The organism is Fibrobacter sp. UWS1, assembly GCF_002300445.1.
Lineage (GTDB): Bacteria > Fibrobacterota > Fibrobacteria > Fibrobacterales > Fibrobacteraceae > Hallerella > Hallerella intestinalis.
Genome location: NZ_NSGW01000001.1, coordinates 2130666 through 2188336, shown reverse-complemented (window position 1 = coordinate 2188336; position 57671 = coordinate 2130666). Strand labels below are relative to the sequence as shown.

At 47.0% G+C, this 57671-nt stretch carries 52 protein-coding genes, 1 tRNA gene and 2 pseudogenes (1 of these 55 only partly in view); 11 read left to right on the top strand and 44 right to left on the bottom strand.

Annotated elements, in window-relative coordinates:
* The first annotated feature begins 142 nt into the window (after window positions 1-142).
* A pseudogene (locus BGX14_RS09645) lies at window positions 143-979 on the top strand (EcoRI family type II restriction endonuclease).
* An 11-nt stretch (window positions 980-990) separates the two neighbouring features.
* Window positions 991-1947, top strand: coding sequence for an adenine-specific methyltransferase EcoRI family protein (locus tag BGX14_RS09640; protein ID WP_095879816.1), 957 nt, complete (start codon window positions 991-993; stop codon window positions 1945-1947).
* Between the two features lie 91 nt (window positions 1948-2038).
* On the opposite strand, the gene BGX14_RS15305 is transcribed toward BGX14_RS09640, so the two are convergent.
* Both BGX14_RS15305 and BGX14_RS09630 read right to left on the bottom strand, forming a co-directional pair.
* Complete coding sequence (locus BGX14_RS15305; RefSeq protein ID WP_143394211.1) at window positions 2039-2236, bottom strand: hypothetical protein; 198 nt, start codon at window positions 2234-2236, stop codon at window positions 2039-2041.
* A 158-nt stretch (window positions 2237-2394) separates the two neighbouring features.
* Window positions 2395-5016, bottom strand: coding sequence for a DEAD/DEAH box helicase (locus BGX14_RS09630; RefSeq protein ID WP_095879717.1), 2622 nt, complete (start codon window positions 5014-5016; stop codon window positions 2395-2397).
* Window positions 5017-5121: 105 nt separating this feature from the next.
* Here BGX14_RS09630 and BGX14_RS09625 point away from each other — a divergent pair, with 105 nt between their 5' ends.
* Both BGX14_RS09625 and BGX14_RS09620 read left to right on the top strand, forming a co-directional pair.
* On the top strand, window positions 5122-5394 hold the full coding sequence (locus tag BGX14_RS09625) for a type II toxin-antitoxin system RelB/DinJ family antitoxin (RefSeq protein ID WP_095879716.1): 273 nt from the start codon (window positions 5122-5124) through the stop codon (window positions 5392-5394).
* Window positions 5394-5672, top strand: coding sequence for a type II toxin-antitoxin system YafQ family toxin (locus BGX14_RS09620; protein WP_369833020.1), 279 nt, complete (start codon window positions 5394-5396; stop codon window positions 5670-5672). Before BGX14_RS09625 ends, BGX14_RS09620 begins: the two co-directional genes overlap by 1 nt.
* Before the next feature lie 5 nt (window positions 5673-5677).
* Here BGX14_RS09620 and BGX14_RS09615 read toward each other — a convergent pair whose 3' ends face one another.
* The 3 genes from BGX14_RS09615 to BGX14_RS16520 all read right to left on the bottom strand — a co-directional run bounded on the left by BGX14_RS09615 (window position 5678) and on the right by BGX14_RS16520 (window position 8211).
* Window positions 5678-7291 carry a site-specific DNA-methyltransferase gene (locus BGX14_RS09615; RefSeq protein ID WP_095879714.1) on the bottom strand — a complete coding sequence of 538 codons (1614 nt, stop codon included), beginning with the start codon at window positions 7289-7291 and terminating at the stop codon, window positions 5678-5680.
* A 609-nt stretch (window positions 7292-7900) separates the two neighbouring features.
* On the bottom strand, window positions 7901-8089 hold the full coding sequence (locus BGX14_RS16525) for a hypothetical protein (RefSeq protein ID WP_073304131.1): 189 nt from the start codon (window positions 8087-8089) through the stop codon (window positions 7901-7903).
* A gap of 14 nt (window positions 8090-8103) precedes the next feature.
* Window positions 8104-8211, bottom strand: a complete 108-nt coding sequence (locus tag BGX14_RS16520) for a transposase (protein ID WP_143159375.1) — start codon at window positions 8209-8211, stop codon at window positions 8104-8106.
* A 29-nt stretch (window positions 8212-8240) separates the two neighbouring features.
* On the opposite strand from BGX14_RS16520, the gene BGX14_RS16515 reads away from it, so the two are divergent.
* Together BGX14_RS16515 and BGX14_RS09595 are read left to right on the top strand one after the other, a co-directional pair.
* Complete coding sequence (locus BGX14_RS16515; protein ID WP_158223287.1) at window positions 8241-8414, top strand: hypothetical protein; 174 nt, start codon at window positions 8241-8243, stop codon at window positions 8412-8414.
* Window positions 8415-8503: 89 nt separating this feature from the next.
* Window positions 8504-8883, top strand: a pseudogene (locus tag BGX14_RS09595) (DUF4417 domain-containing protein).
* Window positions 8884-8979: 96 nt separating this feature from the next.
* Here the strand turns inward: BGX14_RS09595 and BGX14_RS09590 are convergent.
* From BGX14_RS09590 to BGX14_RS09560, 7 genes are all read right to left on the bottom strand, one after another.
* On the bottom strand, window positions 8980-10902 hold the full coding sequence (locus BGX14_RS09590; RefSeq protein WP_073304135.1) for a tetratricopeptide repeat protein: 1923 nt from the start codon (window positions 10900-10902) through the stop codon (window positions 8980-8982).
* A gap of 17 nt (window positions 10903-10919) precedes the next feature.
* The gene (locus BGX14_RS09585) at window positions 10920-12632 is read right to left on the bottom strand and encodes a tetratricopeptide repeat protein (protein WP_095879713.1); all 1713 of its coding nucleotides are present in this window, start codon (window positions 12630-12632) and stop codon (window positions 10920-10922) included.
* Complete coding sequence (locus BGX14_RS09580) at window positions 12632-13474, bottom strand: RNA polymerase sigma factor RpoD/SigA (protein WP_073304139.1); 843 nt, start codon at window positions 13472-13474, stop codon at window positions 12632-12634. The genes BGX14_RS09585 and BGX14_RS09580 overlap by 1 nt, the downstream gene beginning before the upstream one ends.
* Before the next feature lie 47 nt (window positions 13475-13521).
* The gene (locus BGX14_RS09575) at window positions 13522-13818 is read right to left on the bottom strand and encodes a DUF971 domain-containing protein (RefSeq protein WP_073304141.1); all 297 of its coding nucleotides are present in this window, start codon (window positions 13816-13818) and stop codon (window positions 13522-13524) included.
* Window positions 13818-14936, bottom strand: coding sequence for an Mrp/NBP35 family ATP-binding protein (locus tag BGX14_RS09570; protein ID WP_073304143.1), 1119 nt, complete (start codon window positions 14934-14936; stop codon window positions 13818-13820). The genes BGX14_RS09575 and BGX14_RS09570 overlap by 1 nt, the downstream gene beginning before the upstream one ends.
* 484 nt (window positions 14937-15420) lie before the next feature.
* Complete coding sequence (locus BGX14_RS09565; protein ID WP_073304145.1) at window positions 15421-16179, bottom strand: tetratricopeptide repeat protein; 759 nt, start codon at window positions 16177-16179, stop codon at window positions 15421-15423.
* Window positions 16176-17951: a BatD family protein gene (locus BGX14_RS09560; protein WP_095879712.1), complete on the bottom strand. Its 1776-nt coding sequence runs from the start codon at window positions 17949-17951 to the stop codon at window positions 16176-16178. The genes BGX14_RS09565 and BGX14_RS09560 overlap by 4 nt, the downstream gene beginning before the upstream one ends.
* Window positions 17952-17987: 36 nt before the next feature.
* Here BGX14_RS09560 and BGX14_RS09555 point away from each other — a divergent pair, with 36 nt between their 5' ends.
* Window positions 17988-19358, top strand: a complete 1371-nt coding sequence (locus BGX14_RS09555; protein WP_073304149.1) for an ATP-binding cassette domain-containing protein — start codon at window positions 17988-17990, stop codon at window positions 19356-19358.
* Window positions 19359-19429: 71 nt separating this feature from the next.
* On the opposite strand, the gene BGX14_RS09550 is transcribed toward BGX14_RS09555, so the two are convergent.
* Window positions 19430-20599: an efflux RND transporter periplasmic adaptor subunit gene (locus BGX14_RS09550; protein WP_255404512.1), complete on the bottom strand. Its 1170-nt coding sequence runs from the start codon at window positions 20597-20599 to the stop codon at window positions 19430-19432.
* A 150-nt stretch (window positions 20600-20749) separates the two neighbouring features.
* On the opposite strand from BGX14_RS09550, the gene BGX14_RS09540 reads away from it, so the two are divergent.
* A complete protein-coding gene (locus BGX14_RS09540; RefSeq protein WP_095878741.1) occupies window positions 20750-21709 on the top strand; it encodes an IS30 family transposase in 960 nt (319 codons plus the stop codon).
* Window positions 21710-21813: 104 nt separating this feature from the next.
* On the opposite strand, the gene BGX14_RS09535 is transcribed toward BGX14_RS09540, so the two are convergent.
* The 6 genes from BGX14_RS09535 to BGX14_RS09510 all read right to left on the bottom strand — a co-directional run bounded on the left by BGX14_RS09535 (window position 21814) and on the right by BGX14_RS09510 (window position 27940).
* A complete protein-coding gene (locus BGX14_RS09535; protein ID WP_158223286.1) occupies window positions 21814-23076 on the bottom strand; it encodes a TolC family protein in 1263 nt (420 codons plus the stop codon).
* A gap of 70 nt (window positions 23077-23146) precedes the next feature.
* Entirely contained in the window at window positions 23147-23992 is an 846-nt protein-coding gene (locus BGX14_RS09530; protein WP_078777280.1) for a lecithin retinol acyltransferase family protein, read from the bottom strand.
* Window positions 23993-24144: 152 nt separating this feature from the next.
* Window positions 24145-24219 (bottom strand) — tRNA-Val (locus tag BGX14_RS09525).
* Window positions 24220-24286: 67 nt separating this feature from the next.
* Window positions 24287-24751 (bottom strand): PTS sugar transporter subunit IIA, encoded by a 465-nt coding sequence (locus tag BGX14_RS09520; RefSeq protein WP_073304157.1) that lies wholly within the window; start codon window positions 24749-24751, stop codon window positions 24287-24289.
* 128 nt (window positions 24752-24879) lie between these two features.
* The gene (locus tag BGX14_RS09515) at window positions 24880-25638 is read right to left on the bottom strand and encodes a type I 3-dehydroquinate dehydratase (protein ID WP_073304159.1); all 759 of its coding nucleotides are present in this window, start codon (window positions 25636-25638) and stop codon (window positions 24880-24882) included.
* A gap of 28 nt (window positions 25639-25666) precedes the next feature.
* A complete protein-coding gene (locus tag BGX14_RS09510) occupies window positions 25667-27940 on the bottom strand; it encodes an HD domain-containing phosphohydrolase (RefSeq protein ID WP_233126474.1) in 2274 nt (757 codons plus the stop codon).
* Window positions 27941-28036: 96 nt separating this feature from the next.
* Here BGX14_RS09510 and BGX14_RS15850 point away from each other — a divergent pair, with 96 nt between their 5' ends.
* Window positions 28037-28195 carry a hypothetical protein gene (locus BGX14_RS15850; protein ID WP_198951194.1) on the top strand — a complete coding sequence of 53 codons (159 nt, stop codon included), beginning with the start codon at window positions 28037-28039 and terminating at the stop codon, window positions 28193-28195.
* Between the two features lie 347 nt (window positions 28196-28542).
* Here the strand turns inward: BGX14_RS15850 and BGX14_RS09505 are convergent, their stop codons facing one another.
* Together BGX14_RS09505 and argB are read right to left on the bottom strand one after the other, a co-directional pair.
* Window positions 28543-29751, bottom strand: coding sequence for an aspartate aminotransferase family protein (locus BGX14_RS09505; protein ID WP_073304161.1), 1209 nt, complete (start codon window positions 29749-29751; stop codon window positions 28543-28545).
* The gene (gene argB, locus BGX14_RS09500; RefSeq protein ID WP_095879708.1) at window positions 29732-30508 is read right to left on the bottom strand and encodes an acetylglutamate kinase; all 777 of its coding nucleotides are present in this window, start codon (window positions 30506-30508) and stop codon (window positions 29732-29734) included. The genes BGX14_RS09505 and argB overlap by 20 nt, the downstream gene beginning before the upstream one ends.
* Window positions 30509-30658: 150 nt before the next feature.
* Here argB and BGX14_RS09495 point away from each other — a divergent pair, with 150 nt between their 5' ends.
* The gene (locus tag BGX14_RS09495) at window positions 30659-30856 is read left to right on the top strand and encodes a 4Fe-4S domain-containing protein (protein WP_073304202.1); all 198 of its coding nucleotides are present in this window, start codon (window positions 30659-30661) and stop codon (window positions 30854-30856) included.
* A 73-nt stretch (window positions 30857-30929) separates the two neighbouring features.
* Here the strand turns inward: BGX14_RS09495 and BGX14_RS09490 are convergent, their stop codons facing one another.
* The 16 genes from BGX14_RS09490 to BGX14_RS09415 form a co-directional block, all read right to left on the bottom strand.
* Complete coding sequence (locus BGX14_RS09490; protein ID WP_095879707.1) at window positions 30930-32522, bottom strand: LamG-like jellyroll fold domain-containing protein; 1593 nt, start codon at window positions 32520-32522, stop codon at window positions 30930-30932.
* Window positions 32519-33364, bottom strand: coding sequence for a TIGR02147 family protein (locus BGX14_RS09485; RefSeq protein ID WP_078777288.1), 846 nt, complete (start codon window positions 33362-33364; stop codon window positions 32519-32521). Before BGX14_RS09485 ends, BGX14_RS09490 begins: the two co-directional genes overlap by 4 nt.
* Window positions 33365-33535: 171 nt before the next feature.
* Window positions 33536-34126 (bottom strand): nitroreductase family protein, encoded by a 591-nt coding sequence (locus tag BGX14_RS09480; protein WP_095879706.1) that lies wholly within the window; start codon window positions 34124-34126, stop codon window positions 33536-33538.
* Between the two features lie 125 nt (window positions 34127-34251).
* Window positions 34252-34608 carry a cupin domain-containing protein gene (locus tag BGX14_RS09475; protein ID WP_073304167.1) on the bottom strand — a complete coding sequence of 119 codons (357 nt, stop codon included), beginning with the start codon at window positions 34606-34608 and terminating at the stop codon, window positions 34252-34254.
* A gap of 90 nt (window positions 34609-34698) precedes the next feature.
* Window positions 34699-36051 carry an IS5 family transposase gene (locus BGX14_RS09470; RefSeq protein WP_198951183.1) on the bottom strand — a complete coding sequence of 451 codons (1353 nt, stop codon included), beginning with the start codon at window positions 36049-36051 and terminating at the stop codon, window positions 34699-34701.
* A 236-nt stretch (window positions 36052-36287) separates the two neighbouring features.
* The gene (locus tag BGX14_RS09465; RefSeq protein ID WP_073304168.1) at window positions 36288-36725 is read right to left on the bottom strand and encodes an Rrf2 family transcriptional regulator; all 438 of its coding nucleotides are present in this window, start codon (window positions 36723-36725) and stop codon (window positions 36288-36290) included.
* Between the two features lie 69 nt (window positions 36726-36794).
* The gene (locus tag BGX14_RS09460) at window positions 36795-37979 is read right to left on the bottom strand and encodes a (uracil-5)-methyltransferase (RefSeq protein WP_095879705.1); all 1185 of its coding nucleotides are present in this window, start codon (window positions 37977-37979) and stop codon (window positions 36795-36797) included.
* Window positions 37976-38443, bottom strand: a complete 468-nt coding sequence (locus tag BGX14_RS09455) for a copper resistance protein NlpE N-terminal domain-containing protein (RefSeq protein ID WP_078777269.1) — start codon at window positions 38441-38443, stop codon at window positions 37976-37978. Before BGX14_RS09455 ends, BGX14_RS09460 begins: the two co-directional genes overlap by 4 nt.
* A complete protein-coding gene (locus tag BGX14_RS09450) occupies window positions 38444-39238 on the bottom strand; it encodes an SUMF1/EgtB/PvdO family nonheme iron enzyme (protein ID WP_073304172.1) in 795 nt (264 codons plus the stop codon). It abuts the gene before it with no gap.
* The gene (locus BGX14_RS09445; RefSeq protein WP_095879704.1) at window positions 39235-42651 is read right to left on the bottom strand and encodes a T9SS type A sorting domain-containing protein; all 3417 of its coding nucleotides are present in this window, start codon (window positions 42649-42651) and stop codon (window positions 39235-39237) included. Before BGX14_RS09445 ends, BGX14_RS09450 begins: the two co-directional genes overlap by 4 nt.
* 73 nt (window positions 42652-42724) lie before the next feature.
* A complete protein-coding gene (locus BGX14_RS09440; RefSeq protein ID WP_095879703.1) occupies window positions 42725-43444 on the bottom strand; it encodes a hypothetical protein in 720 nt (239 codons plus the stop codon).
* Window positions 43445-43472: 28 nt separating this feature from the next.
* On the bottom strand, window positions 43473-45410 hold the full coding sequence (locus BGX14_RS09435; protein ID WP_095879702.1) for a hypothetical protein: 1938 nt from the start codon (window positions 45408-45410) through the stop codon (window positions 43473-43475).
* A gap of 9 nt (window positions 45411-45419) precedes the next feature.
* A complete protein-coding gene (locus BGX14_RS09430; RefSeq protein ID WP_158223285.1) occupies window positions 45420-46187 on the bottom strand; it encodes a PASTA domain-containing protein in 768 nt (255 codons plus the stop codon).
* A gap of 1 nt (window position 46188) precedes the next feature.
* A complete protein-coding gene (locus BGX14_RS09425) occupies window positions 46189-46902 on the bottom strand; it encodes a Crp/Fnr family transcriptional regulator (RefSeq protein ID WP_095879700.1) in 714 nt (237 codons plus the stop codon).
* A gap of 12 nt (window positions 46903-46914) precedes the next feature.
* Window positions 46915-48201 carry an adenylosuccinate synthase gene (locus BGX14_RS09420; protein WP_073304185.1) on the bottom strand — a complete coding sequence of 429 codons (1287 nt, stop codon included), beginning with the start codon at window positions 48199-48201 and terminating at the stop codon, window positions 46915-46917.
* A gap of 131 nt (window positions 48202-48332) precedes the next feature.
* Window positions 48333-49061, bottom strand: a complete 729-nt coding sequence (locus BGX14_RS09415; RefSeq protein WP_095879699.1) for a YggS family pyridoxal phosphate-dependent enzyme — start codon at window positions 49059-49061, stop codon at window positions 48333-48335.
* A gap of 428 nt (window positions 49062-49489) precedes the next feature.
* On the opposite strand from BGX14_RS09415, the gene BGX14_RS09410 reads away from it, so the two are divergent.
* On the top strand, window positions 49490-51172 hold the full coding sequence (locus BGX14_RS09410; RefSeq protein ID WP_095879698.1) for a hypothetical protein: 1683 nt from the start codon (window positions 49490-49492) through the stop codon (window positions 51170-51172).
* A gap of 522 nt (window positions 51173-51694) precedes the next feature.
* Here BGX14_RS09410 and BGX14_RS09405 read toward each other — a convergent pair.
* The 7 genes from BGX14_RS09405 to lon form a co-directional block, all read right to left on the bottom strand.
* Window positions 51695-51967, bottom strand: coding sequence for a hypothetical protein (locus BGX14_RS09405; protein ID WP_095879697.1), 273 nt, complete (start codon window positions 51965-51967; stop codon window positions 51695-51697).
* 50 nt (window positions 51968-52017) lie between these two features.
* Window positions 52018-52824, bottom strand: coding sequence for a toxin-antitoxin system YwqK family antitoxin (locus BGX14_RS09400; RefSeq protein ID WP_095879696.1), 807 nt, complete (start codon window positions 52822-52824; stop codon window positions 52018-52020).
* 117 nt (window positions 52825-52941) lie between these two features.
* Entirely contained in the window at window positions 52942-53145 is a 204-nt protein-coding gene (locus BGX14_RS15300) for a hypothetical protein (protein WP_143394210.1), read from the bottom strand.
* Window positions 53146-53260: 115 nt separating this feature from the next.
* Window positions 53261-54316 carry an IS1595 family transposase gene (locus BGX14_RS09395; RefSeq protein ID WP_095879203.1) on the bottom strand — a complete coding sequence of 352 codons (1056 nt, stop codon included), beginning with the start codon at window positions 54314-54316 and terminating at the stop codon, window positions 53261-53263.
* A gap of 43 nt (window positions 54317-54359) precedes the next feature.
* Window positions 54360-54554, bottom strand: coding sequence for a hypothetical protein (locus tag BGX14_RS15295; protein ID WP_143159459.1), 195 nt, complete (start codon window positions 54552-54554; stop codon window positions 54360-54362).
* 1 nt (window position 54555) lies between these two features.
* Window positions 54556-55542, bottom strand: coding sequence for a hypothetical protein (locus BGX14_RS09390; protein ID WP_095879695.1), 987 nt, complete (start codon window positions 55540-55542; stop codon window positions 54556-54558).
* A gap of 603 nt (window positions 55543-56145) precedes the next feature.
* Window positions 56146-57671, bottom strand: the 3' portion of a protein-coding gene (gene lon, locus BGX14_RS09385) for an endopeptidase La (RefSeq protein WP_233126473.1). 868 nt of this gene lie beyond the right edge of the window; the window shows 1526 of its 2394 coding nt (coding positions 869-2394); its start codon lies beyond the right edge, outside the window — the gene reads right to left on this strand; it ends in the stop codon at window positions 56146-56148.

Genomic DNA, 57671 nt, shown 5'->3' with positions numbered 1-57671 from the left:
ATGGCGATTGTCCCGGCATCATACACCTCCTTAATTTGCCCTTGAATACGCACTTTTATGCGCCTTCAATGATAGCAAACGTTCGTTTTTGTCATTTTGACATCAAAAATAAAATGTATATTTATGAAAAACAAGCAAATCTATGGCAAAAAAGAATCCATCAAGGCGCTTGACAAACCAGCATAAGGAATCTAAGGGTGCGAAAGGCATTTTTGGGGACTAGGCAAAGTATCACGATATGGACGTGTCGGATCTTTCCGTTCTTGCCAAAGAGCTCTTAGAAAAAGATTACCCTCAACTGGTATTTAGATATAGGAAGAGTGTTTCAAAGAAAGAAATAAATGAATCTTTGAGTCAAATTGACCCGGAATTAGGACAGACTCTTTTTGTTGAAGATTCTAGTATTAAACCTGATGGCGGAATAATTGAAGTTAAAGATGACAACGGCAATTGGCGTATTGTTTTAGTTTCTGAAGCCAAACGCCAAGGGAAGGACATCGAAAATATCAAGCAAGGAAAGTTGGTTGGTACCAAGAACGATCAAGACATTATGAATGCCGGGAACGCAATCGAGCGTGCCCACAAAAATATTTCGGAAATTGCAAACTTCATGCTAAAGGAATCCTATTTCCCTTATGTTCTTTTCTTGGAAGGTTCCAATTTTTTGACAAAAGATGTTGTAGTAGAAAGACCCGATGGCAGAAAGGTTTCTCTTGCATGTAATTCAGGTGCTATCAATAGAATCGACCGATTAACAGCAGCAAACTACGGAATGCCGATAAACAAGAATCTATGTAAAAACAAGATTGTCCAAATTGACGATGCCAGTGTAATGCTTCATGCGGCCTCTCTTTTTACCCAAGGCGACGGAAGGCGGTGGAGCATAAAGGATATGATTAAGGTAATGATGGATGTTGCTAAAACATCCTTGCAAATGCTCGGACGAGATTTGTTTAAACAACTGACAAAATCGCAATGAGGAAAATCCGTATGGTTCGCAAGGTAGATCATTCCCTTTTGGATAACGCCAAGGCCAACAAAAAGGATGAATTTTACACACAACTTTCGGATATCGAAAGAGAGTTGCAACATTACCAGAATCATTTCAAGAACAAAACTGTTTTTTGTAATTGTGATGACGCAAGAATCAGCAATTTCTACAAATATTTTGTAGAACATTTTGAACAACTTAGCTTAAAAAAGTTGATTTGCGCATGTCACAAAAAGAATGATTTAGGCTTATTTTCTAAGACGGAGTCTGCATTTTACTATGAATATTCCGGGAAAGAAAAAAAGCTCCCGACATTAAAGGACGTATCCTTTTTCAAAGGTGATGGAGATTTCCGCAGTAAAGAAAGCATTGAATTACTGAAAAAAGCAGATATCGTTGTCACGAATCCACCTTTTTCATTGTTCAGAGAATACATTTCACAGCTGGATAAATACAAAAAGAAATTTCTGATAATAAGCAACATTAACGCCATTACATACAAAGAAGTTTTCGCCCTCATCAAGGAAAATAAAATTTGGATGGGCGTAAATATGGGAAGAGGCATTTCGGGATTTATAGTACCCAAGCATTACGAACTTTATGGTTTGGAAACCAAGATAAATGAGTCTGGAGAAAGAATTGTCTCTCCGAATAATTGTATGTGGCTCACGAATCTTGACAACGCACAAAGGCATGAATTCATTCCTCTAACCAAGGAATACCACGGAAACGAAACCGCTTATCCCCGTTTTGATAATTGCAACGCAATCAATGTAAATAAGACCCAAGATATCCCCATGGATTATAAAGGAATTATGGGCGTTCCTATTACGTTCTTACACAAATTCAATCCTGACCAATTCAAAATCATCAAATTCCGCAAAGGTGATGACGAGCGAGATTTGGCGATAAACGGCAAACCAACCTACTTTAGAATTTTGATTCAGGGTTGCTGAACGGTTGCCATTGTTGCAAAAGCCTTAAGCCATACTGCAAGCCCGGCGCTACGGCGTCTAAACCGCAGCAAGGGCGCATAAAGCCCGTAATTCAATACCCCAAAGCCGCTAAAACATAGGTTTCGCTTTCGCCCTGTCGGTAAAAGTCTAGCAAAACGTCCGTTTCATCGTCGGAGAGTTCCGTTCCATGCAAAGCGAGCTGGGAAATGATTCTATTTCGGAATGCGTCAAAGCCGCAAAAATTCCATCTCTGATTTCTATACATAGTGTTGTTTTGTGCAGTGTTCATATTAGCAATATAAATACCTGTTTTGTCAGAAGATGTCAAAAAACAGGTCAAGGTCTTATTTTTTTCTCTTCCCTTCAGAATTTTCCCCGGGAAGCAACGCAGAAGAGGCAAAAAATTGGGAATTAGAATCTTTAGTGCGAGGCGTTTTTAAAACATCTCTACCAATTTCGCATTTGATTCAAGAACTCTTCCTTGGTATAAGCCCCTTCGGTGCGGCGAGCCCTATACACTAAACAGTAACGATAATCGTTTCCGGCCTTATTTTGCCAAAGGTTCCCCAATTTGATTTTACTAGCGGCATCCAAATGGTCGCCCTTGGTTTCGAGCAAGACTATTTTTCCCTTTTTCGTTTTGATGATAAAATCGGGATAATGGTTTATAAAGCCGTTGATACAAAATTCGGAACGTTCCTTGTTACGCGTCCAAAATTCCACATTATCCAAATTGGCAATATCGTTAATGACTTCCGCTTCGAAATCGTTGAAATCTTCTTCGGGTTCGTACAAACTTTTAGCGATGCTCTTGCCCTTTGTCGAATACGCCTTTTGAGGAACAAACGTATATGCGGGTTTCAAAATGATTTTATCCGAATTGAGCTCACGACAGAACTCGTTTTCTACATAAGCACAGGCATGTCGCTGAATGGCATCCTTGATTTTGTTGCTATAAGGAATAGAATAATTCAGCATTTGATTGAAGTCCGCATCATCAAAAGATTCCAAGACCCGTTCGATGTACAACCTGATTTCTTGATCCGGAATGGGATACATCCTCCCTACGAGTCCTACAAGCATTTCGGCACAACGCTTCCGTTTACTTTCAACATCCCCAATGCTCTGAATCCATTTGATAAGGCTAGATTGAGCAGCCTTACCCACTTTGCAAAAGGAAGGCGTGTTGTCTTGGGAGTTTTCGTCTAAATCGACCTTGTATATTTCCGCATCCGCATTATCGAAACACACAGACGTATCGCATGTCCGAAGTGGAAATTTTTCCAGAAGCATATCTTTTTCAAAAGGCAATTCGCAAAGGCCGAACAAATCATTTTCAACGCCTTCTAAATCCATATAGAATTGCGGTAAGCGTATTTTGTTTGCGCTTTCGGCAAAGCAATCCTTGATGCGGGCAATTTTCACTTGTTTCTCCAAATCGGCAGGTGTAGGGGAAATTCCAGAGGCCTTGCTTTCCTGAATTTGTTTTTCCATCGTTGCGTTTTCTTGACGGGCCATTCGTTCAATGTCTTGCACAGCAATACTTGGCGTTTCCGAATTGACAGCATTCGTCTCACCCGAATTGGCGGTACTTGGATTCCAAGTAAATCCAGTTTGAGCGCTTCCATCATTTGCCGCAGAAGCTGGCATACTCGGCGAAATAGGCGATAACAAATCAACAGATGATTGAGTAGGCACATTATTATCTACAACTTGATTTTCAGAAATTCGATAATCCTTGCCGCTGAAACCTGCGCGGTTCAAACCTTCCACCACATTTTGGACGGTATCCAAAAACTTGTTGGACGCCGTAAGCACATAACTCATATTCAGCATGAGATTCGGATTTTTGCGCGTATAAGGGAGGCGCAGAACTCGCCCGAGAATCTGTTCCACATCGACAGCGGAATTTTTGTCGGCAAGGGAGGCTAAGATATAGGCGTAAGGACAATCCCAGCCTTCCTTCAAAGCATTCACCGTAATGATGTAGCGGACATCGCAATCGGGAGACATCAAATCCGTTCCCGAAAGCTCATTCCTGTCGGCAGTTTTAATCTTTATCTCATGTTCCTTGATTCCCTTTTCCAGTAGCATCGCTTTGATTTTGTCAAATGTGGCATTGTCCTCTTTTGTCTTGGGTTCAGCCTGAAAAAGGACTATAGGGCGAATCGGCGCGCCGCCTTGGTTTTGAGCATCCATAGCGGCGTGTTCCAGCCTCGCCCGCAGTTCCAAAGCAGAATTCACCACTTCGTCTTTGCTCTGGTGGTTATACACAATCACCGGCAACTTGACCATGCTTTCCTTTTTAAGTTCAAAAGCGCTGGTAAAACTGATAATGTTGCTGTTCTTTCGCGGTGTTGCGGTCAAATCCAAGATAAAGCTCGGATTTAGCTGTTTAAGCATATCGACGCTCAAATCGCTTTCCGCGTTATGGCTTTCATCGACAACAATCACGGGATTCAGGTGTTGGAAAACCTTCATCAAGGAAATTTCTTCGTCACCCGATTCCGCAAAAGAAAGCAAGTTGCCATTTTCCTTGTATGCGTTGCGGTTATCCTTGTTCCGGCTCCGCAAGCTATCGAAACTCAAAATGCAAAGGGACAAATTCTCTTTTACGGACGATGCGTTGAAACCCGCGCCCTGCAAAAGGGATATCTTGTCATAGACTTCCACGCGATTCCCGAAATCAGCGTTCAGCTGTTCTCGATAAGGATGCTCCGGATTCGAAAAATTTCGAATGGTCTGTTCCAATATGGAATTGGAAGGAACAAGCCATACCACTGTTTTGGCGTGGTCTTGCGGAAATATCGAGAAAATCGGTCGGAGCGCATTGGCGGCAATGAACGTCTTTCCACCCGCGGTCGGCACCTTCAGGCACACATGAGGAACGCCTGCAACATTGTTCTTGTAGGGTTCCACGATTTCGCCGGGGAACGGAGTGAGCGGAGTTTTCGGATGCAAGCGCCAAAATTCATTGAAACTCTCCGAAATGTTCTTTGTCTTTTGGAGAATTTCCAGATAGCGGGTCAAATCTTCGATGATGTCTTTCTGGTATTGCTTGAGAATCATAATATTGTCGCTGAGGAATAAAAAATGTAACCAAACAGTGTTAAACCACAACTTTCTACAATCAAACGCTTGCGTTTGTAAAGCAAATAATTTACATTTGGTAATATGAGTACCGTAGCAAAAAATTTCCGAATCGATTCCGAGTTGAACAAACAGGCAACAGCATTGCTCAATGGTCTAGGCCTTTCCATGTCGCAGGCCGTTTCACTTTTCTTGCGGCAGTTGGTATTGCATCGCGGTCTGCCCTTCAAGGTGGAATACCCCAGATACTCAAACGAGTTGACGGAGGCCATCGAAGAGGCCAAAGCTTTGGAAGCAAGCCCAAAGACTAAGCGATATACGAACATGGATGAGATGTGGGCGGATTTGGATAAATGATTTACGAAGTTATCTGGACGAACCGTTTCAAGAAATCCTATAAACGTTGCAAGAAGAGAGGCCTTCCAATACAAGAGCTTAAGGATGTTGTCGAAAAACTTCGTAACGATATTCCGCTCGACGAGAAATTTCGCGACCATGAATTGTCCGGGAGTTTTTCTGGAACTCGAGAGCTGCACATTCGTCCCGATTGGCTGCTGTGCTACCGTAAAAACAACGGAATACTCACCTTGACCTTGGTGGACACCGGTTCCCATTCCGACTTGTTCGGGCTTTAGAATCATTAGAACCTCCGGATATCACGCGGGATTTTCTTGAAGGTGATGTCGTGGTCAAAAAGGAATTTCTGCGGCATGATGCAGTTGTCCGCATAGATTACATAGCGGTCGGCCTTCTCCGAAATTGACGCAAGAAAAGTCGCATCAAGCGTCGTCGTTTCGTCCTTGTTGTAAAGGAAATAATAGGCGACACCTTCGAAGTTCCCTAGATGCGCCGGATGCCCATTGTTGCTTTGCGGCAATGCGTGGTTCGTTTCCGTGTAATAAAGGTATTCGCGGATAGTCTGTTCGGAAACATCCTCGTTGATAAAGCCGTCCTTCAAAAGTTCTGGGCCCAGTTCATAATAAGCGAATGAACCGCCGGTGCCTTCAACAGCGTTCTTGCCTTCGCCGTAACCACCAATTACGCGGCGGACGCGTTCAGCAGTAATGGTTTCGGCGTAATCTTCCATTTCGACGAGGATAAACTTGCGACTCCCGCCATCCTGTTTGTTCAAGTTCAGTACGGCGTGGGCCGTGGTGCCAGAGCCTGCGAAAGAATCGAGGATGATGGAGGATTTGTCAAAATGCGTTGTTGCATCAACAAATCTTTTAACTAATTCATGAGGTTTAGAAAAATCAAAAACTCTTTCTTGCTTAAATATGTTTCTCAGCAATTCATACGCATCTTCATTGGTTGCTCTACATTCTCTTCCATCAATGAATGATGGCAGTGCTTTTGTTGAAGAATTATTTTTTCTAATTACACGTATTTGAAAGTTAAGCGTATTTATTAGAATTTCTGTTCCATTCTCTAATTCATCGTCAAACATTTTTTGCGTCCAAGTAAAAGGAGCTTCGATTTGAAATTCGTTTGTTATAAGATTATTTCTAACGATAACATCATCTAATAAATTTGAAGAGGAAGAACCTTTTCCATATACGCCTGCTTTATATATTCCATCTTTCAATTTAGTTTTGACAATGTTCGCTGGAATAGTCAATGTTTTTCTTGTATTCGTTCTTTTTACAATTGGCTGAGATTCTGAATTATCAGGATTTCCTCCAAAAAGTGCTATATCTTGAGCTTTGGTATAACACAGTACATATTCGGTAAGTGATACTAATTTTTTAGAAAGAAAAGACCCTTTTCTTTTTTTGAACCAAATAATTTGTCCCACAAAATTCCCCGCCCCGAAAATCTCGTCGCAAATCAGTTTCAGGTTCGCCTGCTCGTTGTCGTCGATGCTGATGAAAATCGCCCCGTCGTTGGCCAGCAGTTTTTGCAACAACTTGAGCCGCGGATACATCATGCAAAGCCACTTGTCGTGCCGGGTCAAATCCTCGCTTTCTTTGCCCACCACTTCGCCAAGCCACTTTCGCACCTTGGGGGAATTCACGTTGTCGTTATAGACCCAGTTCTCGTTGCCGGTGTTATACGGCGGATCGATGTAGATGCACTTGATGCGGCCTTCGTATTCGGGGAGGAGCGACTTGAGCGCTTCCAGGTTGTCGCCGTGGATAATTTTGTTGCCCGGCTCGCCGTCGCCAAAATCGTATTTCTTTTCCAGAACCCGGTAGGGAACATCCAGATGGTGGTTCAAAACGGCGTCTTTGCCAATCCAGGAGAGCGAGGGCATGGGGGCCTCATGTGCAAAAAGGTTAAACTTTCCGTTTTAACCCTTACCCTCAACAAGAAGAATCCTTCGCTTAGCCCACAAAAAAAGGCGTGGAATCATCCGACTTGCGCACAGGAGGCTCTGGTAAACCGACATACGACAAGCACGAACATCCCACGCCCCAATAGGGACGTGAGCGTTCGCCTTATTCCTCGTATGCCATTGAAAAATTTACCAGATTTTCCTGTACGAGAATAAGAGCAAAAACTCTAAAACCGATTGCCCAAAGTTTTGCAACAAAGGGCTATGTCCATACTAATTTAGCATAAAAAAGGCCTGTTTTGATGGACTCACGCGGTCAATTATCATCAAAAATGAAAAACGCACAACTTACACGCCAACCAAAGAGATCTGACTATTGCTTTTGCACGAAAATTGAATTCTATACCGGATAGCGATATTAGCAAGATTTTAAGCATTTTGAACAAGGGGAAAAAGTAATGGCAAACACATCTGTCCTAAATAAAATTTGAAACAAACAAAACTGCCAATTTCGATATGAATACGGCAATTTTTTGAAAATCCCAAAATCATAGGCATTGACGCCGCTAGGGCGAACGGCTTCTGAAGCTAGATGTCAAGCGGGATTGAGCGGAACAGGTTCGGCCTAAGGGCCGTAACGAAACAGGAAAAGCCGAGCGGAATGAGTTTCGATTCCCTGCGGTTGCTGTCCGAAACATCCTTGAGTTCCCTCAGAAGGAGCATCGATATTATGGAAACGTAGACCTGTATCTCCACGGCGTTCCGGGTGGTTCCCATAAAAGACTCGATCTCTAGTTCTGTTTCAACGACTTGAAGAAGTTCTCCACTTCCCAGCGAGCCTTGTACAGCTGCACGATCGTAGATGCGGCCCGCGTGAAAGAGTTTGTAAGGAAGCGCATGTCCGTTTCTTTTCCGCGCACGAGGACTTTTGCCCAGATTCGAACGCGACGGAATGCCTTCTATGCCGAGGTTCGGGAGTGATCCCCCGATTGTCTCCAAGGTCTTGACGGTGGGTTTCAACGAGTACAACCTTGCAAAACAGGCGAAAATCATCGTCGCAAGCATTAGGCATATCGGTGTTTTTGTTGGGGGTATGGGCTAATAAAAATCTTAGCAAAAATCGCCGACACTTTTTAATTTTTACATTGTTTAATTTTTACATTGTTTCTAACTGTTTAGGACAATTGTGAAATCATTGAACCCTCAGGACTTGTTCCCTTTTCCAAGCGGCAGAAAGCCAGGGATCGATTCGTACACTTCTATGAACACGAGGCTCATTATCAGGATTTTACCAACCATCCTGAAAAATATATCAGATTCCCAATGTGCGATGGGGCGACGAAAGGACTTTTACAACCGTAGAATTGCCGGAAGCGGTCGCATTTGTCGGCATTCCGCACCATTCAATCATTTCAATCGGGACATACGGATGTTGCCAGACTCAAGACGAGAAACGATTGATGCATTTGGGCGTTGTTTATGGTGCCATGCCCAAAAATGTTTTTTGCGATTTGCCCAATGAACCGAGATTTTTGCGGTTTGACAATTGGGACAAGGAGCGTCACGCATGATTTAATTTGACCAAGGCTATAAAAAGACCCGCAATTTCAAGTTTGCTTGCAGGCAGGAGCGAAATATGGAGAAAGAAACGCAAAATCAAAAGACCGTCATTCAAAGTCGTACATGCTGTTGTACGAATTTTCCAGCTCTTCGTCTTCGGAAACTTTAATGTCTGGACCTTTTTTCTTGTTGTCGGCTTCGGCAATTCCTTCGTAATACTGCTTCGAAAGCTTTTCCACATATTCCGTGTTCTGCTCCACTCTTCTCCGCAGGCGAGCGAGCGATTCCTCGGTGATGGTCAAGCGGTTTTGCAACCGTTGTTCCGCATCTTTTCCCCAAGGCGTATTGCGATAATCCTTCCGTAGAATTTTAAATGCAGCAGCCGCGCTGTCTTTTGTTTCAGGGGACATTTCCCAAATAATCGCTTTCATATACAGCGACTGAATGCCCGCTTGCGTTTCCGGGTACGCCTGATATACGGAATCAAATGCGCTCAAGGCGTGCGCATACGCCGAATCGACCTCTTCCATTTGTTCAAGCGGGACTTCTTGCGCTGCCACCCAGGAACTTTCCGCAAACAAGAACATCTCGTGAGCCATGTCTTCGGGAGTTTTCACGGTGACTTTGAATCCCAAGTTGATTTGTGCCTGTTTTGCGTAATCCGTATGCGGATATTTGGCGATGATTTCTTTGTAAAGCTCTTCCGCTTTTTCATCGTCTTCTTTGAATTCGTCGTAAATAAAAGCCCTGGCGTAAGTCGCCCGCATCACGATGGAAGAATCCTGCGCTTCGGCGATAATGCGATCCAGTCGGACAAGCGAGCTGTCCAATTCCGAAAGTTTGAAAAGGAACAATTCCGCGATTTGAAATTCCGTATCGAAGAATGCTTTTTTGGCGGCGTCCGTAGTGTCCGCAAGGGAATCCTTTTCACGAAGAGCCAAAAGTTTTTTTAATGCGTCCCGGCGTTCTCTGGCATTTTTTCCCCAGCTGCACACCGGTTTGGAAAGAAAGCTGGAATCGTAATAAGCGAGAGCCGGTTCGTATTCCCGTTTTTCGGTCTGGTAAAAATCGCCCAAGTTGAAAAATCCGCGAGACGCATATTCCGTTTTTTCATATTCGCTGGTCACATGATGCAAAACCGCTTCGCCCTCGGTCCAATTTCCCGCCAAAAGCAGCAATTCCCCTCGCCGCACAGTCATATCGGGCAGATATTGTTCGTAATCTTTATTCGCAATCATGGCCTTGTATTCATCGGCCGCCGGAGCGAAAGATTTTGTCAAAGCCAAACATTCCGCCGCATGCAAAGCCGCCGAATACTGGTCGCGTAAAGGAAGCTCCACGATTTCCTTCGCCTGATAATGCTTGCGCGCATTCGGATAATTTTCCATTTTAAAATACAACGACGCCAATCGAAGATGGGCGCGCCCGCGCATATACGGAGTCCCATTCGAGTCCGCGAGCATTTTTTCGAGAGCGGCAATCGCCTGTTCCGTAAAGTCGCCTTTTTCTTCCAAAAGCGAAAGCAGATTCAAACCTTCCTGATAAAAAGGATGGGAATCCCCCGCATCCAAAACGGACTGCAACGCAAAGCGGCTTATATCGTATTCGCCGTTTTTGTAAAGGCAAAACGCCCGTTCATATTCCACTTTGGGCATGGAATCATGATCCGAAAAATAGCGTTCAAATTCATCGTATTTGGCAACGGCTTTGCTCCATTCTCCCTTGTGTCGAAAGCTTTCCCCGATGAGAAAAACCGCACGAGCCGTTTGGCGATCATTGTCGGGAAAACGTTCCAAAACACGGGAACCCTTTTCTATCACCTTGTCGTATTTTCTGGCGGCTTCGCCGGTCGCCACCAAATCGGAATCGCCGGGAAGAGAATCCGCGCGAGCTTCTTCCAACTTGGTCGCATCTTCATAATTGCGGTCCGCATTAAAAATATGATTCAAGTATGCGCAGCAGGTGCAGCCTTCAAAAAGCGAAGCTACCGCAATTACCCAAGAAACCAATATAAAATGCCGAATGCGCATGGTATAAAAACTACAAATCAATACAGGGATAGATATTTTAAATAATCGCAAAGCCGGGTTCCTTCGGGAATTTTCGCTTTATCCAAACGAATCATTCGGACTTCTTCGGGTTTTCCGACAATGCGAGCGAGCAATTCAAAATTATCCCGGGTTTCCCAAATCGCCCCGGACATCACCGTTCCGTCACAATCCGTTTCTCCCGTTTCCGATCCGACGCCAGAAAGACGGGTGTTGTGCTGAAAAAGCGACGTGTAAATTTCCGGAGTTTTGGATTCCTTGGAATTTAAAAGGACGTTGGAATCCGTTACAACAACATGAACACCATAAAATTTTCCCTTTTCGTCAAAAAGCGCCGTATAGCGGTGAAAATAGGGGGCTTCAAAAAATTTTTCCTGCCACGCACTTTTCCCGATTTTTTTGAAATTCGCCGCCGAATATTTTTTGAAAAATTCTTTTTCCGTCGCCCCGTAACGCACCAGATAATGGCCCAAGCTGGACTCAAACGAGTGTTCCGATATCGGAAGGGTTCGCATACTGTCAATAGCCCGAGAGAGATCATCGACCAGCAAGCTCTTTTTGGTTTCGCGAACGGACGGCGCCGCAGAAGCTTCCTGAATTCGAATGGCGATTTCTGGGTAAGCGGCATCCCGATTCTGGATTTCCAAAAATTGCAATTTGGCCCGTTCAAAATCCCGACCTTTCAAATACGCTTTGCCAAGAGCTTCCCGAAGAGGCAAATTCTCCGGATACTGCTGAACTAGCGGTTCCAAGATATCGTAAGCAACTTGGGCGCGTTCCTGCGGAGAGAGCGAAACTCCCGACGTACCCGGCGTCGATTTCTGCCCCAACGAAAGCAGGGCTTCTGTAGCAAAAGCATATCCCGGACGAATGGCCAAAGCCCGACGATAAGTCGCTTCAGCGGAATCAAAATGCCCGTCGTATTCTTGCAACATCCCCTGCAAGCAAAGCAAGTCCACATCCACAGGGAATTGAGAAAGGGCATATTCCACAATCAATTCGCAACTGTCCAAACGCCCTTCGTCGTGATAAACTTGCGCCAATCGAAAATAGGCCCGGGAATCGTCCCCTTTCCAAAGGCTGATCGCCGTTCGAGCCTCCTGCGCACTTTCCGCATACCGACCGGACTTAAAAAGCAAATCCGCATATAAAAGGCGAGCTTCGGCAAAGGCGGGCGCTTTTTGAGTCGCCACACGCGCAAGTTCCAAAGCGGTACTTGAACTGTTCGCCTTGTCCGCCAAACGCGCATCCATGTAAAAGGAAACCGATGATTCCGGATAGCGACGCCGCAAAATCTTTTCCATGACATCCAACTGGGAACGCCATATCGGTTGCAGCGAATCCACGTTTAACGACAGAAGAGAATTAACCACTCCCCATTCGGCAACAAAAGCTCCCGGATATTGCAGGGCAATCGCTTCATAAACTTCTGCGGCATCTTCATACCTTCCGCTTTTTTGCAAATCGGCGGCTCGACGCAGTTCCTGTTGCGTCGTCAAAGGCATCATTTCCATGCCGGCAAGGGAATCCGGAGTGTCACCCCAAAGAAGGCGAGTTCCCCCCGGGAGTCCAAAAGGAACCGTCACCACTTCTACGCACCGAGGACCGACTTTCAAATAGATGGTATGGGCCAAAAGTGCCAGGAATGCACCGCCGAGAAGAGTCAAAAAAAATACAGCCGCCCGTCGCGCTTTTGCTTTGGAAACGAACATCAGCCTTCCAGAAAGTCGCTCAAGCGGTCACGTTTTTCTTTATTCTTTTGCAATTTGCGGAGGGTTTTATTCTTTATCTGCCGAACCCGCTCGCGACTTAATTTCAAATCTTCGCCGATATCTTTGAGAGTCGTATCTTCCACGGCATCCAGCCCGTAGAACATCCGTAAAATTTCTTCTTCTCGATGGCTCAAGGACTTTAGAGTTTCTTCAATAAGAGCTTTGCGCTCCTTTTTTTCCATTTCGGATTCTTGATTGCCTTCGGTTCCAAGAATGTCCAAGAGCGAGCTGACAGAATCCCCCGAAGCGTTGTCGTCGTTAATGGGCGCGTCGATGGAAATGTCGATGATTTTTTCCATGACTTCGACAATGTCCTGTTCAGAGCCCGCGAATTCGGGCATCGCCATGGTGCGTTCGTAGTCGCCGCCGTTCTGCACCAAAGCCCGCTTGAAGCGGTTCACCATCGTCAGTTTATTTGGCGGAATGCGAACTGGACCGACCTGTTCGAACAGAGCCTTCTGAATGGACTGTCGAATCCACCAAACGGCGTAGCTGATAAATTTGACATCCTTGGAGCTATCAAAGCGTTTTGCCGCTTTAAAAAGTCCCAGGTTGCCTTCGTTAATCAAATCCAGCAGAGAAAGCCCGCGCCCTTGGTACTTGCGGGCGACGCTGACAACAAAACGGAGGTTCCCGCGGATCAAATGCTGCAAAGCGCGTTCGCGAATTTCGTCGGACTCTCCATTCTTGATAATGGCGATAAGCGTCGCTTCTTCCTCCGGTTTCAATGTGGGAAACCGGTTCAAATCACGAAAATACAACGATTCGTTAAAATCACTCATATCGGAACGACCTACGCCAAATAGTTTTACGCATCAAATATGGTTTTTTACGGCGTTTTCGTCAAACGCTTTAAAAAATCATAAGGGTAAATTCCCGTTCGATGCCCGTCATTCCACAAGATTCCAAGCGCATAACGCCCGATGGAACGAACGCTTTCAACGCCGATATCTTCTGGAACGGTTTTCGGGTCCAGCAACTTTTCTCCGGTATTTTCATCGACGCAAAGGGCACACGGGCACGCTAAACGCAAATCCCGCAAACGAAATACCGCTTTGGACTCGTCATCAAATTCAATGCCGAGTTCCCCATTTGGGGTGCGAAAAATTTTTAAAGGCTGTATCATCACGACTCCAAGGGGATTTCGTCCCAACGCAAGTTGAAATTATGCAGGACCTTTCCAGTCGAATGTTCCAACTGTGCAATCGCCTGAATGGTTTTCCCCGCAATCTCTGTAAAGGCTTGCCCGCTTGCGCTATTCGGGTAGCGCAAAACCACTGGAGTTCCCAAATCGCCACAATCGGCAACGGAAGGTTCAAGCGGAACTTTACCCAGCATCGGAACTCCGAGGGCCTTGGAAATGCGTTCGCCGCCACCAGACCGGAAAATGTCGTGCTGTTTTCCGCAGCCATCGCATATAAAGTAACTCATATTTTCAATAATGCCCGCCGACGGGACTCCCACGCTGTCAAACAGGGCAAGCCCTTTCCGGCAATCCGCTAGAGCCACTTCCTGCGGCGTCGTCACGACAACGGCACAAGTAAGCGGACACTGCTGAGTCAAAGTCAATTGAATATCGCCTGTTCCGGGCGGAAAGTCTATCAGCAGATAGTCCAGTTCTCCCCAGCGAACTCGATGCAAAAAATTCTGAATCATCTGGCTAGCCATGGGTCCCCGCCAAATCGTCGCCTTGTCCGATTCCGCAAACATCGCCATGGAAATCAATGAAATGCCGCCTTTGGTTTCTACAGGAGCAATGGTTCGGTCGTCAAAAATTTCCGGAAGCGCATCCACGCCAAACATAATGCTCATCGAAGGCCCATAAATATCCGCATCCAGAATTCCCACTTTGGCACCCGCCAAGCTGAGAGCCATCGCCAAATTTGCGGTGACAGTGGATTTTCCAACGCCGCCTTTACCGCTAGCCACGCCAACAATGCGCTTCACATCCTTGAGAAGAGCGTTGTCGCTGGGTGCCGCCGTCGCCGAATCCACAACACGCCCATTCGCAGTAAGGGTTACTTCCGCAGAGCGCGCTCCAATATCCCGCAAAATCTGTTCGCATTGGGTTTTAAAACGATCCCGAATCGGGCAAGCCGGAGTAGTCAGTTGCAAATCCAGCGAGACATCGCCTGCGTCAGAAATTTTCACATTGCGGACAAAGCCGAGTTCCACGATATTCTTTTTCAAGTCCGGATCGCGAACAACGGATAAAGCTTGTAAAATTTGTTCTTCGTTAAGCACGGAATACCTACTTTAGGCCACCTCTAAAAATCCAGCCTTTCAAAGTGGCCAATGCCTCCAGCATTGCCCACTCTTCGTTCCTGCCGCCCATCGATTAGTTCGACAAAGCTGTTTTAAGAGATAGTCTTTACATTAAAAATAGAAAATCGATGGCCAAAAAAAGACGCCTTTTGAAAAGAGTCGATAAAACGCCGATTAAAAAAGGATACGAAAAATCAACTACGGAATCGAAGATTCCAAGTTTCAAGAAACCCGTAAGAGGCAACCATTTCTCCAATGCTCCTAACTACCCTCTAACCATAGTTCGGCAAGCTCACCAACCGTACTTCGACAATCGCTCCCTGAGCCTGTCGAAGGGCACTCGCCGCTAATCACTGACCACTATTCACTGATCACTAACTTGCGTGAAACGATTACGAACAAATCAGGGATAACGCATCCTCGATTTCATTCCATTTTTTACCGAAGACTTCTAAAAGTCTCCCTATTTTACAATTCCGATTTCACTGATTTTAGCGAAACCATTGACTTTTTCTCCCAAGCGCACATGAACCCAGCCATCTTTCACTTGAAGAACTTCAACTTCCGTCCCTTCGGAAAGCATGTTCAAAGTCTGGTCTTTATCGTTTGGGCCGCTAGTAATATCCGCCGATTCAGCAACGACAACCCCGAGAAAATAAGTATTCTCCCGATAGATTTTATAACCGGCACTGCACCCTAAAATGCCAAGTAAAATGGCGACAGGCAACACCGCAAACGCCAGCACCATCTTCGTTTTGGGATTGGCGACCAAAATTCGTCCCACGCAAAGCGCGAGAATGAACCAGACCAATCCGAGAATGAACATCAACTGCTGCCGTAACGTGAAAAAGTGATGCGTTTGAAACAAAAAAGACAAAATCGGATTTTCTTCGATAGAGGAATCGTCCACCTTGTCTTTCGTCATGCTTTTGGCGAGATTCAAGTTGTATTGAATGTCCGCATCCGTCGGATTCAACAACAACGCTTTTTCATAATTCAAAATGGCAAATCCGATTCGTTTTTCCCGAAAATAGGCATTTCCCAAATTGTAATACAAATCCGCGTTTTGAAACCCGCCATCTACACAATTTTGCCAAGCTTCCACCGAGGACGCAAAATCGCCCGCTTGATAAGCGGCGGCTCCCGTATAAAGGGTTTTGCAATTTTCGTCAGCAAATGCAGAGGCCAAAATCAGCGCCAAAAGAAAACACACTTTTTTCATTTTAAAACCTCCAGAGCATCACACAGCGATTCAAATTCCGAAAGAGACGCCTTTCTTTCTTCCGAGGTTCCAGACACGGGGGCAAATCGCGCAAAAGCGCATTTTTCCTGCCACTCGAGAACCTTTTGCACATTCTCTTCCGACACGCCCAATTCCGTCAAATTTTGTTTCACGGATTCTTTGGTCATTCCCCGAAATTCCCGGTTGGAAAGATCCGAAAGATACCCGACAAGCCCATTTTCCAGAGCGGCGTAAAATTCCCTGCCATCGGACTTTTCCAATGCGGCTTTCGCCTGAGACACGTAACGTTTCAAATTCTTGTTGGCCTTCGCTTTGCGCATTAAAGCCGAATTGCCCGCCCGTTTGCGATGCAATCGAACAAGGATGCAGAAGATAAAATACAGCGGAATAGGAAGCCCGAGCAAAACCCAAAACAGAATCAATTTATACAGCGGAAGCGTCTGCATAGAAACAGATTGAATCTGATGCATGTAACGGATATCCCGACCCAAAGATTCGATTTCTTCTTTTACGACCGGCGCATTGCCAATGGGCGAATCCATTTCTCCAGCCGTCGCCAAAGAATTTCCCTTTTCCACTTTGATTTTCCAGGGGCCTTCCGACTGGCTTTCATAGCGGCGTTTGGCCGGATTGAACCAATTGTATGTAATCGCGGGGATTTCAAACTCGCCCTTCTTTTTGGGATACAGGAAAATCCGAATATTTTTTGTCGTAATGACCTTTCCCCCGCTGATTTTTTTCTTGATGTCCGTTTCCGGCGGTACCGAACGGAATTCCGAAAAATTCGGCAGAACGGGATCCGTAATTGTTCCCGGCTTGCCGTCTCCAGAAATTTGGATGGACAGAGTGAGCGCATCGCCTAAAACCAAAGAATCCTTATCGAACGAAGCTTTGAAATTATAAGCGCCGACCATTCCCGAAAAATCGACGGGCTTGTTCTGCGCAGGCAACGGAAGCACTGAAATTTCCAGAGGAGCCGTCTGCGCCTCGGCCTCTTCGGGTTCTTGCTGGACGCTTTTGAAGCTCATCGAAAAACCGCCATGGCTCTGGTTCTTTTCGACAATTTTCGGGGCACCGACTTTCATGTATTTGAATTTGAAAGGCGGAATCGAAACTTTACCCGTCTTGACCGAAGAAAGCCAAGCGAATTTCGCGCTGCCGCGAGTTTCCATAGGCGCATCCGGAATCGGAGAAAGCTTTAAATCGGAAAGATCGGAACGATGCGCGATAAAATCATTTCCCAAATCCATATTGGTCGCCACCAAATTCCCTTGGAAATGTTCAAACGTGTGAATGGAAAGGGTTACGGAAAGCTGCTCCCCTTCATAAACGGAACGCTTGCTGGGCGAAAGAGAAACTTCAACAGCGGCGGCATCATAAGACCTTTGCACTTCAATTGCCGGACGTGCAATTTCGTATTCCTCACCCTGAATTTTCCAAGTTAAAATACCAGCGACAACTCTTCCCGTTTTTTTGGGAGCGGTCAATTTAAAATTGTAACGACGAACGGCATAGCCCCTGCCAAAAAAATCTTCTACACGGGTATCTGTCGAATCCATTCCCCGATAGACAAAACCATTTTGCGGAGTAAAATTCGGAACATCCCGAGATTCAGCCAATTCACGGATGGGAACATCTAGACGCAATTCAAAAGCCATTCCCGATTCAATTCGATCCGTGCTGTAATTCAAAGTCATTCGAGCCGACGCCAATGCGACAACCGAAAGAAGTAAAAACAATAAGTTTCTCATAACAACTAAAAGATACAAAAAAGCTATCTTTGAGCCATGCAATACAAGACATTGGATTCTCTATTTGAAACGCATTCCAAAATTCAAATGATAGGTTCCGTGGGCAGCGGGAAATCGCATCTTTTACGAGAATTTGCACAAACACATTTGAACGTCGCGCTTTCTTCTACAGAAATCCAACGTCGCATCCAACGGGCATTAACTCCGTTCTGGCAAGGACGATTCATCAGCCTTCGCGATGACGATGCCCCGCGGGTCCGCGATTTGCTTTTAAAGCCCAAATTTTTTCTGCAAACAGATCGCTACGTTGAAGATGAACCGTTTGCAGCAACCAATCCAGACAAACTAGAAGAAGCTTTGCAAATGGCCGGGCTTCCCGATACGGTTCTGCGCGTAAAACTGCTAAGCCTTTCCAATGGAGAATTGCGTCGAATTCTTTTGGCGCGCCTATGGATGGAATCGCCCGATTACATATTGCTGGACGATCCGTTTGGCGGTTTGGACCCCGAATACAGAAAACGCCTTGCTCAAGCGATTTTAAAAATGACGGAAGCCGATGTAAAATTGGCGGTCAGCTTGCAACGTCCCGAAGAATTGCTTCCGAAAATTCCCGCATTTGTCTATGAAAATGGCGAATTTCACGAATACGACGGAGAGCTGCCAGCGGAAATCGCCCAAGAAAGCAAAAGCAAGCCGGAACCGACCCACTATGAAATTCAGGAATTGCGCAAACCCGAGATTTCCGGAGAAACCCTTTTTGATTTGAATCATGTACATATTGAATACGGCTCCACACAAGTAATCAAAGACCTCTCTTGGCAAGTAAAAAAAGGAGAGCACTGGGTTGTCATGGGGCAAAACGGAGCGGGCAAAAGTACGTTGCTGGCACTTCTTTCCGCCGACCATCCGCAAATGTATTCCAACGATATTACTTTGTTCGGAAAGAAGCCGGGACACGGATTAAACATTTGGGAACACAAAGCTCAAATCGGATTTTTTTCGCCTGAACTAGCCACGCAATACAGAGAAAAGCTGAGTATTGAAGAAGTTCTTTGTACGGGATTTACAACAGGGCTCGGCTTATTTTCACCGCCATCGTGGGAAGAAAAAGCCAAAGCAAAAAAATGGCTTCAAGAACTGGGTTTTCCAAATGCAGAGCGTCCATTTCAAACGCTTTCGGCCACGGAACGCCGACTGATTCTCATCGCTCGCGCCGCCATTCGCCCGCCCAAAGTTTTAATTTTGGACGAACCGACGCAAGGGATGGAAAATGAATTTCGAAGTCGCCTTTTTGACTTGCTGCAATTCCTTTCTCAAGCAACTACCCTCATTATGGTGACGCATTATCACGAAGAATGGCCTCCTTGCATGACGAATGTCCTGTATATGCCGAAATTTTCCTTGTAGCGATTAGCGGCTAGTGCCTATCCATTTTCCATGGAAACGCGAAGCATTTTTTAAGTCGCCAACAACCGTTCTTATTTATTCTTTCGTTTTTTAGGTCCCGGCATAAACGGGCTGGTTGCATCGGATTTTTGCAGAGTTCCTTCAATCGATTCCTGTTTGACTATGACAGAATCGCCTTCATCCAGCCCTTTTAAAATCTGTACATTCACTCCGTCGGTAATGCCTGTTTTGACCGGTCGCAAAGCCGCTTTCCCATCGATATTTATCCACACATGTTTTTCCCCAGAGTTCGCCTTTGTCCGAGAAAATTTTTCAGCAATGCCCTTATCCAAATTTTCTTTTGCCATTGGTGAAGACGGAGGCATCTCCGCGAATTTTTCTTTTGAATGCGAAGGATTTCCTTGCGGGTGCAGCATAGGCGTTCCTTCCGCAGGCGCAAACTTGATTGCAGAGGCGGGAACGCTGATGGCATTCTCCACTTCTTCCGTCACAATCGTACAGGTAGCCGTCATACCGGGAAGCAATTTCAGGTCCGGATTTTCTGCAACAATCACTACGGAATAAGTCACCACATTGGATGTGACCGTCGGGTTCAAGCGAACCGTTTCCACAACGCCTTGAAAAATTTCCTCTTGAAACGCATCCACTGAAAAGGAGACCTTTTGTCCGGGCTTCACCGAGCCAATATCCGCCTCGTCCACTTTCGCCATGACTCGCATTTTTGACAAATCCTTTGCTAAAATGAAAAGGGTCGGCGCACTCATCGAAGCCGCAACCGTCTGCCCGACATCAACAGAACGTTCCAAGACCACGCCATCAATCGGACTTTTAATGATGCAGTAGCTCAAATTCAGCTTGGCTTGTCGCACTTCGCTTTCCCGATTCTGCCACGACAATTTGGCAGAATTCATTTCATACTCGGCATTTTCCAAATCTACAGTACTCGCGCTTTGATTTGCCGCCAATTTTTTTGTCCGTTCATAAACAGAAATTTTGTGCTCGTAATCTATTTTTGCGCTGGAAGCAGCGATTTGCGCCTGATACAAAGCCGCCTGCAATTTACTGCGGTCCAATTCAGCAAGCACCTGCCCCTTTTTAACTTTTGAATTAAAGTCCACATAAATTTTACTGATGTCACCAGACACCTGCGTACCGATATTAACCGTGTCCATCGGGCTCAACGTTCCCGTCGAAGAAATCGTTGTTTGAATAGTCACCCGCTTGACTTTTTCACTGACCAGAACCCCAACTCGATCGGTATCGGCTCGCGAATTTTCACCGTCAATGCGACTGATATAGGTTGAATCGGGAAGAAAAAAAGTTCCCTAGGGCTAGCCCCTGGGGAACCTGGCCGAAACTTTTCTACCTTGCCGATTCTACCAAAAAAGGACATGGCGGTGAGTCTCAACCAAGCACAAAGATACGAAATACGAGCGCTCAATGCGGCAAAGATCCCCCCGAAAAACATAGCCTTGCAGCTGAAGGTCCACAAATCCACAATCTACAGGGAACTAAACAGGGGCGGCGGCCGCCAGCATTACGACCCGGTCAAGTCGCAGGAACGGGCAGACCTCCTTGCCGCGACAAGTCACCTGCATTACGACTACGACGAGGACGACTGGAAAATCGTGGACGGGAAAATCAAGGAAGACTACTCTCCCGAACAGGTGAACGGACGCGCGAAACTCGATGGGATGGGTGTCCCTAGCGTCGCCACGATATACAGGCATGTGAACAAGGACGAGGACCTGAAGAAGCACTTGCGGCACGGCAAGAAACCATACCGTAAGCGCGGGGAGAAGAAGGACAAGAGAGGCCAGATTGTAGGCCGCGTGCCCATCGAGGAACGTCCGGCAATCGTGGACGAGAAATCACGCGTAGGCGACATCGAGATAGACCTGATAAACAGCGCGGACCATGACGCGAACCTGCTCACGATCAACGACAGGATGACGAATTACAGCCTGATAAGGTATCTTCCGACGAAGAACGCGAAAGACCTGAAGAGAACGCTTGTGAGGGCGCTGAAGGACTTTGAGAAAACGTTCGAAGTCAAGATTCTCACAATCACTTCGGACAACGGGAAGGAGTTCGCCTGTCACGCAGAAATAGCGAAAGCTATGAAGGCGGATTACTACTTTGCGAACCCGTACCACTCCTGGGAGCGCGGTGCCAACGAGAACATGAACGGTCTAATACGCCAATATCTTCCCAAGAAGGAGTCGTTCAAGGGAATCTCTCCCCGGAAAGTTCGCTGGATACAGGATAAACTGAACAACAGGCCTCGAAAAAGGCTTGACTTTATGACCCCTTTAGAGTATATTTATACGCAAGTTAAACTACAAACCTAAGTCGCGTTAGCGACGAAAATCCGCCGCTGAATAAAAGAACTTATAGGCTACAGCCGCGATAACAGCCAAAAAGCAAAGTATCGCCAATATTTTCAACCATTTTTTCATTGAAATTTTCCCATATAAAGTTCCAGCAAATTTCTGGCCAGAATGCTTGTGTATTTCGCCTGAATGAGAGTACTTTTGGCATTTAACAAATTATTTTTCTGCTCCAAAAAATCGGTAAATGTTATCAGTCCCACATTTCGTTGTTCCACGGCAACCGCATAGGATTCCTGCGCACTTTCGAGATTCGCCAAAGCGGCGTTCCAGCTTGCATCGGCATTTTCCGCTTGAAGATAAAGCTGCTCCATCGAATCTTCCAAAGACTTTTCGGTTTCCCGTTGAGCCACCCGAGCGCGTTCCGTTTCAACTTGCGCAGAAAGCACCTTTGCCGAAGTCGTTCCGCCATCGATAATGGGGATGTTGATTCCCAGCGAAATGCTATGAGTATATCCGTTTTTCGCCTGACGCGCATACCTGTCCGACTTCCACGCCTGAAAACTCGAAGACGCTTCCGCCCCGAGAGTCACCGAAATCGAATTATTGCTATGCGCAATCTCCTCTTCCTTGCTAGCCGCTTGCACCTGCAAACTGTCGGACGTAAGACCCGGATGATTCTTTTTGACCTCCGCCATCACATTCGCAAAAGAAGGAATCGCTCCCATATCCTCGGGCTTTTCGTATTCCGTTTGGGGAGCCTCTAAATTCAAGGAATCCGTCCGAGAAAATTCCAACAATTGACGCAAATCCGTTAAGGCGGTCCGCTCTGCTTGCGCTGAAGAAATCTGTTTTACCTTGGCTTGAGCCGCATCGCTTTTCACCAGAGCAAGATCGCTGCGAGTGATTGTTCCCGCTTCCAACAAGCGTTCATTCAACGCCACCAGCGAATCGGAAAGAACCAAAGCGGAATCGGCAATTATCCGACTTTCTTTTGCCGCCAGCAAGTTCACAAAAGAATTCATGACCCGCTCCTGGACATTCAAAACCGCCAGCTCCGTATTATATCGGCTCGCTTTTAACAACAACTGCCGACTCTCCACGCTAGCACTGGTTTGCCCACCATCCCAGATTTTATAAGAGCCGGACAATCCCACATTCAAACGATAATGATCCTGCGACATCCCGTCAAACGGAGTATCATAAAGAGATTGGTTTATATGAGCCGAAAGAGTCGGACGCCCCGACGCCTGTGAAGACAGCAACGAAGCTTCTGACGCGCGTTCCGAAAGCTTTGCGCTTTCCACATCCAGGCTGCGTTCCCGCACCATTTTCACGCAATCTTCCAACGAAAGCGCGTCCCAAGCCAAAGCGCACCCGAAACACATACACAAAAAAAGCATCCCAATTCGACGTTTCACGCCATTGAGATGCCCGATAGCGCTCGTGCGTTGCATTTTATTCTTCGTCGGAGTTCTCGATTTTTTGAATCGCCTCCAATTCCGTCAAACGTACCCGTTTTTTTCGCAGGGCATTGCGTTTTACCGTATCGTTCAATCGAAACGCGCCATAAGTCGTCATGCCGAAAAGCAACGGCAGAAAAAACGGCAACAGGCTTTCGGACAGCGTCCACTTTTTGCGGATTCCAAAAACGGCAAAAAGGGGAGAAAGAGCAAATCCTATCCAAGAGCCGATTCTTCCAAAATAGCGATTCCGGCGTTCCCTGCCGCGAATGCCTTCTGCAGGTTGCAACGCGCTCTGCGTAAAATGCGCGACGATGAACGACCCAATCAAAGCGGAACCTCCGCTCAACAGCAGACGATTTCCAAAAGGCAGTCTGCGGGTCAGCTTGACAATGCCAAGCGCATGCAACAAAAAGCCGACCAGAGCAAAACCGATAAGGAGCCGCGTTACCGCCGGGCTTTTGAAAGTGTCGTCAATGCACCAATTCACAAAATGCTCGCAATTATTGCTGTATAAATAATAAGACCGCTCGTACAGGCGCTTCTTTGCCCGTTCGACGGCCGCTTCGCCTGTGAATTTAGCCCGGGGATGCTCCACAACCCGAAAGCCATGTCCATCGCAAAATTTTTTAATGGAAGTTTTTACCACGCAGCCGTAGCGGATAAGCCCCGGCAATTTTAAAATATCCTTCCGAGAAAGCGTCCGAGCCATTCCCGAATAATGGATGACCCGCCCACGCCCAATGTAAATGCCATGGTGATTAAAAGCCGTCCGCGGAGAAACCAGATGGGCTCCCACAGGAGGTTCCTGAATCTTCGATTCGTCGATGATTTCGCTCATAGCAAAAATATAGATGAAAAAAGGGGAATTCGGTTATTAGTTATTAGTTTTCAGTTCCCAGTTCCAACTAGTCGAAGGGCAAGCAAATCGGGTGGAATTTTGCCTATACCCTCAAAAAAAAGAGACTTGGTGCATCACCAAATCTCTTCAAGTGGACGATACTGGATTTGAACCAGTGACCTCTGCCGTGTGAAAGCAGCGCTCTAAACCAACTGAGCTAATCGTCCAAAGCACCGCAAAAATACAAAAGCCTTGATTTTACGTCAAGGTTTGCGGGCAATTTCTTTGCTCTTTTTACAGATACTTGTCTTCGGCGCGCCCAAAAATTTCCAAAAAATCCGCCTGGGTCTTGGCTTCGATCAGATCCTTGCGAACTTCCGCATTGGCAAGAATCCGACTGACCGAGGACAACGCCTTGAGGTGCGGTCCCACCGTATTGCCCGGGCTCACGATTAAAATGAGCAGATGAACGGGCTCGTTGTCCATGGCGTCAAAATCAATTCCCTTCTCGACCGTAGCGGCCACCATGCACATTCTGTCCACATAGTCAATTTTTGCATGCGGAACGGCAAGTCCACAGCCGATGCCCGTCGAACGGGTCTGTTCGCGCTTCCAAACGGCATCAAAAATTTCGTCGCGATGTTCCAATTTATAAGAAGCGCAAAGCGCATCGACAAGCTCGTTCAGAATCTGTTCCTTTGTGGAACTTTGGGAATTGATAATGACGCTGTTATCTGTAAATCGTTCAGAAAGACGCATATTGTTTCCTTATTTCTCTTAATAATTGTAGAAAAAAAAAGTAAAAATGGAGTTTTGCCCAAAGAAAAAGCGCAAATCTCTTTTTAAAACGCCATTTTTGATTTCCTTTTTTTGAAAAAACGACAAATTTATCCGATTTTCGCCATATTTTCAAAAATTTCAATCGCCCGCCGAACGGGGATTTGCCCGGGAGCGACAGAAGCCGCCAACGAACAATAGGTCAAATTGGCCCCGAATGCCAGACTTTTTATTCGAGACTCCTCTCCACTCTCGCCCATGGCAAAAAGGGAAAAGAGTTCAAATCCAGGAGCATTTTGCTGAATAAACGGATACAGCCGGTCAAAATCCTGGGGCCGGGAACTCATGCAGGCCGTTTTAAAACCGTTCGCCCCGACGTTCCGAGCCGCAGCAACCAGCGAAGCCAGTTCTTCGGCAGAAGGAATTTTTTCAAAATCGTGATGCGAAACGAAAAAACGCGTGCCGGATTTGCGCAAATCGCCTGCAATCGCCGAAAGTACGCCGAGTTCCTCGGCTTCCACGTCCACAAAATCCGGAGAGACTTCCGCCGAAAGAATCCTCTGAAAAAAGCCGACGCGCTTTGCAGAATCTTCCGTAGGAAACCTTCCGCCATCTCGTACCAAACGAATCGTGCCTATCAGCAGGGCTTTAGGAAAAAGCCGTTTGATTTTTTCGGCAACGAGAGCGCATTCATCCCCGTTTTTTTCGCAAATCAAATCGTAACGGATTTCCAGCGCAGAACACAGAGCGACCGACCGAAACAACTCTCCCTGCGGATTTTGCTGAATTTCCAAAAATGACGCCGCATCCAGCACCCCCGCAAACCAAGGCACGTGCGAATTAGCCAAAGAATCCATTTGCGTTTTCATTGCAAGACAATATAGCTAAACACGGATTTCAAACCAAATTTTCGTCGATTTTCGAACGGCCCGAGCGCATTTTCAGCAGCAAATCCACAATTTCGTCCCAATGTTCCAAGGCGACCTTGCCGATGGCAGGGTCATACATGACTCCCAAATTGCGTTCGATTTCTTTGCGGCAATACTCCAGCGACATCGAATCGCGGTAAACGCGTTTGCTGGTCATCGCATCAATGGAATCAGCAATTGCCAAAATCCGGGAACCTATCGGGATTTCCTCACCGGCCAATTTTCCCGGATAACCGCGCCCGTCGTAGCGTTCGTGATGGTGCAACACTATTTGAACCAATTCATGAGTGTAATTCGACTGCATCAGGATTTTCGCCCCGATAACAGGATGCTGCTTGATAATCGAAAATTCTTCGTCGGTAAGTTTTCCAGGTTTGAAAAGAACGGCGTCGCCAATTCCCACTTTTCCTATATCATGGAGATTCGCCGCATACGAAATCATTTGCACCGAATCATCCGAAAGCCCCAAAGCCCGCGCCAAAAGCGACGCATAGCCGCTGACCCGCTCCGAGTGGCACGCCATATAAACGTCCTTCGCTTCTTCCACGGAAATCAGGCACATGATTAAATCTTTGATATTCCGATTTTCATCCTTTTCCCGCGACTTGTGGTTACGCACCTTGTCCCGGTACATATTCAAATCCGCTTCCATTTTCCAATCGCTGATGGATTTCCGAACGCCCGCATCGTTTTGCAAACGGCTGTCACCTACGGCAATTGACAAATAATACAAAGCGTCTTTATTGTACTCGGCGATGTTTTTACACAGTTTCTCTTGCAAAAGGAAGACGGATTCCCTCGGAATTTCAATGACGACAGCAAATTCATCGCCGCCAATCCGGTAGCATTTTCCGTCGGGAGAAAATGTTTTCAAAATGACATCGGCGGCAGCCTTGATAAGAATGTCTCCCGCTTGATGGCCAAAGGTATCGTTCGCATATTTCAGCCCGTTCACATCCATCAAAAACAACGTCCAGTTTTCCTTCGCCGCGCTCTCCCGTTGAATGTCGTTTAGAGCACTGTCAAAAGAAAAACGATTTTCTAGTCCGGTCAAGCTGTCCGTTGTAGCCACATCCTGCAAATGGGCGTTCATTATACGCAACTGGTTATTGGTTTGTTCCAACTCAAAGGATGTCTCCCGAATAAAAGTCGCCATGCGAGCTGCTAAAGGCAAGCGGGTATTCACAGGCAAATGGACAGCATTCCTTTTATCCGAAGATTTTTTCCCGGCATCGCCTTCCCGCATGGCTGCAATGACAAGCGTAATGTTGTGCTGATTCAAGCGACCCTTTTCACGAAGAAATTCCCCGTGGGAAAAAAATCCGGTACTGGCCGCTAAATCCTTGAACGCCAGAATTTCATAAGTTGGCTCATGTTGAATCCAAAACGCCTTTCGAGCTGCACAAGAAAAAATGCGAAGCACCTCGGGAGAAAAATCCGCGTATTTTTCGCTCTCTCCACGAACGCTGTCCAAAATCAACTGAGGCTCTCCATAAGACAAGCGCACAATCGCCCCTTTCTTCACATCGGACGACATCGTCAGCGAACCATCGGCATTACTGGCTGCTGGAGCCCGAACAATGGAAACCCCGTTATGTTCGTATAGCATCGGAAATTCGATCGCATTGTAAAAGAAATTTTCGTCGTTTTGGATGTTCAAATATTTGCGGTAAACTTCGTAAGCGGGGACGTTTCCCAATTTGTAAATAATGTTCCCCTTGGAGTGCGAAACGTGAAAATTTCGTCCAATTGGCTTCCAACCGCTTATCTTGCGCGCTTCGACATAAAAATCTTCGCCACCCCAAAAGAGAATAAGGATGCCGGAAATCGAAAAACCGCCGACAGACGAGAATACGCACGATTGGGAACTCGTTATGTCGGGAGAGCAGACGATACCGCCAAAAACCTGAATTTCCGGAGCCAAATCGTCCAAACCATCACAAAAAGCCGTCGTCGAAAACGAAGAAATACAATGGTAAATTTCTATCGCTTTAATCCAGGGGTTCGCCTTTGATTCGGCAACGATTTGCGCAGCGATTTCCTTGACATCCTTTTCTTGAAAATCATATTGTCGAATCATAAATTGCGTTGTCGGCTTTTCAAAATAAATTGCGGAAACTGAAATTTCCTCAGCAGCATCGCAATTGACAATATTGCCGCTCGTCGAATTGCCCAGCCAGGGAACTCCGGGGAAATAACGTTCTATCACATTCCAAACCGGTTCAATCGATTTTTCGGACAAAATACTGGAATGAATCTGAAAATACAACCTTGGGCAGCCATGATCCTGATGCCAAGACGCAAAATTTTTGATTTCATTTTCAAAATCTGCTAAACAATGAAACGAAAATGCTCTGCACTTCATAAAACAACCTTTAATTACTTTGCCGAAAAACAATCCTGCGAAAGCAGAAAAGAAAAAAGAAAGCCAGAATATATCGATTTTCTTGAACGACAAAAAATCGCTCGACAAGTCGCCAATAGAAATAAATTTTGAAATGTCGCCATTGCTTTTCTCAAAATAGACTTATCCGAAAAAACTTGTTTTTAAAATAATAATTTTTTCAAACACAGAAGAAAAGGGGGAATGGGCCATTCCAAACCGGAATAAATTTTTACATCCATCAAAAGCCAGAATTATTGTAGAATCGACGAGGCCGTTGGAAAAAGCATCCCGCAATTTTGCCCATTAGATGGGCTCATTGTGATAAAACGCACGTCGCGCCAAAAAAATATTCCACAGCGCTTTCAAATTGCACACAAGCTCGCACAAAACCGATATTTCGGCCTTGTATAAAAAATGGTGGATGCAGAGCACCCACCATCTGAACATTTTCAAAAAAATCAACCGATTTCTTCGAAAGCTTTTTCCAATTTTTTCAAAGCTTCGTCGCATTCCTCTCGGCTTACATTCAACGGAGGAAGCAAACGCATCACATTTCCTTTTGCGCTCAGCACCAATAAGCCCGCATCCCGCGCGGCGACAATCAAATCTCCCACGGATTTTTCCGCAAGAATCGAAAGTCCCAAAATCAAGCCGTCTCCGCGAACTTCACCAAGGAAAGAGAATTTATTCGCCATCTTCTGCAATCCCGTTTTCAATTGTACGGAACGCTCGTTCACTTTTTCCAAAAATCCCGGAGCAGTAATTTGATTGACTACCGAAAGTCCTGCGGCACAGGCCACAGGGTTTCCTCCAAATGTCGTACCGTGATCTCCCGGCTTCAATTCATCCGCAATAAATTGCCGAAGAAGCACAGCACCCAACGGCAGCCCGCCGCCAAGAGCTTTGGCAAGCGAAACCAAATCCGCATGGAGACCGTATTTTTCTGCGCCAAGGAATGTTCCTAAACGTCCCATTCCCGCTTGCACTTCATCTACAATCACCAAGCAGCCGAATTTTTCTTTCAAACGGTTTACCGTATCGACCATTTCTTTGGAAAGCGTCATCACGCCACCTTCCGCAGCCAAGGACTCCAACATGATGGCGCAAGTATTTTCATCCACTTCTTTACAAAGCGCCGCCGTATCATTCCAGGGAACGTGAACAAAGTCACCCGGCATGTCACCAAAGCCTTCACGAATAGAAGGTTGTCCCGTCGCAGAAAGAGCCGCAAACGTCCGACCGTGAAAGCTGTTTACAAACGTCACGATTTTCTGGCGATTTTTTTCACCTTTGCGGTCAAAATATTTTCTCGCAAACTTAATGCAGCCTTCATTCGCTTCTGTTCCCGAATTGCAAAAAAACACTTTGTCAAATTTCGTTACTTCCAAAAGTTTTTTGCCCAAAGCAATTTGCGGATAATTTGGATACAGATTGCTCAGGTGCATAAACTTGCGAGACTGTTCCGCAATGGCATTGACAATTCCCTCATTTTGGTGACCCAAAGCATTGACTGCTATTCCCGCGCAGAAATCCAAATAGGCTTTTCCCGCCGCATCAAACAAATAGCATCCACGGCCTTCCACAAAATCCACATCCGGCTTACCATAAAGCGGAGCAATAACCGCTTTGTCCGATTCCAACAAATTTTTATGCAAGGATTGTTCCATAATTCAAGTCTCCATGAATTTGTTTTAAAAATGTTTCCGCGTCTTTCCAACCGAGAATGTGAATTTCTCCCAATCCGCGATGAATCGCCCGCAAACTTTCCTGCACTTTCGGAATCATGCCCCCGCTGATAGTGCCATCTTCAATCAAAGTTTTCACCTTGGCTTCATCCAAATTCGGAATGACATTTTTCTCTTTGTCCAAGACGCCCGGAACATCGCTGACAAGCAAAAATTGATCGGCTTTGAGAGCTACCGCCAGTTCCGAAGCCGCCGTATCCGCATTGACATTCCAGGCAATTCCGTTCCCCATGGAAATAGGGCTAACGACAGGCGTCCAACCGGTTTTCCAAAGGTCCTCGACGATTTTCGGATTGACTTTTTCAATGTTTCCGACAAGACCCAGATCGACGCAGCCTTCCCGTTTTTTTGCTTCAAAAAGTTGCCCGTCCACGCCGGAAATGCCGATAGCCGCAGCCCCGTTGTTCTCGAGCATTCGCACCAATTTTTTATTCACATGGCCGGAAAGGGTCATTTCGACCATTTTCATAATGCCCGGGGTTGTCACCCGCAAGCCTTCAATAAAACGAGGTTCTTCCGAAAGAAGCGCGATATTTTCGTTGATATCCTTGCCTCCGCCATGTACAACCGCCACCAGACAATCCCGAGCGGGCAATGCGGCTATTGCACGGGTAAAATCCAGAAGCTTCGCCTCATCTATTGCCAGGCTGCCACCGATTTTTACGACGACTTTTTTCATTTCCAAATAAACCTCTTCGTATTTTTTCCAAATTTATTTATAATCCTCGGCTTTGTCTTTTCCTTTTCCAAAAGAATTGTTATATTCAATAAAAACATCCACCCGAATGCGCCGGAATCCTTCCGCACATTCATAACCAAAGGCAATTCTATGGCAATCAAAAAAGTCTGGCTCGACGAATCAAACGGCGAATGCGTTTCCTGCGGTGCTTGCGAAGGCACTTGCGATGCAGTTTTTTCCGTTCCCGAAAAAATGCAGGTAAAAGAAGGCGTCGATTACTCGAAATACGAAGACGACATTAAGGCCGCTGCAGAAGGCTGCCCGGCTCAGGTCATCAAGTACGAATAATTTTTAATTTCTTTTCAAAAGCAGACAGTTCTCGCTGTCTGCTTTTTTATTTCTTTGCAGCAAGCAATTCCTTTTATTCCCGCAAGATATTTCCTGCCGCAGCTTGTGTTTCATATTCCATACGAAGCCATTCCGCAGAACGGGCTTTTTTATCTACCCGAATTTCATCTAACGCACCATTCCAAGACTCTTCGCCGACCTCGTTTCCGCCAACGCGGAAAGGAAGGGGCGCATTAAATGGACGCACAGAAAACGCAACAGGATTTCCAACAGCTATTCCATTGACAAACATCGAAATAGAATCCTTTTGCGAAACGAGACTCACCCGGTTCCAAGTCAAAGAATCCATCGCAACTAGCGCGCCGGGAAGTGAATCCCAATTAAAGAAATTGTAAACAGCAAATGTCGAATTGATGTTGTCGTAATACCATTGAATCCCAATAGAATCCGCAGAGGCGCGACTGGAGAACAAAACTTGATGCTTGTTGTTTCGCCCGTTCCAATACGCCCAAACGGACAAAGTAAAGTCGCCTTCAAACAAATCTTCGGGATCCACAGATATAGACTGTCCTTCTGAAATGGTCGTACCGTACCCGATGAACCCAAAAGCCTTATCCGAATCCGACGGGAAATTTAAACTGGCATCGCCGTTCAAATGCAGAGCGGCAACGACAGAATCCGATTTCAAGAATGCGCGAGACGAAGAATCCGAACACCGACGAATTATATACAAATTCACATTTCCATCACCGGCGGCAATGCTATCCAAGCGCACCCAAAGCACTCCTTGCGAAGCTCTAGGCGTCCAATAATCCACTTCAAAATTTTGTTCTTTACCCCATTCCGAAACGATTTGAAAAGAATCCGGATTTGAAAAAGTCGCAAAGTCGATAAGATTATTAAACTTTACGGGCATTACAAAATTTCGCAGAGTTTCCATCGGCGAATAGGATAACGCAACGGACACAGCCGTCGAAACGGACGATCCCAAAGCAACTCCGTAAGAAGAATCCGCATACAACGACGCGTCAGCAAGAACAAGAACGGAATCGTTTGCCGTCAGCGTTTTCAACTCCGGGAGAGCAACGCTTTGCCGATTATCCGTCGTCCAAAATGCAAAATACGACTCTGGAACGGAATCCTGCATATACACCAAAGAAATCATTCCCGAAGGAACCTCTTCAAACGCAAACACGCCATTTTCATCGACAGCGCTCGTCAAATGCGTCCCCACAATGCGAACACTTCCCGAAGACTCCGAAGATATTTTTCCTTCCAATGAACGGGAGTTTCCCAAAACAACTTGCACAGAATCGTTCGACAAATTCAACAGAGATTGATTCTTTCCTTGCTCCGCGCGAAGGGTTCGCATTTTGTCCGAGACGTTATCCAAAGAAAAATTTCCCGCGCTGTCCGTCCAAGTTTCCAGGGAATCCGCTATTACCGCATATTTCCAAGAATCTTCGTAAAGAACAACTCGAGCACCTACCGCAGGGGAAACGCCGTCGGCCAAGACAATATGACCCGCGATAGAATTGCCAATATCCGTCACGCCACCAGCTGTTCTCGACTCTTGAGAGCAAGCGGCAAACACGAGCAAAAGCAGCATCCAAAATGCCAGCGGCATCCACGCTTTTCCTCTCCGCAATGCAAAATTCATTTTCATTTGGCGTCCTCTGTTTTCAACTTTTCACTCAACGGATACATTACAACCATCATTTCATAAATTTTTTCGACTTCTGGATCGTCGGCAGCCTTTGCCATAATTTTTTGCCGAGCTTCTTCTAAAATTTTTACAGCATAATCATAAGAGCTTTCGCTCATTGCCAGCGTGGTAAAAGCGGCAAAACGCTCGTGCGCTTTCTTGGATTCAATAGCCCCTATCGCCTGCTGCACATATTCCCGGCGTATTTTCCGTAAATTCATCGGGGAAACGTTCTTTGCGTCAATCATTTCCGCCGTTTTTTGAAATTTTCCGTCCACCGTTTTTTGGATTAAATTCCAGCGAATCATATTTTCTACAGCGACGCGCGCTTCTTCCGTGGGAATCGCCGGCACGACCATCCGAGCAAGACGCATCATGTCGCCATCAAATGCTGGCTGGCAAACCAATTCTCGCAAAACGGGGTAATACCACTTTGAAAAAAAATCCTGCTGGTCCTCTGAAATATGTACAAATTCATTTTTTGACCGGATTTGCACAATTTCGTCCCATGCGTTTTCCCGCTCTTCAACCTGCTTTGCCTGATTGTACTCCACCAGTGCGAAAAAATATTTCGACTGGATGTTGTTCAAATTCATCGCCTTGACCATTTTCGCTATGGATTTTTCGGTCAAATTAAAACGCCCGCGAATGACATTCAGGCAATACGACGACGAACTGAAACCCGCTTTTGCCGCAAAAAAACGATGAGAAAAAATGGAACGCAATTTCTTTTGTTCGTCAAAATAATCTTTTAAAAACAGACGGTAATCGTCGTAATCAAAAAGCTTATCAATGGTCGACATATTCCATTTAAACATAAATTTTTTACACACCAATAGAGTTTAGATACCGCAAAATAAACGGGAAAATCCGTATTCAACGGCTTATTTTTAAATAAAATTTACACAGAATCATTTTGTTTAGAAAGAACGATCCCGTTTTTGCGTGTAAAAATCGTTTCTTGGAATCCAAAATCAAATAAAAGTCACTTCATTGCCCGTTCTAGGCAACGGCTGGCGTAAAGGAAAACCGCTTTCCGTAAGCGGGTAACCGATAGCGACAGAGCCATAGACCCGTTCATTTTCCAAAAGGCCTAAAGTTTGTAAATAGGCAAGCAAAGTCGGATTTTCATTCAGCCATCTCAACTGATTGATCCAGCAACTACCCAAATCCAATTCATTGGCTTCCAGCATCATATTTTCTATTGCAACGGATACATCCGCCATATTATTGCCATAATCTTTTTGATTCGCCACGACAATCAAAACCGGCGCATGATAATGAAAAACGTAACCGCCTTTTTGGGAATTTAAAATAGAGTTGCGAATGCTTTTATACATCCCATCGGTCATTTCCATTTTGGAGAAAATACTTTCCACGAGTTCTGCAAGCCGTCGAAGGACATCCGTATTTCGGATGACCAAAAAATGATTCGTTTGATTATTGCCACCACTAGGCGCAAACCGCCCAGCAAGAATGATTTTTTCCAATTTTTCCTGTTCAACAGGCAAAGTCTTGTAACGGCGTGTACTGCGGCGAGAACAAATCGCTTCTTCTACATTCATATTCTATTTCCCAAAAAAGTTTTTTAGAAAATAAATTATTTTGTTCTCGGCGTTTTTTATTTATAAAAATAAATGGACAGGCGTCGTCTTTTAAAGCCAGAAGCCTGCCCGCAAAAAAGTCTGCATTACGATTCTATTACAGCATCGTTCGCCGTCCAAACTTCCAGCGAATTTTGCTTCACCTGGATGCAAGCAAAACAAATCGCCGAATCCGCAGCAGCAGAAAATTGGCGTTTTGCACTGGGGGAAATCCGAAGCCAATCGCCCGACGTCAGCGGAATCGTTTCTCCATCAATAACGACTTTTCCTTTTCCGGAAAGCACGACATAGATTTCTTCATTCTGTTTATGAGAGTGGACAAATGGCACTCCGGTTCCTGCCGGCAGATGATTGATACTCACTTCAGCACCGGTCAATTGCAAGGAATCGTGCAATTCCGTTCTAGCTTCAGCACCAACGTTTACTTTTGCATAAGTTTTCATCGTCATACCTCTCGGTTAAAAGTTTCCGACAATAGAACTTTCCATCGTCTTGTTGTAACATTCATTGTTACATAGTCCGCCCTTAAAAAGTCACTTTGCGAACGCAAGATAAGGACGTTCGCATTTTTTGTTCATTCCGTTCCACAGAAGGCAAAAACAGTATAGCCATTCCAACAGGACAAAAAAACGCCTCATGGCCCTCTTGAAGTTGAACGCCGCTGCTGCAAGCTTTGCATTGAGCATGTCGCCAAAGATTCCCTTGTAGAAATTTCTGCCCATACGGTGATCGCTTTTCAGATGGCCGTTGATAGGCTCGATGCCAGCCCTCTTGCAAAAAAGATTGTGAGCCTTTTCCTTCTGGTAGTAAGTCGCGTTTTTCTTCGGGACGTCCGGTATCACGATCTTTGTCGTTCCGGATTCCTTTTGTCCGCGGTATCCCCGGTCGCATGCTGCCCGGCTCGGCCTGAAGCCGAGCATTTGTTCAACATGGTCAAGCGTATCGTCTATCGTATGTCCGTCATACTCGTCCCTGAACGCGACTGCGCCGACGATGAGGCCGCTGTAGCTACGGGCGATTGACACCTTGTTGCCGAACTCGTATTTCTTGTGTTCCTTGCCCTTGCCGATGCATTTTACTTCGGGTTCGTGAAGCGAATAGACCTTGTCCTTGTCGCATTTCTTCTGTGCCAGAACTTTGTAGAAAAGTTCAATTTTTCCTTTGTACGTACCCGACAGATTTTTCTTCGAAAGATTCCGTTCCATTTCGCGGACGAGCCGACCCGCGATGGTTTTCAGTCTGCGATCCGCCTTGTGAGCCTTCTTGCCGTTCTTCGGGTGATTGCGGAAACGCTGGTCACGATGGACCTTCTTCAGGATTCTCCTGTAGGACTGTCTCTGCGGAAGGCCGTGTTCTTCCACGATTTTCTGCACCTGCTCTATTATCTTGTTCGCAAGTTTGGCGTCTGTAGGGAACGTGATGTTCTTTTCCTGCACGGTCGTGTCAAGAAAGACCGTGCCGCATCCTGTCGGTCCTTGTTTATCGTGGTCATCGTTGACGAGGATACTTTCCTTGAGGATCATGTCCAAGCCTTCCTCGCCAATCATGTGCCGGAAGTGGACAAGTTCGCTCGGGTCGCAGGGTTGCTCCGTCGAGAAGAACCGTTCTCCGCAAAAATACTGGTAATAGGCGTTTTCCTGAAACTGCTCCACGACGGACTCGTCCGATACGTTGCGGATGTGCTTCAGGATGATGAGCCCAGTCATGAGACGGATCGGCTTGTTCGGCGCACCCATTTTGTCGTCAAACAGTTTCGAAAACTCGGTCTCGAACTTGTTCCAGTCAATCTTGTTCGCAAGAACGTAAAGGGGATGCTTGTGGTTCAACTGCTCCTCAAGGGAACAGAAAAGGCTTGTCTGGGCGTGGGATTTTGGCGGTCTGTACATGAAAAAAATGCAAGGTTTTCAGTCATATTTTAGAAAACCTTGCAATATTTTCACAGGGTAGAAATCAATTTTTCCCAACAGTTATGCGGGCTGGGCGGGATTTTAAGGGACGACTACATAAAATAATATACACAAACCGCGATGTAATGTCAATAGTTACGGCAAAAAAAATAAAGAATAGAGATGTGGGAAGAGAATTGCCTGCGGTTAGTGAATCGTTACAACTGTTCCTTAAATTATTTAGCTTCTAAAATTTTCTTCATGTCTTTTTTTATTTCAGCAAGGGTTATCGATTTCAATTCCCTTTCCATGGCTTGCTGCACTTGAAGAAGTTTTCCATCTAACATTTGATGAATGTTTCCGCCGACAGGACAATGGGGATTCGGATTTTCATGAAAATGAAACAATTCCCCATGACCAATACATTCTACAGCATTGTAAATATCCAAAAAAGAAATTTCCGCCAGCGGTTTGGCCATCGTTGCTCCGCCAGAACCCCTTGCGATATGTACAAGCCCAACATTCTTTAGCTGGCCCAAAATTCTCCGCACGACGACCGGATTCACATTTGTGCTTCCCGCCAAAAAATCGCTGGTGACTTTATGTGAATTGCCAAACGTGTCCAAACAAATCAAAATATGCACAGCCAAAGTAAAGCGACTCGAAATTTGCATACTACACCTTCATTTTGCAGCCACTTTGCGCGAAACTCCATAAAAATCATCTTTGCGCATGGAGGGCTTTTATCGTTTCAAGTCCGCTTTCGTCATCAAAACAGCGGTTTCCAAATGCGGCGTTCCCGGGAACAAATCCAACGGCACAATTTTTTGCACCCGATAATTTGCCAAGCGCCACTGGTTTAGCGAACGAGGAATTTCGTCGGTGCCGCAAAAAATATGCAGAATCCGTTCTGGCTTGCGACGGGCAAGGGCGGCAATCACTCCGGAATCCACTCCTTTTCTCGGAGGATCCAAAAGCATCACTTCAGGGGACTGTGATTTGGGGATTCTTTTTTCTACAAACGAAGCGTCGATTTTCCCCGCAAGAAAACGGGATTTTTGTCGTTTTAAAAAACGCGCGGAATTTTTAGCATATTCAATAGATGCGCCTTCCCACTCAACGCCAAACGTCGAATTGGCGTTTTCACCAATACCAAACGAAAACAATCCATAACCGCAATAAAGATCGAGCAGATCCGTTTCCGCACTCGGCTGCAATAAAGTTTCTGCACAGCGCAATAAATTCGGAATTTGCGATTCATTGATCTGGCTGAATCCCGTGACCGGATATTTCAAGCGGCACGTTCCCAAATCCAACGTCAAGTCCTTCGGCCCATAAAGCGTTTTGAACGCGAGCGCATTGACCGGGCGTTGCGCTTCCAAATAATAATCGGAACGGGTCGGATCAAAATAGACGTGCGCAGAACGGACATCAAGCCCCGACGCATTCAAATGCTCGCCCATCAATTTGAGTTTGCGAACCACCAGCGCATTCATTTCACAAACATTGAAAATTACCGTTCGCCATTTATACGAACCTCGAATAATCACCCAGTTCAAAACCTCGGCGAGAGTATTGAATACAGGCTTTTGCAAATAGGATTCTATAAACCGGTAAACAGCAAGATGTTCGGCAGGTTCCAGCGGTTCCGCAAACTCGGAGCGATTGTCTTCTTCATCAAAAACAAGCTGAAATTTTTCGCGATTCAAAACGACACGACGTTTTGTTGTTGTCCTATAATTTCTGGGAAGCGGGCTTTCAACAATTCTTTCTGGATTCGGCAAGGCGTTTTCCTGACAAAATAAAGAGAAGGCTTTATTTTTGGCAACGAGTTCGTCCTTGTAATCCATAATAGAAAGGGAGAGTAGCGAAAGCTCAGACAATTCCTTGGGCAAGGACTGCCGAAGCGCATTGGCAAATGAAATCATGGAGAGACCTTGGAAAGAATTCTCAATAAACGATAAGGTTCTTCGGTGTCGTCCAAATAAGGTTTGCCTTCAACATTCAAATAGACGATTGACGTTCCATTGCTTTTTTGAAAGGCGAAAAATCGATTGGCATTTTCAAAACGGACAAGAATAAATTCGGCACTGTCTTTGTAAGTCGCCCGATTTTGAAGAGTGTCCGTTTTTTCATTGCGCCGGAACAAAAATTCCTCGATAAAAGCATTGCCATCACCGTCCAAATTCATTTTGACTTGGCGCAAATCGCATTCGTCGCAAGGAAGCGTTCCGACATAAGATCCAGCAACTCCTTCCGGAATTTGAACTGGCGCCAACTTGGGAAGAGTTTTCAAATCCTCTTCTATTTTTTTTGCCTTGGCCTCATTTTCATTTTGACCGCAGCCCAAAATCAAAGAGAATAGTGCCGCAGCAACAAAGAATTTTTTCATTTATTCTCCTATCCAAACAACTCGAAATCCCGATGTATTCGAAGCGAAATCCGGCAGTTTCTTTTCTGAAGCGCTGAAAGCCAATTCTTTCGCCACCGAATTCCAAGCTCCACCATGAAGTGCCGTGTCCAAAGCCCATTCCGCAACATTTCCGCAAACATCGTAAAGTTCCCAAGCATTCGGTTTCTTTTGGGCGATTTTCTGATAGCCGTCCGTCAGATTATTGTATTGCGCATAATCCCGTGCGGGATTTGCCCCCCAATAATAATTGCCCGTGCTTCCTGCCCGAGCAGCGAATTCCCATTCTTCTCGACTGGGCAAGCGAACGGCAGAAACCCGATCATTGATTTTGAGCCCGCCCAGTTTGTTTCCCACTCCTCGAAGGGTATAAGAAAACGCCGTGTCCAATCCCAGATATTTAGAAAGTGCGTTGGCAAAAAGAATGGCTTCATACCAAGAAACATTGGCGACCGGAAAGGAATCCCCGACCGATTTCGTCATCTGCTGCGGAAGGGTTCCCATTAACGTCCGATAATCCGCCTGCGTAATTTCCGTTTGCGAAATCCAAAACTTTCCCGTTTTAATCCACGAAATCATCAATGCGTTGCTGCTTGAAGAAATTTCGACACCATCTGAAGAAGACATCGGCACGTTAGACGAAGACGATTTTTTTCCAAAGCCTCCGCAATCCGGGCAATCGGTGCCGCCCGTTTCTCCATTGGTCGGCGAGGAGCAAGCGGCAAAAATACAGGACAGGCTAGCTGCGATTAAAATTTCGACGATTCTTTTTTTCATCTGACCACTCCGACACGATAGAATTTTTCTTTTTTCTTTCCGGAATCAAAATTCACTTTTAAGCGAACGCTATAGACATCGCTGCCCAAATGGGAAATATCCATCTGATCGATTTGATTATTTCCCTGATTTGCCTTGCCCAATTTTTTGGAAAAAACCAGACGTCCCGAAATATCATAAAATTCAATCGTCACCGATTTCGCAGACATTCCCAAAGAGAATCGAGCGTTAGCAATCCCCCCTCGCACCGGATTGGGATAGACAAAAAATTCTTCTATTTTTGCAACCGCCTTGACCTCTGCGGGTTCGGGCAATTTAGAAGCATCAAAATAATTCGTACGTCCATTTCCCGAACCAGGCACACTCCAGGCTTTAGCGTCGGTTTCCGCCAACGCAGAAGACTTCGCCAAATTATAGCCCGTGACAAATCGCCGCTGGAACGCATACAACTGCGGTCCCGAAACCGAATCAATCGTTTTCGCTACAAAGAACGCCATCGGATGAACAGTTTCGCCATATTCAAAATTGCCGGCAGAAATGGGGAATCCATCCGTCACCGATTTTCCGTTGGAATTAAAAGCGTGCAAAACTCCCCCATTCGTTCCCACCAGAATTTCGGGCAGGCTGTCGCCCGTCACATCGACTATCAGAGGATCCGAAAGGAAAGAAGTCTCTGGAGTGTTCTTGGTAATTCTGATAGGAAATCCAGAAATAACCACTCCAGAACGATCCACCGCATAAACCAGATTGTTGCCTAGAAATACGGCTTCCGGATAACCATCACCATTCACATCACCTATCGCTATTGGCGATGTTTCATCATAAAAGTCCACAACGCCGTCATTTCCCCGCTTAAAAGAACGGGGAGCGAACACGACTGAGGCCGAATCGTCGGCGCGAACCATCGCCGCATACCCGCGACTTCCTAAAATGAACATTTCCGATTTGCCGTCCCGATCAAAATCCGAGCAAGCGATTCGGAAACTCTGCTTTTTTATATCAAATAAATTCTTCGCACGAATTTTTGGGGAAGGCAGTTTTTGAATGCGCCCCTCTTCCGCTTTGTAGAGAGCCAGCTCCGCATTTTTTCCGACCAGAGCGACATTTGCTAAATCTCCGTCGGGGCAAAGCGCCATGTCCTGCGGTTCAAAATTTTCCGGCAGAGCAAAAGCGTCCTTGGAAAGATTCGCCGTTTTATAGCGATAGAGATTTTCATTGTCCGCGACAAAAACGGAAGCATTCCAAACCATCGGTCCCACCAAAGGATTTGCGATGCCCGCTAATTTACGGTCAAATTGAATCTGGTCGATAGCCGAAGAAAGAACGGTTTGCGCCAGCCCCTTGTTTTGGTGCAAACTGTAAACGGTATCTCCCGAAGCGGCAACTCCAAGAAGTTTTCCCAAAGACGAACCGAGCCGATAGAGAGCGACGGAATCCACAGAATCCGCAAGCGAAAGGGCTCGCGTCCATACCGTCGTATCGCTTTCTTGCAAAGGCTGTCCAAATGCCGACATCGCCTGCAATGTTCCATCTTCAGAGCCAAACACGATCAACTTTTCTCCCGCCCCCACAGACATTCCTTCGGGATAATCCAAAGCGACAGCTCCGCGAACGGACGCATTCAACCCGACGTTTTTTGGGAAAAGCGATCCTGGAATCAGCGCATGGGACGCCCACGAAATCGTGACCGGAATCGAAGAAGCGGCAAAGTTAAATACGCTGTCCCCCATAAAGGCGTTGGCATTTTTTTCCATGTGCGCATTCTTCGTTTTCTTTGCCGTTACAGTAATGCCCGTATGTCCGCCCATTGTCGTTTTTGTATTGCCATAACCCGAAGGCTTTATCGACCACACCGTATCCTTAGGGGAATTTTTCCCTTTGCGCCAATGCGGAATCAAATCTGCGCCAGATCCGTAATCGTAAGCGTCTTGGCCAAGAGCGTTTTTAAAAGTTTTCCCAATAGAAAGAACACCGTCCGCTTCCGTGAGCATCAGACCATACTGGTGATCGCGCAAAGTGTCGCCGCCCCAAAAATTGGTGACTCCATACGGAAGAGCTTCTCGCAAATACCAGTCATTGACTTTCCACACGGCGATGCCGCTTGCCGGAAGTCCCGCATCAAAAGAAGAAACATCCACAATGACTCCGCTCAATTTCTTTCTGTTTTTGACGCACTTCCCTTTTTCATCGCAAATACTGTCTTCAAATGCCGTGTATAAGCTATCGACCGGATAGACTTTCGTCACCACTTCGTAATCCGATTCCGCTGCCACATCCGACGCAGGAACATACGACACCGCGATTTTCGCCGAATCCCCCGCCGAACGTTCCCGGTTTTCAATCAGCAAGTATTCATTCGCAGCCAGTGGGACTTTGACGATTTCCGTTCCCTCGCCTGAACCCGCCGCAACGATATTTCGGGTCAGGCTTTTGGAATCCGGCGGATAAACCGTTTGCACTTTCGCCCAGCCCATGTAGGAACGCACCCAAGCGGAAGGAAGCACTGGGAAAAATCCATTGCCCGCATTGTAGCCCGCAAAATCCATCAAATCAAAATAACCCAGACGAGAAATGCCTTTCACCACATCGTAAGTGTTCGGCATCCCGAGTTCCCGCCCTATCTGGTTTACGATAACGCCGTTGATTCCCCAGTTGAGACCGTCCTGCGAAGCGGTTTCGCTGGTGACCATGATTGTTTTCAGCGTGTCCAGAGTTGAACCGGGAAGAATCATGCCCCGAATATCCTTGGCGCATTTTCGTTCCGAATCCGCCGTATCCAGGTAGCTCCAATAATCCTGAACGACATAGACGTCCATAAAATCGCCCGGCGTATCCGCATTGTTCGTTCCCATGCTGCCACCATCCACCAAGCGACTTGCCCCCGCATGAATAATCATATAGGCGCGTTTTTTGTTGGACGATTTGGGCTGAGGCACTTTGAACGGATTGTCCAGCGTGTCATTCGAACGATTGGCTTCCGTCACGGCGTCCCAGATAAAATTCATATAATCCCGGCTGCGCGCTTCATCAAATTCCGCGGTCTTTTCGCCTTTCTTTTTAGAAGTCCGGTTGTAATCGATAATATAATGATTGACGGTATAAGGCTCGCCGCTGGGGAAAATTCTAGCGGTTATCACCAGATTTCCATTGCTCACCGCTTTGTAATAATTTTTCGCAAATTCAAAATGCTTTTGCCAATATGCCGCACTCGCCCGGTGCCCGCTGGGATCCAAACTGTAATTTGCATTGGACGTGTCGCTGTCCGAATCAAAACGCCCCGTTCCTGTCGTCAGGGAATTGTCGGGGGATTCCTGTTTAAATTGGACGCGAAGCGCAAAAATTTCCAGAGTGTCCACTGCAAAGGACGAAGTGAAAAACGCCAGCAAAGCCAATAAAAAAAGATGCTTTTTCATAAAAGTAAAATTACAAAATAGGAAGCCGTAAACGATGCGGTTCTTCGGGAAAAAGGCTAATTCTGCGCAGGATTCAGAAACCCATTTTTTGATAGGATTCCGGAACAGGAACGCGCCAGATTTCATCTCCCCAACGCACGTCCGTATTGACCCGCTTGATTTTTATCGAGAGCACATTTTTGCCATTCCGAAACACGCGAGTCCATTCGGGAGCTTCGACGGAATCAAATTCCGCATAGTTCGAAAACTCCAGAGTTTCATGCGCCTGCACGATTTTGACAATGCGTCCATCCTTGTTGCGGAACGCTTCAAAGGGAATGCCCAGCCGATTTTTCCCATATAAAATTTTTCCATCCAAAGAATCCCGGAGAGAATCGACTGTTGAACCGAACGGCAGCACTTCACCCCAGAAAAGCCCCGCAATCTGGTGGATGTCCAAAAGGGGAATTCCCGCATAGCCGCCGACAAGAAAGCCCGAACCGACAGCAAAACTTTTTTGTTGAGGAAGCACTAGAGTCCACTTGGCGTCTTGCCACAAAACCGAAGCGACCCCAATGCCCATCGGACCCGAAAATTCCATTCGGTAACGTTTATAGGGAACGGCAAAAAGAACCGCCGAAAGCGTGTGCGAACCTTCGAGAGAGTCGTTGATTTCCAAAGAAAACTTGGCTTTTAAACTATCGGGCGGTGTCAATTCCAACGAAGCGGAACCCTTTGCCAAACGAGGGCCGCAACCCGACAACAGAGCGAGCGCAAATCCCAACCACAGAATTTTTCCCGAAAGCGTTTTCACCAGCGAACCACCTCAAGTCCCCGTGAAATCACTCTTTTTTCTTGTCCAGAATTTCAATTTGCTTTCTGGCATTTTCATTTTTCGGATCGATTTCCAAAATTTTGCGATAATAGTTCAAAGCCCGTTCATTCAGCGAAAGAGCTTGACAAATCGCCGCCAAATGCGCAAATATCGAAGTATCGCTGTAGAACATTTCCCGCCAAGAGGACTCCTGCTCTTCAACCCGTTCCATCAAAGCGAGCGCTTCTTGAAATTTTCCCACGCGGTAGAGCGCCCAAGCTTTGGAATCCATATAGGCGACATTGCCCGAATCCAGCCGGAGAGCTTCATCGATCAACTCACCGCCCCAGCGCAATTCTTCCGGATTGCGATTCAAATCCACCAGCGTGTAACCCAAGTGATTTTTTGCAGACGCGTCCATGGGGAAATTATGAAATAACTTTTTGAATACGACAATGGCCGAATCGACCTGCCCAAGCCCCAGCAAATTAGAACCGACGGCAAACAAGAACTGCTGCAATTCCCCGCCGACTTTTTCCGCTGTAAGATAATGCTCTGCCGCCTTTTGCCGCAAAATTTGCGCGCTGTCCCGACGAGCGGAATCCGTAGGAAACCTTTCCAAGACTTCCGCATGGAGTTGCAGCATCGTTGCGTAGATGTAATGCAAGTTCGCTATATCCAACTCCACATTTTCATCAAACCTTCTCAACTCTTCCAGATTGCCTTTTTCAATCCATTTTGCCCGGAGAGAATCCAAGCGAGAATTGCGAGCCAGGGAAGAATCCAAAAGCGCATAGGCCTTCGGGAAATTTTCCGTCGCACGATAGCGTTGCAGCAACTGATTCCGATACGACAGTTCCGGCGACTTCGCATAAGCCTTTTCTAAATAGTCCAGCGAGCGCGCCGAATCCCCGTCTTCCCAAGCATAAGCGCTCAACATAGCAAAGGAAACGGCTTCATAATTTTCCATTTGCGAAAGGCGTTCAAAATGGATTATCGACTGCTCTTTTTGGTTTTGACGCGTTTCAAAAAGTGCCAAAGACAGCAAAACGTCGCCGCGATTCGGATGGCGCTTGTAAATTTCTTTCAGGGAATCTATCGCCACATCGCCTTGCTTCATTCCCCAATGCGCCGCCACCAAAAACACAATCGAAAGCGAATCGTCCGCGACAGCCGAATCCGCCCGCAATTCTTCAACCGCCGACACCGCTTCTTCATAGCGTTTCATTTTCAACAGCAAGCGGATCCGGCGTTCCAAAAAAGAACGTTCGCCACGGGCTTCATAAACATCGCCAAAAAGATCGGCAAGGGCCGAATCCTTTTTCAATTCCGTCAAAAGCAAAGCCTGCCGCTCCAAAAGGGATTGCGGATAACCGATTTGCGGCAACAAAAGCGCATAGACCCGGGAAAGCTCTTCCCTGTTCTGGGAAATTTCCAAGAGCAAGGAATATTCATAAGCGGCGTGCAGATTCTGGTCGCTGGCATCGACGGCCTTTTTATAATACGCCAAAGCGCTGTCCAAATTCGATTGTTCGCCATAAATCCGACCGAGCAAAGCGTATTGAGAACTTGTCTGTTGTCCTTTTAAGTTCTTCGCTTTTTCGGCGAGCGAAGCGGCTTCGGCAGAAGCTCCACGAGCAACCATCAATTCCAAAACGGAAAAAGCCAAAAAACGATTTTCCGGATCCGCCGCATAGGCGTGCTGCATAAACTGTTCCGCAAGCTGATTGTCTCCGTGCGCCATCAATTCCAAAGCCCGAAGGAAGGAACCGTGCGCAATTTCCAAACGGAGCAATTCCACGCTGTCCATCTTTACCGGAAAATGGGGATTTCTCGAACGAACTGCGGAATTTTCTTCGGTCTCCGCCGTCGTCTGCCCCTGCGAAGTGGCCAACTGTTTGGAACCGCTACAAGCACACAACAGAAATCCGACAAAAGCGATTACAGCAAACTTCAGGCGAAACATCACAGCCTCTTATTCCGAAACAACCAGATTCACTCGAGCGCCGGCTGGGAGCGAAGTTTCGGCTTCGGGTTTTTGCTCCGCAACAATTCCCGACGGAGAATCCGCTTTTTTGCGGTATTCCGTTTTACCGACCACAAATCCCGCCGCACGAAGATTCGCCGCAGCAGCTTCTAAACGCAATCCGGTCACGCTCGGCAAATCGACCTTGGCGCCCTTTGGACCCGACGACAAAAAGACATCTACCGTATCGCCCTTACGAGCGAGCGAGCCTTCCGAAGGATTGGTCCGGACGACTTTTCCCTTGGCAAAATTCACATGAGGAGTGAAAAACGTTAAACCGACAACAAAACCGGCAGATTCGAGAGCTTCCGTCGCTTCCTCCCCGTTCTTGTTCAACAGATCGGGAATCGTCAATTGGTTCTTGCCGTCCGAAATCGTCAACTGAATGGTCCGCCCCGGTTTGGAAAGCTGACCTTCCGGAGGATTCTGGCGCATCACCAAGTCCGCATCATAAGCCTTGCTATATTCGCGACTTTCCGCAAAAGCAACGTGGAATCCGGCCTCTTCCGCTTGCCGAATCGCCGAAACGCTGTCCAGGCCTTCCAGCTTGGGAACGGCCAGTTCCTGAACACCGGAGCGTGCCACGATAGGCATCGCGATTTTATCGAAAACAAGCGCCAACAAGAGCAGCACAAGGACAAGCAAAAGCAGCGCATATACCCAAGGCTTCGTCCTCAGAATCCGATGAATAAAATTTTCCTTGCCGGGTTCCGCCATATTATTCCTTTGCATTGACTGCGTGCAACTTGCTCTCTTCCGAAATCACCAAATCCTTTCCCATGAGGGAAATTATCCCGTTGCTGGCTAGCGCGGAAAAAACACGGCTGACCGTTTCCCGGGTCGTTCCGGACATTTCAGCAAATTGCTGTTGCGTCGGACGGTTGCGGATAACCGTCACCATTTCACCGTTGCGCCCGCGAATCCGGACTCCGCGGTCTTCGATCAAGCTCAAAATGGTTCCGGCCACGCGGCCAAAAACAGACATCGTCGCGAGCGAACCAATCTGGCGGTTCGCATTGCGAAGGCGGCGGCACATCTGAACCAGAAGCCCTGTCGCTAGTTCCGGAGTCGTTTTCAAAAGTTCCAAGAAATGTTCACGGCGGATAATCAGAACTTTGGTCGGCTGAACCGCTTTGACCGATGCAGAACGAGGCTCGTCGTCGATCAGGGACATTTCGCCAAAAGAATCGCCCCGAGAAAGAAGCGAAAGAATCGTCTCCTTTCCATCGGGACCCGTCACATAGACTTTGACTTCACCTTCGGCAATCAAGAACAGCGCCCGAATCGATTCGTCCTTTTCGAGAATAATCGTTTCGTCCCGAACGTAGTCGTTCACAATGACCAACGACGACAACTGGGAAAGCTGCTCTTCCGTCAGTTCCGAAAACAGATCCACTCCTTTTAACAGAAGCGCGACATTACATTCCGCCATAAACCCCCTCTTTTAATCCATGTTGATGATAATACTTTCATCCCGGCGGGCGCCAATCGAAATCATCCCGATTTTCACCCCGGCAAGATTCGACATTTCTTCCAGATACTTTTTGGCGTTGGCAGGCAATTCGTCCCAGCTTTTGCACTTGGTCGTATCCTGCTTCCAACCCGGAAGCGTTTTATAAACCGGCTTGCAACGCCCCACCTTGGAAAGCTGGTTCGGGAAAATTTCCAGAATTTCGCCGTCGCATTCATAATGCGTGCAGACCTTGATTTCGTCGAACGTGTCTAGAACGTCCAGCTTGGTAATCGCAAGATGCGTAAGTCCATTGACGAGCGCCGCCTTGCGGACTACCGGAGCATCGAACCAGCCGCAGCGACGATTGCGCCCCGTCGTGGCTCCGTATTCGTTCCCGAGCTTGCGAAGCTTGTCGCCCATTTCGTCCAAAAGTTCCGTGGGGAAAGGTCCGTTGCCGACACGAGTCGTGTAAGCCTTGACCACGCCGACAACCTGATCGATTGCCGTAGGACCGACGCCGGCACCGCAGCTCGCATACCCCGCGACCGTATTGCTCGAAGTCACATAGGGATAAGTTCCCTGGTCCACGTCCAAAATCGTTCCTTGCGCGCCTTCAAAAATCAAGCGTTTGCCCTCTTTCATCGCTTTGAAAAGCACCTCGCTGACATCGCGGACAAAGGGTTTGATTTTTTGTCCCAGTTCCAGATAGTCGCGAATGACCTGCTCCGGATCGATTTCGGGCACGTCATACATCACGCGGAATTCTTCGTTGTGAACTTTCGCCATCGCTTCGACGCGGGGACGCAGTTCCCTTTCATCCATCAAATCGCCGACACGCACGCCGATACGATTTACCTTATCGCTGTAGCAAGGGCCGATGCCGCGTCCTGTTGTTCCGATGGCCGCCTTGCCCGCTTTTTTCTCTTTCGCCTTGTCCAACGCGGAGTGATACGGCAGGACCACATGAGCATTGTCCGCAATCACCAGACGTTTTTCCGGGTCGTGTACGCCCTTGGAGTGCAAGTCGTCAATTTCTTTCAAAGTCTGGACAGGATCCAGAACCACACCATTGCCGATGACGCAAAGTTTATTTTCGTGCATAATGCCCGATGGAATCAGATGGAACACGAATTTTTTGTCTCCCACTTCCACCGTATGGCCAGCATTTGCGCCGCCCTGGAAACGCACGATTACGTCTGCATCCAGCGTGAGGAAATCAACAATCTTGGCTTTACCTTCGTCCCCCCATTGGGAACCGATTACTACACGATTTGGCATAAGTCCTTCTCAAAAAAATACGAACCGCGGGAAACCGGATTTTCCGGCACCCTTTTTCGCTCACAAAATAGAAAAGAAATCGCAAAGAATTTGAAGCGCGAGCGCATTGCCCCCCATTTTGGGCAAAGGCTTTACATTTTTGTACTGTAATCCCGTTCGCCGAAAAGTGCCGTCCCAACCCGAATCATCGTCGCGCCTTCTTCGATCGCGACTTCTAAATCTCCCGTCATTCCCATGGAAAGCTGGTCAAAGGAAGCAAAAACGCCGCCGTGCGCCAAAAATTTCTGTTGCAAATGACGCAAAAAAGCAAAGCACTCCCGAGAATCTTCCGCAACGCCTGTATTTTTACCAATCGTCATGAGCCCGCGGAATCGCAAATGCGGACAAGGAACATGATTTTCCAGAGAAAGCAAAAACGGTTCCGCTTCACGGATATCCAAACCGCTCTTGGTCGCCTCTTCACCGGCGTTCACCTGAAACAGGATGTCCAATGTCTTATCCGCTTCTGCGCAAATTTTTTCGAGTTTTTCCACCGCTTCCATGCTGGCGATAGAATGGATGCAATCGGCAACGAGCGCCGCTTTTTTTAATTTGTTGCTCTGCACGGGCCCAATGATGTGGCACCGGATTTCCGGCGGGCGATCCGTGAATTTTTCCAAGGCTTCCTGCACCCGATTTTCCCCGAAATCCGTTGCCCCGAGCGCTATGGCATTTTTTACTGCCGAAAACGGATGAAACTTGGAAACCCAAATCAGCCGGACACTTTCGCGAGAGCGTTTACTTTGTGCGCAAGCATTCGCCATGCGCGCTTCCAATTTTTCATGAGCCGTACGCATTTCGTCCAAAGAAAATTCAGCCATTTTTTGCCTCTAAATTTTTGAATCCTCACCGCAGAAAATAGAAACCTTTTCCGCGCTATGGCAAGGTGAACTCAGTTATCAGTTCTCAGCTCTCAGTTCCGACTCCTAACCGCTAACTTGTTTCAGGGATACTTCAATTATGGAATCGGAAATTCCAAGTTTCAGGAATCCTTGTCGGATGCAGCCGTTTCTCCTATGAACTCTAACAACTAATAACTGACAACTAATCACTACCCCCTGACCATGGTTCGACTAGTTCGACAAGCTCACTAACCGACGGTCCCTGAGTTTATCGAAGGGCACCAACCAAGCAAATCGGACGGGATTTTGCACATAAGTTCGTTTTTTGGGGAAAATTGCAAATTGTAACAAAAAAACAGATTGTTGTTATATTTTACACAATTCAAAACAACTTCAAAGGAGAGAATATGAAAATCTTCACCTGGAAAAAAGCCGCCGCGGGCGCCGCTCTTTTGAGCCTTTTCGCCTGCGGAGACGACAGCAGCTCCAGCAGCAAGACCCCGGAAGTCTTCGGTACCAAGGACGACCTGCCCGAGTGCACCGAGAAAATCGCCGGGGACACCCTCTACGTGGAAAGCGATTCCGCGGACTACTTTTGCGATGACGGCGAATGGGTAATCGTCGGCGACACGACGGCGACGGACACCACTGCAAACGACACGACCGCAGTTTCCTCTTCGTCGGGAAAGCCGAGCAGCTCCAGCGCTATCGTTTCCAGCAGTTCGGCAATCCCCAAGGAAGTCGTTTTGGCGTGCCCAGACACCCTCACGGGAAGCTCGATTTACGTTGATGGCGATTCGCTGGTTTTAGAGAGTTTTCATCAATTCGAATTTGCGGCATATACCGGCAACGCCATCCTATTGGACGAAGAGTATCAGATGACACGACTGCAAATACCTGTGATAAATTCCATGTATGGCGATACCGCAATTATTTGCAGCGGTGGCATGGGGGATTCGGCCATGTGTGCCATGACTAAAAAGGGTGGGCGCTTTTCTGCCGGCATCGACTCCGCCAAAGCCTATGGTCCTTGGCTGGTTATACGTTTAAAGATGCCAAACACCCCGGAGAACAGAAAGGAAATTCTGAATTACGCAGACAGCAAGGATGTGGAACTTTGCGCCACGTACTGGGTGAATCTGTACGGCTGCCTGGGTCAAAACGGCACCGATGTATATGGCAAACTGCGAACGGAAGGTTATGGCGATGCCAGCGCCGATCTAGAGATGCAATTCGAATTTGGCGGCAAAGCCAAATACAGCGCGGATTCCGCCGCCGCCCTTGAAATCGCTTTGGCGGATATCGAGGCAGCCATTGAAAGCAACAATTGGACAAAAGTCGCCGCACTTACCGGACTCAAGTCCTCGGACCCCTATATGGAGTTGTTCAAAATCGCTTCTATAAAAGGCTCCGTTTATGGCAGCGGCGATGTATACGTATCTTTCTCCGCCAAGGATTACTCGAATCGATCTATGATGGAATCCCTCCTCCAGTCCGACTGCAAGGACATCGACAACCACTGGATTACCAAGATCCCGCTGGACCTTTCGGCGGTCAGCAGCTCGAGTGCCAAATCTTCGAGCAGCAGCGCGAAATCCTCTTCGTCGGTAGCGTCTAGCAGCTCCGCCGTTTCCAGTTCTTCCGCTGTTTCTTCCAGCAGCGAACAGTCCTCGTCCTCTGTTTCCAGTTCCAGCGTCGCTTCGAGCAGCTCCGCGGAGTCCAGCTCTTCGGCGGAATCCTCCAGCAGCGAGTCTTCCAGCTCTTCCGCACCGACAGTTTTCAATGACGAGAACCTGGACTTTTTGGCGGCTCTCGCCACCTTCACGAAAGACGAGGGCGCATCCAGCTTGGGCACCACGGTATGGACGGCGCAACGAACGTTCTTATCAACCCAGGAGACAAAGTTGAAAGCCTTCGCCAATTCCTTGTTTTCGGGATTGAGCGATGCGGGCTATACATTGGTATCCGGCAGCACCACCAGAACGTATAGATTGCAGAAAGGCGGCTCGACGTATGATGTGACTATCAAGTCGTCAAGCGATTTGAAACGGACCTCCGTCAACATTACCGCCAAGAAAATCGAAAGCTAGTCCGCTCGGAAATCCCTTCCAAAATTTCAAGGCTGCCTGCGGGCAGCCTTTTTCTAGCGCGGAAAACGGCAAGTGCAAGAGAAGCGGCGGCACAAGGAAGGACGCTCTCCCGACCGTACAAAAATCTGGAGGTATGAGGAAGAATTTTAAGCCAAATCAGACACTCCACTCCCCCGCGGGAAAGCAATGCCAAGCGGCAGGCTTTGCACAATTCGTCTAAGGGAACAAGTTCCCAAGACCCATGAATCTTGGGCTCTTTGAGCACTTAGATGAATTGTGCATAGCCTCATGGGGGATGCCGCTTCTCCCGAGTCAATCTCGCCACCAGCGAAAAGTTTGCATTTTTTTTGCATTTCATAAAAGGCTTGCAGGCAGAAGAACTTGACATTTGATACAGGAGAAGCGGCTTCTAGCCGCTTTAAATCTGGCATTGCAAGTAGGCCGGTAGTTCCGTAGAAGCCTTCTAATTTGTACTCCTAGGAATCTAGAACGAACCGTGAAATTATAAAAATAAGGATGTACTTAGCCTTCCTTTTTGTCATTCAATTTTTTCCGAAAATCCTCTTCCAAAAGTTGTTTGTTGTATGCTTTGCATTGGAAAAAGGCCATCAAAGCCCAAATGGGACCGCAGAGCCAAACATAGAATATTTTATCGCTGCCCCACACATTAGCTACTACTACATACAAAATAACGAGGAATACGGCGCCAGGCCAACCATGGCAATACAAGCTGCCAATGGGCGCAAAGAAGAGATTTAAAAGGCTTGCAATGCCGACGGATTTTCTTTTTTTCATAAGTTTACTCCTTGAAGTTGAGTGATTGTTAAACGTGATTTTTGATTTGCCTAATCGCATTTCATGTTCTCAGTTCCGGTTTTTTGAACTTTTCCGTTTTTGGAAAAACATTTTTTTTCGGAGACCACTTCCCCGTCTTCGTATGTAACGGTGCTCTTTATTTTTCCATTGGGATAAAATTCTTTGACCGTGCCGTCTAATTCTCCGTTTTTATAATTAGCGGTGCTATATATTTTATTTACCCCTATATTAATTTTATCATTCTCCTCTATATTACCGTCATAGCAAGGGTAGTAAAATTCCGTTTTACTATGAATAGTTCCGTTTTTATACAAAGTCTGGCTGATTGAAAAAATTTTCTCTTTGTATTTTTCTATGCAGTTGCATTTTTTTTCAGCATTCTCTACACATTGAAAACTAAGGCAACCATAAGATGTTTTGCACCCATCCCCCCCAAAAAAGCCATGATAATTAAGTTTATCTGAATAATTCCCGTATTGAATTTTCTTTTGTATTACCCCATTCTTATAAATCGATTCGTTGACTTTATTGCCATATTCATCATATTCAAAAGCCGATCCATTCAACTTACTCGCAGAAAAAGATCGCTCTAGCAGCAACCAACCTTCCGCTGCATATATTTTCTCTTTGCCCTCCTTAACACCATTTTTGTACGAAACAGTCCGTCTCAAATTACCGTCTGCATCGTAAATTTTTTCATGCAATTTTCCATTTTTTTGATTACGATAAATGTTGAATCTAAGTTTAGGGCTGTAATATGTATCCATGACTTTTAGGGAGTCTTCACCGAAAGCGAATCCCGTAACAGGGTTGTATTCGTCTTTAATATTCTGCACAAATTGAAATAGGCAAACTTCTGGTGAAAAGAATCCTATTTCGTCGCGGAATCTTCTTGCAAGAGAATCCCTTTTTTGACCTGTAGCAACAGACCATTTTTCTTTTGCAATGGAATCCTATTCATCTTGAGAAAATTTGTTTTGAATTTCATCACATTTCCAAAAAACCGAACGCCCCAGCCACAATGCACAAGGATGGAAATCCGGAGGAATGCACTTGGATTCCTCTTGATTTAAATCCAAAGGCTCTGTTCGCCCATTGTATTGCTCGACCCCGTCGCATTGCGACGGGTAGGGCGTAGATTGAACAGAACATTTCATCAGGAAAGACTTGAACAGCCCCGCTGCTGCGGGGCTGTTCCTTTTTCAACAGATTTCAGACGGTAGTGAATACGACCGGACATGTTTTTCATGCAAGAGCAGGCATCGGGAAAGCCTACGCGGCAACGGGGATGGCGGGGCGGAGCATATAGGAGCGCTTCGTGCCCGAGTAACGGGCGCGTGCGTTGTGCCTTTGCCAGACTTTCTCGAGGAAGTCGTCGTCTCCCTCGGCAATGTGCGTCAGGTTGAACCATACGAGATAGTTGTTCAGGTATTTCGTGGCGACACCGGTAAAGTGGCCGATGAACTTTTTCAGGCGGCTGTGGTAGGAGTTCACTCGCTGGATGTTGAATGCCCCTTTGACGTGCTTCCCGGAGTCTATCTGGACCAGTTCCAGGCCGTTCCTGTCGGCGAAGTCGACGTAGGCCGAGTTCTTGTCGGTGCAGAGGACGGAACCCTCGGATATGCGGCCGTCCAGCAGCCGCGATATGTCGGCGCACGACGCCTTTCCGAGGTTGGTTATGGAGGCGATGGAGAGCCCGCTTCCGTTCACCGCGCATTCGACGCACACCTTCTCGCTTGAAAGGCCTCTCTTCGAGGCGGGCGTGCCGCGGTGGTGCGGCATCCTCGGCAACGTGAAACGGACAGACCTGCTGTGGTTCCCCTTGAAGGATATGGCGAAGAAGGTCCCGTCAGCCTGGGCCACGCCGTCAAGGGTTACCGAATCCTGCATGCTCTGCAGCGCGTCAAGAATCTTGTGCCTCATGTAGAAGGCGTTCGCGACGCCCATGCCGCAGCTTCCGGCGGTCTCGCGCACGAACATGCCCCGCATCATGCAGTGGACGTATTGCAGGTAGGTCGATAGCGGCTTCTTGGCCGAACGGAACACGGTTCCCGTGGACGCACCGAAGGTCTTCCCGCAGTCCTTGCAGAGATAGCGCTGCTTGCCGTCCTTGTGGCCGTTCCGCTTCACGCTCTCCGAGCCGCAGTGGACGCAGCAGGGTATCTTGCCCCCGAAACGAAGTTCGGTGAGGAACGAGTCGATGTCGCCTGCCCCCGGTATGTCGACCGAGTCGAGCACCTTCCTGCCGTAGACCAGGCGGGCGAAAACCTTCCGCTCGGCCGGGGAGAGTTCCCTGTACATTTGGTATACTACGTTGACGGTTGCCATTCTTGTTCCTCACGAACAAATATAGAGACCCCACAATGTCATTTTATGACAGATTTAAGGAGTTTAGCAACACTTTGGGAGAACAGAGCCAATCCAAAACACTATCCTGTTGGCTAGGAGATGCTTCCGAGACCTCTTCTTGCGAAGTGTTCGGTGCGGCTTCATCAACGTCGGCCACTGCATAAACGGCTGCCAGTGTCAAAACAGAAAGAAAAACCTTCATCTTAATTTTCCCCATTTTATTTCTCCCTTGTCGCCATCATCGACTTGTATAGCAGTTCTTTCAGGTCATCGGCAAACAGAATTTTCACGTTGCTTTCGCGGGCTTTTTCCGCCAATTCCGAATTGTTTTCTTTGGAAGCTTTGGTCAAAACCACCCATTTTTCAATAAGGCGCAGGTTCTCGGAGTGCCAATCCGCATAAGCGTCGGATTTGTTTATCTGCTCCACAGGGTATGAACTGCTTTTTCCCTCGTAATCTTTGACTTGGATAGCGACTGCATACATGGAGTCGTCCAACGGGCTCGGAATTTTCACCAAAATATCCGCCCCGTGATTTTTTTCCGACACGCCGCCGCAACGCTCCACAATATAGTTGGGATAAATTCGCTGCAAGCATTCCGTCAAAACAAATTCCCAATCGCTCTCGGAAAATTTTTCATTAAAATTTTCGAATAAATCATGGACGAAGCTTTCTTTATGAACGCCGATGACAGAAGATATGGCGGCATCGATTCTTTCGACATAGTTGAATTTTCTCAGGTTTTCATCCGTCTTCTGGTTTCGCAATTCTTCAATATTTTCTGCACAATGGTCCATATTCCAAAATCGCATCGGAGTCCGCAAGGAGCTTCGCAAATCGCCGCTGACAAGAGCGTTATTCCGAACGAACCAGTTTTCGCATTTCTTGACCGGGAAAACATGGCCAAAATCACCGAAATCATTATTCCTGTCAAAACGGTAGCCGGAGTCGAAATCTTCAGCCGCTTCGACAATGGCAACCGTTCCGTATCCCTTGATGTCGGGCACAAGCAGAATGTCGCCCTTTTTCACATTTTTCTTGATGCTCAGATTGCGGCGAGCGCTGCCTTCCACATTCGGGTTGTTTAAATTCTGGCACTCTTCATACCCCCAGCCTTGACGAAGATTCCCTTTTTCAAGTTCCTCCGCCAGGAATTCTCTCTGCCTAGCGCTCGTGTCTATTCTAAAACCCCAGTATCTTTTCATTTTTTGCCTCGCTGTTTGAAAATTTTTCGTCCTTTTAGGCAAGCTCAAGCGGACTTGCAACGGCAACGCACAAAAAAAGGCGTGGCGTCGTTGGATCCGAAGCAGAGGCCCTAGACAAAGCCTGTTCATGAATCTACAAACGACCCACGCCCCAGCGGGGGCGTGAGCATCTGCATCTTATTCTCATGAACTAAAAGAAATTGTCTAGGTTTCTGCGTCAAGAACAAGAGCGTTGCTCTACGAAAATGTTATTTCAGCTTCTATGTACTTATAAAAACTCCATTGGTTACGAGTCAAATTTATACAAATTCATAAAAGATGTCAATTTTTCAAAGAAAAGCGACCCTTATTCTTATTTTTCGAGTTTTTCTTCAAAATGTGACATTTTTTACGACGTGAACTCTTCTCGCGGGCTACAAGATTCTTTGCTCCCATAAGGCTTTGCCGGCCATTCCTGTACAGGAATGAATTATTTTGTGCAAAAAAAATGATGGAAAATATCGGTCAAAGAATCCCTATCCGAATCCGAACGCAATGAAAGACCGAAGAAGCCTCCGCCAAGGTCTGCGGAGCGGAAGGAGAACCTATTCGTCCTTTCTTCTGCTAATCCTTTTTCGCTTTCGCCGCCGTCTTCTTTTTCGCCTGCGGGAAAAGAATCGCAATCAATTCGTCGATGTGTTCTTTCGTGTGGATTTTCAATCCTTTCTTTGCCGGTGCGGGCAATTCGACCACATCTTTCTCGTTCTGCGTGGGAAGATAGAGCGTCTTCACGCCCGCATCCAGAGCGGCGAGTGCTTTTTCGTTCAGCCCGCCAATCGGCAGCAAATCGCCCGAAAGACTGACTTCACCGGTAAAGGCGATGTCCGGCGAGACCGGAGTCCGGGTAAACGCCGAAAGAAGCGAAAGCGTAAGAGCGATTCCCGCCGAAGGTCCGTCCTTGGGAACAGCGCCTTCGGGAACGTGAATGTGAATATCCGTTTTGCGGACTATCGCCGGATCCACGCCGAATCGCTGCAACCTTTCGCGCACCAGACTGAGCGCAATCTGTGCGGATTCCTTCATCACATCGCCGAGCTTTCCGGTGAGCAGCAAATGCCCGCGTCCCGAAAGCAGCTTGGTTTCAATCAAAAGGATTTCGCCGCCGACAGAAGTCCACGCCAATCCCGTGATGACACCGCAATGTCCCGGTTTCGGCAAGCGGTTTCCCATAAAGCGAGGAACGCCCAGATATTTTTCGACGAGCTTCGGCGTCAATTTCAACTTGCCCGATTTTCCCATCAAGGTTTCTTTGACCCTTTTGCGGACAATCGTTTCCAACTGCCGTTCCAATTCGCGAACCCCCGCTTCCCGAGTGTATTCCCGAAGAACGGTCTTTATCGAGTCGTCGTCAAAATCGACGGCATCCTTACCCGTCATGCCGCAATTTTTTAAGACCTTCGGAATGAGATAATCTTTGGCAATCAGAAGTTTTTCATGCGGATAATATCCCGGCAAGCGCACCACTTCCATCCGGTCTTCCAGGGGCGCAGGGATGGACTCTTCGGAATTCGCCGTGGCAATAAACAGCACCTTGGAAAAATCGAACCCGACTTCCATAAAGTGGTCCGTAAAATCGGCATTGAGTTCCGGGTCGAGGATTTCGAGCATGGCACTCGCCGGATCCCCGCGGTAATCGTTTCCCATTTTGTCGATTTCATCGAGAAGAATCACCGGGTTCATGCACTTGGCATGGCGAAGCGCCTGGATAAAGCGTCCCGGCATGGATCCGATGTATGTGCGACGGTGCCCACGAATTTCCGCTTCGTCCTGAACGCCGCCCAAAGTGACCCGCGCATAGTTCCTGCCGAGCGATTCCGCAATAGAGCGCACAAGGGTCGTTTTTCCAACGCCCGGAGGCCCGACCAAGCAAATGATGGGAGCTTTGTTTTCGGCCTTTGTCTGCTTTAAAACTGCGACATATTCCAAAATGCGGTCTTTGACTTTTTCCAGACCGTAATGGTCCGAGTCCAATTTTTTCTTGACCTTGCGCAAGTCCAAAGCCGAGTCCGTATAAATTCCGTAAGGCATCGCAAGGAACCAGTCGATGTAGTTCCGGGAGACGGCATATTCCGGGCTGGCCGGCTGCATTT

Excerpts from the sequence above, each read along its gene's own strand:
- BGX14_RS09640 (WP_095879816.1), top strand. The coding sequence starts at position 991 with ATGGTTCGCAAGGTAGATCATTCCCTTTTGGATAACGCCAAGGCCAAC.
- BGX14_RS15305 (WP_143394211.1), bottom strand. The coding sequence starts at position 2,236 with ATGAACACTGCACAAAACAACACTATGTATAGAAATCAGAGATGGAAT.
- BGX14_RS09630 (WP_095879717.1), bottom strand. The coding sequence starts at position 5,016 with ATGATTCTCAAGCAATACCAGAAAGACATCATCGAAGATTTGACCCGC.
- BGX14_RS09625 (WP_095879716.1), top strand. The coding sequence starts at position 5,122 with ATGAGTACCGTAGCAAAAAATTTCCGAATCGATTCCGAGTTGAACAAA.
- BGX14_RS09615 (WP_095879714.1), bottom strand. The coding sequence starts at position 7,291 with ATGCCCTCGCTCTCCTGGATTGGCAAAGACGCCGTTTTGAACCACCAT.
- BGX14_RS16525 (WP_073304131.1), bottom strand. The coding sequence starts at position 8,089 with ATGGGAACCACCCGGAACGCCGTGGAGATACAGGTCTACGTTTCCATA.
- BGX14_RS16520 (WP_143159375.1), bottom strand. The coding sequence starts at position 8,211 with ATGCGCTTCCTTACAAACTCTTTCACGCGGGCCGCATCTACGATCGTG.
- BGX14_RS09590 (WP_073304135.1), bottom strand. The coding sequence starts at position 10,902 with ATGCGCATTCGGCATTTTATATTGGTTTCTTGGGTAATTGCGGTAGCT.
- BGX14_RS09585 (WP_095879713.1), bottom strand. The coding sequence starts at position 12,632 with ATGTTCGTTTCCAAAGCAAAAGCGCGACGGGCGGCTGTATTTTTTTTG.
- BGX14_RS09580 (WP_073304139.1), bottom strand. The coding sequence starts at position 13,474 with ATGAGTGATTTTAACGAATCGTTGTATTTTCGTGATTTGAACCGGTTT.
- BGX14_RS09575 (WP_073304141.1), bottom strand. The coding sequence starts at position 13,818 with ATGATACAGCCTTTAAAAATTTTTCGCACCCCAAATGGGGAACTCGGC.
- BGX14_RS09565 (WP_073304145.1), bottom strand. The coding sequence starts at position 16,179 with ATGAAAAAAGTGTGTTTTCTTTTGGCGCTGATTTTGGCCTCTGCATTT.
- BGX14_RS09560 (WP_095879712.1), bottom strand. The coding sequence starts at position 17,951 with ATGAGAAACTTATTGTTTTTACTTCTTTCGGTTGTCGCATTGGCGTCG.
- BGX14_RS09555 (WP_073304149.1), top strand. The coding sequence starts at position 17,988 with ATGCAATACAAGACATTGGATTCTCTATTTGAAACGCATTCCAAAATT.
- BGX14_RS09540 (WP_095878741.1), top strand. The coding sequence starts at position 20,750 with ATGGCGGTGAGTCTCAACCAAGCACAAAGATACGAAATACGAGCGCTC.
- BGX14_RS09535 (WP_158223286.1), bottom strand. The coding sequence starts at position 23,076 with ATGTGTTTCGGGTGCGCTTTGGCTTGGGACGCGCTTTCGTTGGAAGAT.
- BGX14_RS09530 (WP_078777280.1), bottom strand. The coding sequence starts at position 23,992 with ATGAGCGAAATCATCGACGAATCGAAGATTCAGGAACCTCCTGTGGGA.
- BGX14_RS09520 (WP_073304157.1), bottom strand. The coding sequence starts at position 24,751 with ATGCGTCTTTCTGAACGATTTACAGATAACAGCGTCATTATCAATTCC.
- BGX14_RS09515 (WP_073304159.1), bottom strand. The coding sequence starts at position 25,638 with ATGAAAACGCAAATGGATTCTTTGGCTAATTCGCACGTGCCTTGGTTT.
- BGX14_RS15850 (WP_198951194.1), top strand. The coding sequence starts at position 28,037 with ATGAAACGAAAATGCTCTGCACTTCATAAAACAACCTTTAATTACTTT.
- BGX14_RS09505 (WP_073304161.1), bottom strand. The coding sequence starts at position 29,751 with ATGGAACAATCCTTGCATAAAAATTTGTTGGAATCGGACAAAGCGGTT.
- argB (WP_095879708.1), bottom strand. The coding sequence starts at position 30,508 with ATGAAAAAAGTCGTCGTAAAAATCGGTGGCAGCCTGGCAATAGATGAG.
- BGX14_RS09495 (WP_073304202.1), top strand. The coding sequence starts at position 30,659 with ATGGCAATCAAAAAAGTCTGGCTCGACGAATCAAACGGCGAATGCGTT.
- BGX14_RS09490 (WP_095879707.1), bottom strand. The coding sequence starts at position 32,522 with ATGAAAATGAATTTTGCATTGCGGAGAGGAAAAGCGTGGATGCCGCTG.
- BGX14_RS09485 (WP_078777288.1), bottom strand. The coding sequence starts at position 33,364 with ATGTCGACCATTGATAAGCTTTTTGATTACGACGATTACCGTCTGTTT.
- BGX14_RS09480 (WP_095879706.1), bottom strand. The coding sequence starts at position 34,126 with ATGAATGTAGAAGAAGCGATTTGTTCTCGCCGCAGTACACGCCGTTAC.
- BGX14_RS09475 (WP_073304167.1), bottom strand. The coding sequence starts at position 34,608 with ATGAAAACTTATGCAAAAGTAAACGTTGGTGCTGAAGCTAGAACGGAA.
- BGX14_RS09470 (WP_198951183.1), bottom strand. The coding sequence starts at position 36,051 with ATGTACAGACCGCCAAAATCCCACGCCCAGACAAGCCTTTTCTGTTCC.
- BGX14_RS09465 (WP_073304168.1), bottom strand. The coding sequence starts at position 36,725 with ATGCAAATTTCGAGTCGCTTTACTTTGGCTGTGCATATTTTGATTTGT.
- BGX14_RS09460 (WP_095879705.1), bottom strand. The coding sequence starts at position 37,979 with ATGATTTCATTTGCCAATGCGCTTCGGCAGTCCTTGCCCAAGGAATTG.
- BGX14_RS09455 (WP_078777269.1), bottom strand. The coding sequence starts at position 38,443 with ATGAAAAAATTCTTTGTTGCTGCGGCACTATTCTCTTTGATTTTGGGC.
- BGX14_RS09450 (WP_073304172.1), bottom strand. The coding sequence starts at position 39,238 with ATGAAAAAAAGAATCGTCGAAATTTTAATCGCAGCTAGCCTGTCCTGT.
- BGX14_RS09445 (WP_095879704.1), bottom strand. The coding sequence starts at position 42,651 with ATGAAAAAGCATCTTTTTTTATTGGCTTTGCTGGCGTTTTTCACTTCG.
- BGX14_RS09435 (WP_095879702.1), bottom strand. The coding sequence starts at position 45,410 with ATGTTTCGCCTGAAGTTTGCTGTAATCGCTTTTGTCGGATTTCTGTTG.
- BGX14_RS09430 (WP_158223285.1), bottom strand. The coding sequence starts at position 46,187 with ATGGCGGAACCCGGCAAGGAAAATTTTATTCATCGGATTCTGAGGACG.
- BGX14_RS09425 (WP_095879700.1), bottom strand. The coding sequence starts at position 46,902 with ATGGCGGAATGTAATGTCGCGCTTCTGTTAAAAGGAGTGGATCTGTTT.
- BGX14_RS09420 (WP_073304185.1), bottom strand. The coding sequence starts at position 48,201 with ATGCCAAATCGTGTAGTAATCGGTTCCCAATGGGGGGACGAAGGTAAA.
- BGX14_RS09415 (WP_095879699.1), bottom strand. The coding sequence starts at position 49,061 with ATGGCTGAATTTTCTTTGGACGAAATGCGTACGGCTCATGAAAAATTG.
- BGX14_RS09410 (WP_095879698.1), top strand. The coding sequence starts at position 49,490 with ATGAAAATCTTCACCTGGAAAAAAGCCGCCGCGGGCGCCGCTCTTTTG.
- BGX14_RS09405 (WP_095879697.1), bottom strand. The coding sequence starts at position 51,967 with ATGAAAAAAAGAAAATCCGTCGGCATTGCAAGCCTTTTAAATCTCTTC.
- BGX14_RS15300 (WP_143394210.1), bottom strand. The coding sequence starts at position 53,145 with ATGAAATGTTCTGTTCAATCTACGCCCTACCCGTCGCAATGCGACGGG.
- BGX14_RS09395 (WP_095879203.1), bottom strand. The coding sequence starts at position 54,316 with ATGGCAACCGTCAACGTAGTATACCAAATGTACAGGGAACTCTCCCCG.
- BGX14_RS15295 (WP_143159459.1), bottom strand. The coding sequence starts at position 54,554 with ATGGGGAAAATTAAGATGAAGGTTTTTCTTTCTGTTTTGACACTGGCA.
- BGX14_RS09390 (WP_095879695.1), bottom strand. The coding sequence starts at position 55,542 with ATGAAAAGATACTGGGGTTTTAGAATAGACACGAGCGCTAGGCAGAGA.